The sequence below is a fragment of the Mucilaginibacter sp. P2_A5 genome, assembly GCF_056404995.1.
In genome coordinates, this window is sequence record NZ_JBFUCY010000011.1 from 1 (window position 1) to 57,671 (window position 57,671).

The window sequence follows — 57,671 nt, forward strand, 5'->3', positions numbered from 1 at the left end:
TACTTCGTCCCTACCCATAAGCCATCCAATTTTCCTGTCATCCTGAGGAACGAAGGATCTATCAACATTGCATATCAGATAGAAAAGTTCGCGAATAGATACTTCGTCCCTACCCATAAGCCATCCAATTTTCCTGTCATCCTGAGGAACGAAGGATCTATCAACATTGCATATCAGATAGAAAAGTTCGCGAATAGATCCTTCGTACCTCAGGATGACAGTCTTTTATTTTTGAATGCCATTTCCCCTTCAGAATCCGCTACATCGGGGATTGCTTCGTACCTCACAATGAAGGGTGGTTTGTTTAACGCTAAACAACTTTATAAGTCTTTGTTTTCTTTAACAGTTATTTTAATCCTGCTAAAGTTTTCGGCCTCCGCCCAACAAGCAAACCATCTGCCATACGTAAACCCCTTCATCGGCACAGCCCAAAGCAATGTGCTCACCAAATGGGGCAGCGAGGGGGGCACCTATCCCGGTGCCGTTGCACCATCGGGTTTGATACAATTAAGCGCCGAAACCAGGTTTGGAAAGGGTTACAATTATGGAGATAGCGCCATTTATTATTTTAGCTGTTTTAGGCATATGAGCGGCTTTCCCGAGGGATCAGCAGGCAGGTTTTATGTGATGCCGGTTAAAGCAGTTAATGGATTTGAACCAGGTAAGTACTACAGGAAGTTTTCGCATAACCACGAAACGGCAAGCCCCGGCTACTATAAGGTGATGTTTGATGACGACCACAGCACCGTCGAGGCCACAGCAACAACCCGTACGGGGATATTCCGCTTTACGTTTACTGCAGGTTCATCACCGCAGATATTTATCGGCGATGCAGGAGATATTAGTGTTATATCGCCCAAAATACTCCATGCCTCCAACGGCAATATGGTTATCAATTTTACCGAGCCTTTTATCTCAAAAAAACAAGCTAAAGGCGGTTGGATTTTCGGTTTTTCATCAGGTGTAAAGGGCGATAAAATTATCGGGCTTAAATTGAGTGCTTCCACAGTTGGCTATGCAAGTGCGCAGCGCAATATAGACCAGGAAATAGGGCCACTATCCTTTGACCAGCTGCGTAAACGTACCGCCAACGAGTGGCAAAAAAAACTGGCTGTTGTTGATGTAACCGATAGCAGCGATACAAATAAATCCGTTTTTTATACCGCACTGTATCATTCGCTTTTAATTCCCTGGGTAATTGACGATGTGGATGGCCGTTATATGGGAGCCGATGGCAACATCCACCAAAAAACAGGCGCCAACCAATATGGTGCTTTCTCTCCTTGGGACACTTTTCGCTCCCTGCATCCCTTGCTTACATTGCTTTACCCGGATAAGCAGCAGGACGTGATTTTATCTACGCTGGATATTTACAAACAAACCGGCCACCTGCCAACCGAATCGATGACAGGCAACCACGCGATACCGATTATTGTAGATAGCTACATGAAAGGGATAGCCGGTTTTGATAAGCAGCTGGCTTATATGGCCATGAAGAAAAGCGTACTGGAACAGCCCTTTATTCAGCCGGATATGGAGATCTTTAATCAAAAAGGTTATATCCCCTTTACCCGGTCCGAGTCGGTTACCCGCACGGTTGAATATGCATATGATGATTGGGCTTTATCGCAATTTGCCAAAAACGTTGTCTATAATGATAAAGACTACCGGCTTTTGGCAAACCGGGGCTACAGCTACCGCAATCTTTTAAATAACGATCAACTATTACTATTGCCTCGCAACGATGATGAGTTTAAATTACAGCCGGGCATGTCGGGTTATAAGGAGGGGGATAAGTGGGTGTACTCTTACTTCGTACCGCATAACACCAAAGATCTTATTAACCTCACCGGAGGTAACAAACAGTTCGCGGGCCGGCTCGATTCGGCGCTTAGCAATAACGTGATCCTGTTTGATAACGAAACCGTATTTCATTTGCCCTACCTGTTTAACCAGGCAGGCAAACCGGCTTTAACCCAAAAATGGTTAAAGCAAATTATGATGCATCGTTTTAGCAATACCCCTGGCGGCTTACCCGGTAATGACGACCTGGGCTCAACCTCCAGCTGGTATGTTTTTAGCGCCATGGGTATTTACCCGGTCTGCCCCGGCAGGCCTTACTACGCTATCGGCACGCCCTTGTTTAAATCTGTTACACTGCACCTGCCAAACGGAAAACAGTTTACTGTAAATAGTAATGTTTCAGATACAAAAGGTTACGTAAAGGCCTTAACCATTAACGGTAAACCCTGGCAACAGTTAACCCTGCCGCATTCGGTATTAACAGCTGGTGGTTCAATGTTTTTTGATTTAACGGATAAGGCAGACAAGTGGCCAAAGGATAACAACCCTGTCGAGTTATCCGAAACAAAACAAAACCCTGACTTTAAAATGTTGAGTTGTTCCGTTTCAAAAAACAGCGTCGCGCCCGATGAATCTTTTACCGTTCATTTTTCAATCAGTAACAAAGGGACTACCGGCGTTAAAATTGTTACGCTATTGGTAAATGGCAAACCGTATGCTTACAAAAATTGCATGGTAGTTTTGGACGGTCTCCAAAAAGATTCGCTGGTATGCCGGCTTTACCCTATTGGGAAAACGGAACTTAAATTGGATGGTCTGCCTCCGGTTAGGGTCGATGTAAAACTGCCGCCAAATCCCCCGGCTCATCCCTTTAAAATTACCGGCCTTACCGCTACCCCGATGCTTAAAGTAAATGAGCCGCAACACCTCGCTTATACCATCAAGAATATTGGCGGCGTAAAACAAACTTTTAATGTCCCCATAGCAAAAAACGACACCTTAATTTTTACCGATACCGTTGTTTTGGAACCCGGCGAAAAAAAGGTGATAGACCACGTACTGGCAGGTGCTTCAAAGGGGTTCCAAAGGATATCCGCAGGTGATCAAAAGGTGGTTTACAAGGTGTACCAGGACAACACAGAATCACTTTTGCTTGATCTTTCTCCCATAGATTATTCGGCCGGTAATTCAGTAAAAGACAACTCCGGGTTTCAAAATGACGGGCAAATAGTTATTACCGGAAAACCTAAAACCAGCGGCAGGCTTGAGTTTAATGAACATACTTTTGTGGAGGTACCCAACGCTCCCGCCCTTGATAATATGGGCGAAACCATTACCATGATGGGCTGGGTATATCCCACCGGGAACGAAAGGGGGCTGGTTGACATGATAACCAAAGGTGATAGCCACGTTTTACAGGTATCTGATCATCAAACACTCACTTTTTTTGCCGGGGGCTGGGGCCGGGGTGATTGCACCGTTAACCTGCCCGCCAACTGGAATAATCATTGGCATCACATTGCAGGGGTGTGCACCGGTAAAACACTTTACCTGTATATTGATGGCGCGCTGGCAGGTACTACCGTGACGGAAATCACGGCAAACCTATCGGTAACCAACAAATGGACTTTAGGCAGAAATGAGGAATTTCCATCTGAAAGGATTTTTCATGGATATATGGATAAGGTAAAAGTTTACCAGGCCGCCCTAAACGCTGACGAAGTGATGCAGATAGTAAAAAAAGAAAAACCAGGGGAAGGAGGCAATTGATTACTAACAAAAATAAAATAAGCAGGGAGCCGGCGGTTGAATATACTTAAAACCCAGTCGATTCCCTTTTTATGATAGTTGATTTAAGTACCAGCGTTTCGTTCGGTTCAAAATACTTTTTGTTCAATATTTTAAAAAGGATGTTTGCCGCTTCTTTTCCCATCTCAAAGGCAGGCTGTGTAATTGTGCTGAGTGAAGGATTTAAAAGAGGGGCGGTTTTGAGGTTCGAAAAGCTTATTATTTTAATGTCGCGGGGGATATTCAGGTTGAGCTCCCGGCAGGCATAGTAACAGGGCAGGGCCAGGTTTTCAATGGATGTGATAATGCTGTCGGGTTTTTCATCAGTCAGCAGTTTTTTTATTAGCGCGTAATTTTCATCTTCATCGTTGGTGTCGTTTACAATTAGGGCATCGTTTTTGGCAATATGGTTGTCGTTTAACGCGGCGCAATATCCTGCAAACCGTTTTTTTCCTGTCGATAGGTTATTTAAGGCCATCAGGTAGGCAATTTTCCTGCACCCGCACTCAATTAAATGGCAGGTAGCATTATACGTGCTTTCGTAATCATCAGTGGTTATTTTTACGGCGTCTATATCCTCATTTACCCTGTCGAAAAAAACAACGGGTAACTGGTTAATAATATCCTTAAAATTTTGATCGTTATTGGTTTCGCTTGCAACCGAAATCAGGATCCCATCAACACGTCCACTCAGCAAACGGCGCATAAAGGCCATTTCCAAATCGCTGTTTTCGTGTGTTTGGTAAATTAAAACATGATAATCATGCTGGCGTGCTATTTCTTCGATGCCATTTATGGCCTGAGAAAAAAAGTTATTGGTTACTTCGGGAATAATTACAGCAATGGTTTTTGTTTTGTGGCTCCTTAAATTGCTGGCGGCAGGGTTGGGTTCATAGTTTAATTGTTTAGCCAGTTCCAAAACCTTCTTTTTGGTTTCGGGGCTTATTTCATGACTATCCCGTAGCGCCCTTGATACTGTGGCGGTTGATAAATTTAACGCTAAAGCGAGTTCTTTTAAATTAATGTTACCCATTGCGGATACCTTTTTATAACGGTATAATTTTACTAATATAAAGGGGTTTATGCAAACGTTTACGTAAATAAATGGATGCCGATGCCCCAAACTAAAGTAAAAGTTTAACAACTTAGATGCCTGATATAAAAATAAACCCCTGGCGTGTGGCATACGCAGGGATAATAAACCTGCTTTTATTCTTTATCGATAGTTTATCATGAAAATATTTTCTTTTTTGGCTTTGCTTGCTTTGCCCTTTGCCGGTTATGCACAGCAAAAGGTTTTTAAAATAACTGATTACGGCGCAAAGGCCGATGGTATTACCAATAACACTATCAGTATTCAAAAGGCTATTGATAATGCAAACGCGCAAGGCGGCGGTACGGTATATGTTCCGGCCGGGAAGTTTTTAACGGGGGTTATCAACCTAAAATCAAACGTTACCCTAAACCTGGCTGCTAACGCCGTATTGCTGGGGAGCGCAAAACGGACTGATTATGGCGAAGGGCATGCATCGCCCCTGATATTTGCCAAAGATCAGCAACACATTGGCATCACTGGTAAAGGAACAATTGACGGCAACGGCGACGAATTGCTGAAAGATCTTTTCGCGATGCTGAAGGCCGGAAAACTGCGGGATTCGTTATGGCAAAAAACTAATCCCTGGGGGCAAATTCAGCCTGAAGAGCCAAACCGGCCTAAATTAATCGGCTTTTTTAATTGCACCGGTATACAGGTAAAAGGCATAACCATTCAAAATGGCCTGGTGTGGATACAGGATTACAATAAGTGCAGGGATATGGTTATTGACAGCATTAAGGTAGTAAGCAACACCTACTGGAATAATGATGGTATTGACCTTGTGGATTGTAAAAATGTAAAGCTTACAAACAGCTTTTTTAATGCTGATGATGACGGCATCTGCCTGAAATCGAGCGACCGGAACAGCTGCTGCGAGAATATATATATAGCCAACTGTACCACGCGTTCAAGCGCCAGCGGTATTAAATTTGGCACCGCTTCATGGGGCGGCTTTAAAAAAATTACCATAAAGGACATCAAAATTTATGACACCTACCGCTCGGCAATTGCGCTGGAATGTGTTGATGGCGGCGTGATGGAAGATATTGACATTAGTAACATTAATGCCGTTAATACGGGTAATGCCATTTTTATACGTCTTGGCCATCGTAATAAAGACACTGTAGTGAGTAAGATTAATGGCATTAGGATAAGCAACGTAACCGTTGATGTGCCCAAAGGCAAGCCCGATAAAGGATACCCAATGGAAGGGCCGGAGGTTAAAGGCTCACACAACCCCTTCCCATCATCAATTGCTGGTTTACCGGGGCATCCTGTTCAAAACGTAACCCTGCAGAATATTAAAATAGTATATCATGGCGATGCCAGTAAAACTGTTGCCCATGTAAGTTTAGATTCATTGACCAGGATACCCGAAAACCCGCGTGATTATCCTGAGTTTTCGATGTTTGGCGAATTGCCCGCCTGGGGTTTTTATGCCCGCCACGCGGCAGGGGTGAGCTTTAAAAATGTAACACTTAGCTGCGCCGGCCGGGATTTTAGGGCTGCCTGCGTGTTTGAAGATATTGATGGGTTAACCCTTAATTCACTTAAAATACCGCAGGTTAAATCATTGCCCGTAATAGCGCTTTTTGGCGTTACTAAATCGTTAATGCAAAATATTCAGGTGCCCGGAAGTGCTAAAAATAAGGTACTTACAAAATAGGGAAAGGTTGATGTACGTAATCGTTTACGTAAATAAATACCCCCAATTATGTAAAACCGATGTTTTTTTTAGTGAATTTTAAAACATTATAAAGCTAAACTGTGCCTTTAAGCGCGGCTCATTTTAAAACTTATTTATTGGATTGCCGGTTTATGAACAGCCTGCTGGAGTTTTTACTTCAAGGTTTCCGGGGGTAGCGATAGGTATATTTTAGAGTTTAACAAATGAGGGCTTTACCAATATTTAATAATTAATTGTTTGAATACTTTACGATATGCAAAAGTTAACTGAAAAAGAAATTTCGCCGCTGCCAAGTCTGGATGTTTGGGAAGATGATGTATTAAGCAGGTATCCCGAACCCGGCACAGCTAAAGCCAAAGAGGAGTTCAGGGTTTATAATGATGCCGAAGACAACCCGGTAAGGGAGTTTTACAGGCTTAACCACACTTATCAAACTTATGGTAACGTTTTAGCAAAAAAGGCTAATTTTTTACAGTTTGATAAAATGGAAATGCCATGGTGGTCGGCAATGGAGTATTTGAATACGCTGGTTGATGAATCAGACCCTGATATTTCACTCGATCAGTTGCAGCATTTATTGCAAACATCTGAAGCAATCCGTGCTGATGGGCATCCTGATTGGTTTGTATTAACCGGCTTTATTCACGATTTAGGCAAGGTGCTTTGCCTTTTTGGCGAACCCCAGTGGAACGTTGTAGGCGATTCGTTCCCCGTAGGATGCAAGTTTTCGGATAAGATAGTTTACCCTGAATTTTTTGCCGCCAACCCCGATAGCACTGATGAGCGCTATAATACCAAATACGGTGTTTACACCCACCAGTGCGGGTTAGATAACGTGCACATGTCATGGGGGCATGATGAATACCTGTACCACATTACCAAAGATTATTTGCCCGAAGAAGCGTTGTATATGATCCGTTACCATTCGTTTTACTCGCAACATCGCGAAAAGGCTTATGATCATTTGCTGAATGCGCATGACCAGGAGATGTTTAAATGGGTTGATAAATTTAACCCTTACGACCTGTACTCCAAAAGCCCTAAGCCACCGGTAGTATCAGAATTAAAACCTTACTATGAGGATTTAATTGCCAAATATTTGCCGGCTACTGTTAAATTATAATTTAATGTACCCCTACGGTAACAAATTTTGTTGATTTTAATTGATTTGCCTGTTTACTTAACCTGCATAAAATAACGATTTAGCAGGTTAAGTTTAAAACAGGTTTACCTTAAAAATCAATAAACCGGCCCAAACACACTGTGAAATGTTTATGGGCAAATAAAATATTTGTATTTTCACAATAATTCCTGCTTGTTAAATGATTAAATAATTACCGGTTTTTATAGATATGGACGCAGATAAAGATTTAGTGTTTCGCCTACACGATGATGACATCGGCGCATTTGATCTGCTTTATCAAAAGTATCACCAGGCCATTTATCGTAATATTTATAAACTCACTAAGGATGATGATATCTCCTGCGATATTTTGCAGGATATTTTTATCGCACTGTGGGAAAAACGCGCCGAAATTAATGCCGATCAATCTGTAAGCGGCTGGCTTTTTGTGCTGAGTTTTAACAAATCGATATCATATTTACGTAAAAAGCTACGTGAGGCTGCGGTTGTTAATACCATGCCTTTTGCTGAAATTGAGCAGGAAGATAGCAACCTTCACCTAATTGACGATCAATATTATTTGTTGCACCAGGCCATCGATCAGCTATCGCCCCAGCGTAAAAAAGTATTTACCCTTTGCAAGTTAGAAGGGAAAACTTACGAGGAGGCTGCCGAAAAATTGAACATATCTAAACATACCGTTAAAGAGTATCTTGGCCATGCTGTGGCCGCAGTGAAAAACCATATCCACGAACACCAGGCCGAATGGAAAACCGCCGGCGTGTTGCTGGCCTGTTATTGGGTTGGTATCGACCAATAATTTCGATCTATGCTTATTGTGTGTGGGGTTAAATTAATAAAGCCTACTTCACACAAATCAACGCGAATTCCAGGAGTCCAATGCGGTGCAAAACACCAAAGAAACTGCTTTAATTTGTGGGTAAACACTACAAATTTACACGCTTCTTTTTGTATATCAAAACAGCAATTTATTCATGCACAAACAGGTGAAAATAAGTTAATTAATTTACACTTTTTAACAACAAATGCGCTATTTATCGATACAAAAAGTACATTTTTTGATACAAAAATAAAAAGAAGATTTTTCTCGTAAAAGTTCAAAAAAAACAGCCTGAAAAATCGGGTATCTTATGCGTTAAAATACCTGTTTGTAGTTTTTTGAATTTTTTTTGAAAATAATTACAAAACCATCCCCCCGTTTTAAACCTCCCGGCGTATTTATATAAAAATTGCTCGTGGAAACCATAGTTCAACGTTTAGAAAGGCTTTATAAAACTGATATCCTGACCCAGGACGACAAGCGCTGGCTTGCTGAATACCTGAAGGGAGATATCTCAGAGTTATACCTAATAGCGCTTGATGGTTTCAGTAAAGATGTGCTGGAACAAAAACTCACCCTCAGCGATCAGGCATCCAATCAAATACTAAAAAATATCCATCAACGTATAATTACGCCCCCCGAACAGGTATTTCCAATAAGGCGGTTGCTGGTAAAAATGGCCATTGCTGCATCTGTTGCCACCGTATTTTGTACCGGCTACTTGTTCAGAAAACAACTGGATAATTGGATAGATCCGGTTAAGTACCAGGAAACAGTAGCGCTAAACGGCGAAATAAAACTAATAAGTTTATCTGATGGCACCACCATATGCCTTAACTCGGGCAGCCGGTTGAGCTACCCTGATAAATTTAAAGAAAACACAAGAGAAGTTATCCTTACCGGCGAAGCTTTTTTTAAAGTAGCGCATAATAGCAGCAAACCATTTATCATCCATTCGGGCAAAATTAAAACTACCGTTTTAGGTACCAGCTTTAATGTTAAAGCTTATAACGAGGATAAAGCCATTAAAGTAACCGTAGTAAGCGGCAAGGTAGGAGTATTAGCAACTGCCGTAAAACAACCTGCGGTATTGCTTACTCCCAATATGCAGCTGGTATATACCAAAACCAGCCAAACACTGGTCGCCGCAAAAATTGACGATGCGTTATCGATTATTAGCTGGCAGCAGGGGAAGCTACAATACCATAATACACCTTTATCTGATGTTCTGGCCGATGTTCAGCGCAAATATAACGTAGTGATCAAGGCCGATAAAAATCTGCTTAACTGCACCTTGTATGCCGATTTTAATAATATGCCATTGCAAAAAGTGCTAAAGCTGATAGAAGCCCTTATAAATGCCCACTTTAAAAAGGAGGACGGCACCTATACCTTAAAAGGTAAGGGCTGTAACTAAAATACCGATTATATAAAACAAATAATGTTTGACACCTAAATAAAAGCTATGAGTTAAAACAAGGGAAAGAGAAAATGATCCTCCAAAATGGCCGGGCCAGTTTTGGAGGAATAAAATGCCAAAGATTTATTAATGGAGCATGCAGGAGGCCTCAAGAACCATAGCACGTTCCAGCTTGACCTATAACACTTTAATATAGCAAAAATATGAAAAAAACTATACCCGAAAGATTCTTTCGAGCCATAACACTAGTTATGAAAATTAATGCGATTATTTTATTAGTTGTCTGCTCGCTATCGTCCATTGCTATGGCCGATAACTCATACGGACAAAGCGTACTGGAAAAGCCAGTTACCCTTAAATTGAAAAAAATGCCGCTTTCTGATGCGCTTGAACGCATTTCGGCAAATACAGGTGTGCGGATTATGTATACCGGCAATAATATGGAAAGCGATGTTAAAGTGACCCTGACGGCACGCAACGAGAAACTGGAAGCCGTATTAAAAAAGGTTTTACTGGATAATCAATTTACATATACCGAAGTTGAAGGTAGTTTGTTGGTTAAACCTGCACCAAAACCACCGGTTGAGAAAAAAGTGGAGCTTCCTCCGCCTACCATTATAACAGGTACCGTTGTAGATGATAAAGGACTGCCACTGATTGGCGTTTCTGTTAAAATAGCAGGGCTTGCAACTGGTGCTGTTACCGATTTAGAGGGTAAGTTTAGGGTACAGGTGGCCAACGAAAACGCTGTATTGGTATTCTCTTATATCGGTTTTGATACGCAACGGATAACAGTTGGTACGCAAACCGTAATAAAGGTTACGTTGGTGCCTTCGGCCAATTCATTATCTACAGTAGTTGTTGTAGGCTACGGTACCACAACAAAAAAGGAATTAACCAGCTCCATTGCTACGGTTAAGGCCGAGCAATTTAACGCCGGTGTGGTAACAAGCCCTGCCGATTTACTGGAAGGTAAAGTGGCCGGTTTAAATATCACCAGTGATGGTAACCCCAATGGCAAAGCTTCTGTTACGCTTCGCGGGCCATCGTCAATAAGGGCTGGCGCCGCATCAGTACCATTTTACGTAATAGACGGCGTACCGGGAGCGGATTTCAATTTGCTTGCCCCTTCGGATATTGCTTCAATAGATGTGTTAAAGGATGCCTCCGCTGCAGCAATCTATGGAACCAGGGCTACCAATGGTGTGATTTTAGTAACTACTAAAAAAGCTAAAGCAGGCCAGATGAGGATGACTTACAATGGTTACGGAGCGTTTGAAAAAGTATCTAACCAGTTTGATGTAGCCAGCGCCGATCAGCTTAGGGCCTATGTAAAAGCTAACGGACAAAGTTTTACGCCGGCAAATGACAATGGCGGAAATACCGATTGGCAAAAAGCCGTTGAACGCAATACAGGCTTTTCGCAAAACCATAACCTTTCGTTTGGTGGCGGTACCGATAAAACTACTTATAACGGAAGTTTAAATTTCCTGGATAACCAGGGTATTGTTAAAAGCAGTGGTTTAAAACGTGTTATAGGCAGGCTTAATATCACGCAAAAAGCGCTGAATGATAAATTGAAACTGGATTTCTCCTTAAGCAATGCAGTTACCAACTCAAATCTGCTGGTTAATGATATTCCCTTGTCAAGCGCAAACGGTCAAAGTCCTGGCTTGTTTAAGTCGATAGTTCAGTATTTGCCTACCCGTACCATTTATAATGCTGATGGTACATTTTATAACGACCCCACTTTAAAACTGGGTTATAACCCGGTTGGCCTTATTACCAATGATACCTACAAACAAAAAGTTAGCTTGCTATTGGGTAATGTTCGCGGTGAGTTGATATTACCAGCCGGCCTGCTTTACAATTTTAACTTAGCTTACCAGGAAACCAATACCGATAACAATACTTATTACAATTCCGCATCTGAGCTTGCTCCAAGTCTTAACGGTAAAGCTATCCGGTCGACGTATACAGATACCAAAAAGTTATTTGAAAACTATTTAACCTATGCTCATAATTGGAATGATAAGCATAATTTTAAAATCCTGTTTGGTTATTCAATAGATCAAACTACAACGGGTGACGGTTTTCAGTCAACTAATCAGAATTTTATTTCTGATGCTACCGGTTATAGTAACCTGGCGTTAGGTACGCCGGCTGCCGGTTACCGCGTTGATTATGGCGGCGTTAACCAGGAAACGTTGCGCCTGGTTTCATTTTATTCTCGCGTAAATTACAGCTACTTAGGTAAATACCTTTTGCAGGCATCGTTACGCCGGGATGGGTCAAACGCTTTTGGTACCAACAACCGCTGGGGATATTTCCCCGCCGCTTCGGCCGCATGGCGCATAATCGACGAGGGCTTCATGAAATCGCAATCGCTGTTTGACGATTTGAAACTGAGGGTAGGATATGGTAAAACAGGTAACTCGTTAGGCTTCTCGCCTTATACACCTATAACGCTTTATGGTACTACCGGTAGTTTTTATTACAACGGTGCCTATATCGGCGCTATTGGTGTAACCCAGAACCCGAATCCGGATTTGAAATGGGAAAGTACAGGTACGCTTAATGGCGGTGTCGAATTCTCTATATTAAAAGGAAGGCTGGGGGGCTCGGTTGACATCTACAATAAAAAAACAACCGATATGATCACTACCGTTCCGGTATCACTGATCAATAACTTCGTATCCACCAAGGTAGAAAACGTAGGCAGTATGTCTAACAAAGGTGTTGAAATAGCCCTGAACGGTACGCCTATCAAATCAAAAGACTTTACCTGGAGCAGCTACGGCAACATTTCATTTAATAAAAATAAGATCACATCACTGGCGCCAAATCTGTCTAAAATATATGTGGGTGATCCTGAAGGACCCGGACAAAGCGGTATAAAGGTATCTATTATTGAAGCCGGCTATCCGCTTGGCGAGTTTTATACGCTGAAATACCTTGGCCGTCCTAACGGTGTGTCAACATTTTTAGGCGCTAATGGCCAGCCAACCACAACGCCTACAAGTGCCGATCAAACCTATGCAGGTAATGCACAGCCAACTTATACATTTGGTTTGGGCAACGATTTTACGTATAAAAACTTTAGCCTTAATTTCTTTTTCAGAGGTCAGGGCGGTAATAAAATCATGAACGCATCTTTGGCCAGCTTTAACCAACCAACCCAGGCTTCGGCGCACGGTGTGCCTACCTTAACATTAAGCGAGCCAGGTACCGATGTTAACGCCAACTTGTATTCAACACGTTATCTTGAAAGTGGCGCGTTTATCAGGTTAAGTAATGCAACACTTGCTTACAAATTTAATGTTGCAGGTAATTATGTACACGGCATCCGTTTGTATGTTACCGGTACCAACTTGTTTATTATCACCAAATACAAAGGGGTTGATCCCGAGTTGAATTTGAACATCGATAACCAGGCAAGCGGCCAGTTTATTGGCGTTGATAGTAATAATTTTTATCCAAAAACAAGGAGCTTCCTTGCAGGTATACAAGTTGATTTATAATAACCATTAACCTAACAGACATGAATAATTTAAAAAGATATATAAAACCTGGCCTTATTGCCATGGTTATGGGGGCTATTTACCTTTCGGGCTGTACTAAGTTAGATATCACGCCTAAATCGGCGCTTACCCCGTCTATTTTTCCAACCACACCGGCTCAGTACGTAGCTGCCACAGGGCCTATTTACACCTCGTTTCGCGGGGCGCCGGGCAGGCAGTACTGGCTATTGCAAAATTTAAGTACAGACGAATGTGTATTGGTGGCCCGTGGCGGCAACTGGCTTGATGGCGGTACTTATTCAACCGTAAACCTGCATACCGTAACCCCCGATAACGGTATGACAGAAACCTGCTGGCAGTGGGGTTACGGAACCATAAGTTTATGTAACCAGGTATTGTCGTTGTTTGACGCTACACCTGCAAGTGACGCTAAAAAGCAAACCGTTGCCGAAATTAAAACCATGCGGGCATTATCTTACTTTTATTTGATGGACCTTTTTGGCAATGTTCCTATCAGCAAAAAATTTGGCGATACCACCAACCTGGGCACTCAGCCAAGAGCCGCGGTGTTTGCCTTTATCGAAAGCGAATTGCTTGCGCAAATTCCTGATCTGAGCGCTACGTCGGGCGTAACAACTTACGGCAGGCCAACCAAAGGTTTAGCTTATGCCATACTTGCAAAAATGTACCTTAATGCCCAATATTACATTGGCACGCCAAGGTACCAGGATGCGGTTACCATGTGCGATAATATTATAAAAGGCGGCCAATATTCTTTAGATGCCGATTATTTGGGCATGTTTAAACCCAACAATGGTCCGCAGATTAAGGATTTTATTTTTGCCGTACCTTTTGATGGTGTGCAGGCGCAGGGGCAGTATTATTCCCGCTGGACGCTTAACCCTAATTTGAAAAGTAAATATAAAATGCCTTACACGCCCGATGGACCGGTGTATACTTATAAAGAGTACTATGCTTTGTTTAACGATGCTAATGATATTCGTAAAAAACAATACCTGGTTGGTAAGCAATATAACAATGATGGCACGCCAATAAATATTACTACAACCAACATAGGGCTTGATGCAAGCTATAGCGGCCCAAATCCTACTGCCCAGGTTGTACACCAGCTGGAGTTTACGCCAGATATTATATGGAAGAATAACGCCACTTTTGATATTGGTAATGATGAACTTGCCAACGAAGAAGGCTACAGGAATAATAAATTTTATCCGGATAGCTTAAACACCGACCGTAACCAGGGTAATGATGTGCCGATGTTCAGGTATGCCGATGTGTTGCTGGAGAAAGCGGAAGCCATTTTAAGAGGTGCAACCGCCACCAACGGCGATTCGCCTTTATCATTGGTTAACCAGGTAAGGGCGCGTGCAAAAGCCACCCCTTTGGCCGCAGTTACGTTAGCTGATATATTAGACGAGCGTGGCCGCGAGCTGTCCATGGAAATGTGGCGCCGTAATGACGTTATTCGTTTTGGTCAGTTTGAAAAATCATGGGGTATAAAAACCGATGCAAATCCTGCCAAACGCATTTTCCCGATACCAAGGCCCGAGATGCAGTTAAATCCAAAACTGGTACAAAACCCAGGTTATTAACCAATATTGTTTAACAAATACAGGCCGCATACCGGCCTGTATTTGTTTTTTACCGTCTTTTGTTTTTAATATAATTGCTTAATATGTTGTTAAACAAATTGCCTGCAAAGCTTTTTTTTGCCCTGCTTGTTATTTTAATTTTTATCCGTGGAGGTGCAAATGCCCAGGTTAACAAGAATGCATCATACGCTTTAATTGGCCGCGTAATACCAAAGGCGGCAACACATTTTAAGGTGGAAGAAATCCCGGCGATTAACGGAAAAGATGCCTTTGAAATAGAAAGTATTAACAACAAAATTGTATTAAGGGGCAATAATGGTGTCGCAGTAGCATCTGCATTATACTATTACCTAACCGAATACTGCCACTGCCAGGTAACCTGGAATGGCACCAATTTAAACCTGCCCGCAAAATTACCCGCTGTAACCGCAAAAATTCATAAAAACACACCCTACCAATACCGCTATTACCTAAACTATTGCACCTACAACTATAGCATGAGCTGGTGGGACTGGAAACGGTGGGAAAAAGAAATTGACTGGATGGCCCTGCATGGCATTGATATGCCGCTTGCATTAACCGGCCAGGAGTATACCTGGTACGAAGTTTATAAGGATATGGGTTTTACCGATAATGATTTGAAATCATTTTTCTGCGGCCCAGCTTATTTTTCATGGTTTTGGATGGGCAACCTGGATGGCTGGGGCGGCCCCCTGCCCCTAAGCTGGATGACAAGTCACCGCGATTTGCAGCAAAAAATATTAAAGCGTGAAAGAGCGCTTGGCATGAAGCCCGTTTTGCAATCATTTACCGGCCATGTACCCGCCGCGTTCATGACACGCTTCCCAAATTCAAAACTGAAAAAGACTAACTGGAACAATGGTTTTGGCGACACCTATATATTGGATACCCACGACCCAATGTTTGACTTAATTGGGCGTAAGTTTTTAGAAACCCAAACGCGCTTATACGGCACCGATCATTTATACTCGGCCGATACCTTTAATGAAAATGAACCGCCAACTGATGATCCTACCTATTTATCGGCATTAAGTTCGAGAGTGTACCAGGCTATGAGTAGTGCCGACCCGAAAGCCGTGTGGGTAATGCAGGGCTGGCTTTTTTATAGCGACCGTAAATTCTGGAAAACACCACAGATAAAAGCTTTATTGGAGGCTGTCCCCAACGATCATATGATTATGCTTGATTTGGCGACCGAGATAGAACCCGTTTGGAAGCGTACCGAAGCCTATTATGGCAAGCCCTGGATTTGGAACATGCTGCATAATTTTGGCGGCAATATCGGGATGTTTGGTAGGATTGAAGGCGTAGCCACCGGCCCCGCGCTGGCCCTTAAAGATACTGCATCGGGCAAATTGGCAGGCATTGGCCTTACCATGGAAGGCATTGAACAAAATCCTGTGTTGTATGAATTAATGACCAGCAACACCTGGCAAAACGAGCCCATTAACCTGGATAACTGGCTTCGGTCATACATTTTAAACCGCTACGGCAACGTGAACCAACATACACTTAAAGCATGGCAGGTATTAAAAGAAACCGTTTATAACGGTAAAGATATCCGCGATGCCTCGGAGTCAATCATAACAGGCAGGCCAACGTTTGATTCGGCCGCGGTGTGGACGAGGACTAAGCTAAATTATCAGCGTAAAGACCTGCTGCCCGCCTGGGACGAACTGATGAAGGCCGTACCCTCGTGCAGCAAGAGCGATGGCTTTCAGTATGACCTGGTTGATTTATCGAGACAGGTATTAGCCAACTACGCCAGGCCATTGCAGCAAAAATGGGTAAAGGCTTATGAGGATAAAAACGTGATCGACTTTGATAAATACAGCAGTCAGTACCTTCAATTGATTGGCGATATGGATGCGCTTTTGGCAACACGTAAAGATTTTTTATTAGGCCCATGGCTTGCCGATGCCCGTAATTGCGGAACCACCCCAACCGAAAAGGCAATTTATGAACGAAACGCCCGAAACCTGGTTACCCTTTGGGGCGACGAAAAAAGCCCGCTTCATGAATACTCCTGCCGCCAGTGGAGCGGTTTGTTAAATGATTTTTATAAGGTGAGATGGCAAAAGTTTTTTACCGAAGCTAAAGCCGCCTTGAAAGCTGCCAAGCCGATGGATGCCGCCGCATTTGATAAAAATATAAGCGCCTGGGAATGGAACTGGGTAAATACACAAAAACCTTACCCGGTAAGTACAAAAGGCAACAGCATATTGATGGCCCAACAACTGTATAAAAAGTACCGGACTAAAATAGGGGCAGACTTAAAATAACAATAATCTTTAAGGCATATGGCCAACGTACCAATAGTAGCTGATCCTTTTATAAATACCAACGATGGTAAAAATACGCCTGTAAAGTTACCCCGCTTACTATCATTAGATGCGCTGCGTGGCTTTGATATGTTTTGGATAATGAGCGGCGAAGGTGTGGTACACGCCCTGGCGAAGGCAACCAATTGGTCGGTTTTATTGTGGATGTCGGGCCAGCTGCACCATACCGATTGGAATGGGATTACATTTTATGATATGATCTTTCCGCTGTTTTTGTTTATAGCCGGTGTGTCTATGCCATACTCTATGCACAATAAAATGCTGAAGGCGGGAGTAAACGATGCACAGTTTTTACCCAAAGCAGATAAGCGGAGCATCTATTTATCCATGATCCGCCGTACCCTTATCCTGCTTTTTTTGGGGATGGTTGTTAACGGCCTTTTTAAGTGGAATGGGTATGAGCAAACTCGTTTCGCCAGCGTATTAGGACGTATCGGCCTGGCCTGGTTTTTTGCCGGGCTCATTTATTTAAATTTTAATACCCGGCAGCAGCTTGTTTGGTTTGCTGTGCTGTTAGTAGGCTACTGGGCAGCCATGATGCTTATCCCCGTTCCCGGTTATGGCGCAGGTGTTTTAACCATGAATGGTAGCCTTGAGTCATATGTAGATCGTTTATTACTTCCCGGCCGGTTACATGATAAAATACATGATCCCGAAGGGGTGTTATCAACCATTCCGGCAATTGGCACAGCCATGCTGGGCATCTTTACCGGCCAGTTTTTAAAATACCAGTCGGTAAAATGGCCCATGTGGAAAAAGGGTCTGGCATTGTTTGTGGCCGGACTGATACTAATTGCCATCGGCTCCGTGTGGAATTTAACCTTCCCTATTAATAAACGCCTGTGGACAAGCTCTTTTGTTTTATTTGTAGGTGGATGGAGTTTGGTTTTCCTGTCTGTTTTTTACCTGGTTATTGATGTGGCGGGCTATCGTAAATGGGCTTTCCCTTTTGTGCTTATCGGCGTAAATTCAATCCTTATTTACCTGGCATCCGAAGGCATGATCGATTTTCAGCATACCGCCCATTACTTTTTTGGTGGACTGATCCAGTACGTGTCGCCGCTATGGCAAACGGTTTGGCAAGCCATAAGCATCGTGATTGTGCAGCTTGCATTGCTTTATTTTTTATATCGAAACAAAATATTTTTGAAAATATAGTCTTGTGCGTTGCAGAAGCTTAGTGTTAAGTTAATAGTACTGAGTCTTAAGTCAAAAGTTATATTTATTCTTTTTTGACTTAGGACTTAAGACTTTCGGCTAAAGACTATTACACGATTAACATGACATGTATGATACTTTATAAAGGGAGGCGTTTATATTTTATTTTATTGCTATTGATTGGCTCAGCAGCTGCTTTTGCGCAGGATGTTGTTAAATACGTACAGCCATTGGCAGGTACCGCCGTTGCCACAACAGCATCGGCAGTAAAGCACGGTTCTGGGTATGCCGCATCGCAGGCTAATACTATTCCTGCGGTAACCACGCCATTCGCCATGACGCAGTGGACGCCGGAAACCCAGGCAACAGAAAATAAGTGCGTACCACCGTATCTTTATAAAGATAGCCTGTTTTACGGCCTGCGCGGCTCGCATTGGTTAAGTGGTTCATGCACGCAGGATTATGGCAGCGTTACCATTATGCCCATAACCGGGAAATTAAAAACCAACAATTACCAAACCTCATTTAAACACACCGATGAGCTGTTAACCCCTTATTTATACCAGGTTAATTTAGCCGAATATAGCGTACATGCCGCCGTAACGGCCACTCCACGCTGTGGTATGATGCAGTTTACTATGGATAAAACGGATAGCCTTTTTTTGCTGATTACGCCCAACAGCGACAGGCATGAGGGTTTTATAAAAGTAGATGCTAAAAGGGGTGAGGTATATGGTTATAACCCGGCTCATCGCATTTACCAGGGATGGGGCAAAAGCGCCGGTTTTAACGGGTTCTTTGTAATCAGGTTTGAAAAAGCTGCCGGGCGGACCGGTACGTTTACCGACGACAAAATTTTATCAGCCACAAGCATAAAAGATCAGCCGGGAGCAGGCGCTTTTGTCGGCTTTAAAATGAACAGGGGCGAAAAGCTGGTGATCCGCATAGGGACATCATTTACCAGCCTTGATGGCGCCCGTAAAAATTTACAGGCAGAAATGCCCGGGTTTGATTTTGATAAAGCAGTTGTAACCTGTAAAGCGGTTTGGCAAAAAGCGTTGAGCCAGATCAGCGTAACTACCAATAGCGTTAAAGACAAAAATATTTTTTACACCGCCTATTACCATACCATGCAGCAACCCCGCCTGTTTAGTGATGTTGATGGCAGCTACCCGATGTTTGCCACAGGTTATAAAAACGCAAAGCTGGCAAAGGGCAATTATTACGATGATTTTTCGATGTGGGATATTTACCGTGCCGAAATTCCTTTGTACGAAATACTGAAACCTGCTTTTGTAAACGACCTGGTACGCTCGCTGATTATCAAAGGCAGGCAAGGGGGCTGGATGCCTATATTCCCCTGCTGGAACAATTATACATCGGAAATGATAGGCGATCATACGGCTTCGGTAATCAGCTCCGCCTATCTTAAAGGTATCCGCGATTATGATGTAAACGAAGCTTATGGCTTATTGCGGCACAATGCATTTGATATACCGGCCAATAAAGCTGATTATGTAGAAGGTAAAGGCCGTCGGGCTTTGGATAGTTATCTAAAATATCATTATATACCGCTGGAAGATAGCGTACCCGATGCCTTCCATAAAAAAGAGCAGGTGAGCCGTACCATGGAGTATGCTTATGATGATTACGCCTTATCGCAATTTGCGAAACAAATAAATAAAACAGTAGATTATAAATTGCTGATGCAACGTGCGGGTTACTATAAAAACGTTTTTGACCCGGCAACAGGCATGGTACGTGGCCGCTACGCGAATGGCAGCTGGATAGCGGATTACAATCCCGATAAAAAAGAAAGCTATATTACCGAGGGCACACCCCGCCAATACACATTTTACGTACCCCAGGATATTCCAGGGCTTGCCCGGCTAATGGGCGGCCCCGCCAAACTGGAATTGGCATTGGATAGTTTATTTTTGAAAAAAGAATACTGGCACGGCAATGAGCCCGGTCATCAAATCCCTTTTATGTACAACTATACCCCTGCTCCCTGGAAGGCCCAGCAACGGGTTAGGGAGATACTTGCAACGGAATACAGCGATGGTCCGGGTGGTTTGGGAGGTAATGACGATGCGGGTCAGATGTCGGCCTGGTACATGTTCGCATCCATGGGTTTTTACCCGGTAAACCCGGTATCGGGCGATTTTCTGTTATGTTCGCCAATTTTTGATAAAGTAATATTGAAGCTGCCCAATGGGAAAAGCACCACCATAACCTGCCACAAAAAAAGTAAAACCTCAGCATACATCTACCAGGTAAAGCTGAATGGGAAGTTTAGCCCACGTAATTATATAAGCTACAAACAGATCATGAACGGTGGTAGCCTGGAATTTTATATGCAGGATAAGCCGGATGTTAAATGGGGCGCACAACCCGGATACCAACCTGCGAAATAAAGGATGAGCGTTAACTCAGGTGGAATTATAATTTAAGGCACCAACAGGTAAGCTGAAAAATAGGAGGATACATTCCGTTTGTTCAGATGGGCCGGTAGAGACGAGCGTAGTTCTACTTTATTAATCTCTCAATTACCAACAAACCAACGGGGGATAGCCTTTTGGAGTTCGCTGCAATCCGGGTGGTTGTCAGAAGAAGCCCAGGCTATAATCCCGTCAGGGCGTATCAGCGCGGCGCTTACACCTAATCGCTCTTTTGTGCTGCCTGAAACATACTTCAATCGGTCGCCGTATTCACCCGCCAAAGTTTTAAGCGAGGGGTTCGCATCAAAATCAAGCAGTATCCCCAGGCCGTCGTGCATAAGCTCGCCAATTTTTGCACCGTCTTCCAGCTCAAAATTGGGAACGCTGTGGCCTGCCAAAGGGTGGCCGCCACCAAGGTTGCAGTGCGTGTGAACGCCCCACACCCTTCCTGCAAAATAAGTGGCACCATCGCGTGTATTCATAAGGTCGCGAAAAATCGCATTCAGCGCGCGGGCATAGGGATCCGGTTTCATGATAGCAACCTGGGCTCGTGACCAATCCAAAACTTGTGCACCAATTGGGTGCCGTTCGGTATAATAACTATCCAGCAAGCCTTCCGGAGCTTTTTGCCGGATGGTTGCGGCAAGCTTCCAGCCCAGGTTCATGGCATCGCCCAGCCCAAGGTTAAGTCCCTGGCCTCCTAATGGTGAATGGATGTGCGCCGCATCGCCTGCTAATAACACCCGTCCGTTGCGGTAGGTTGTGGCCTGCCGTGCGCGGTCAGTCCAGGTGGTAGCAATATGCAGGGCATTGATGGTAACGTCGGTATCCGAAATACGGCGTAACACCTCTTGTAAGTGCTCACGAGTGATTGATTTTCCTGAGCTATGAAACGCCCCGCCGTCAAAATCCTGTATCATCAGGTAGCCTGGCTGAGATTGGAGGTACATTCCCCTTGGCGTCACGTTCCGGCCCAGGCTTAGCTTCTCAGGATCGGCAATGTCAACCCGGGTAGTGTAACCGGTAAATTCAGGTTCCGTTCCCGCAAATTCAAAACCGCCCAACTTGCGAACAACGCTGCGGCTTCCATCGCAACCCACCAGCCATTTACCTTGAAAAGATTGCCCGCCTGCCTGAACGGTTACCCCGTCCTCTGTTTGATGAAAGTGTGTAATGGCAAGCCCGCGCTTAATTACTACACTCAGGTCTGCAGCGCGTCGGCTCAGTACGGCTTCAAGCTCCTCCATTTCAGAAATTAAACTGATTTCGGTGGGGCCCGGCAGACGATTTGTCCATCGGGAGGTGTCAATATCGCCTTCATGAAATGGAATGCCGGCAAAGTGTCCAACCTGGCGCCGTAACCCTTGTCCGGCGTTTTGATGGGGATTTTTAAGGCGTTTATGTACCTCAAGTTCTTGCAGCAGCCCACGCCGGTATAGCGCTTCGATAGTAGGCGCCGAGAGCCCCCGGATTCCGAAGGGTAATTGCTTTAGTGGCGACTGCGGATTCTCGGCTTTTTCCAGTATTAGTACCGAACATTTGCCCAGGGCCAGTTCGCAGGCGAGGAACAGGCCTACAGGGCCCGCGCCGGAAATGATAACATCGTAGATAGAAGTATTTTGTGCAGATTTATCGCTTTTAAGTGTAGCTTTCATATAGAATGATTTGATACACAAAATTCAGGAATGCTCCTGTTTCAGGCTTGTACAAACGCGACAAAATCACTGCCGATGGCCGTCTTTCCGTTCTTTGCTTTCCGCGCGAAGGCCGCCGGTGTAGTGCCGCTGTAGCGTTTGAATTCCCTGCTTAGATGGGATTGATCCGTATAGCCCAGCTCATGGGCTATGCCTGAAAGGTTGGAATTTGGATAAAGCCATAATCGGTTTCGTACCTGCTCAAAGCGCATTAAACCGGATACATCCTTAACCGTGTAGCCAGACGATTGCTTGAAGTTTCGTTCCAGCGTACGAACCGTAGCATGGGCCGCCGCCGCTACCTGGCTTACCGGTATAGTGCCGTTTGTTTCCCTCATAGCAACTCCCGCTTTGAATAGCATACTGTCAATAGCAACCCCCGACCGGGCATTCACGAAATATTGTTTTACCCGGGCCAGCGCTTCATCTATCCTGCCGGTAAGAACCAACTTATTCAACGAGGCTTGAAGCTGGGCGATAGGGTGATCAAATATGCACACTCCGCCTTTCCCGGACGGCAGTCCGAGTAAATCGAACACTGTCCAGGGAAAGCACCTGACGCCAATGATCTCTAAACGGTTTTTTGTGTAAAAAAGAACAGGCTGATTGAGCAGCCCCATCATAAACGGTGATGGTAATTGTTGCAAGCCTCCATTGCGAGAAATGCTGCAGCTGCTTCCGAAATGAAAAATAATTTCAGCGTAGCCATCAGGTTGTACCTCAAAACTTGATTGTACTTCTCCGGAGTCTCTTCGGTTGTACCAAAAGCACTTTATGGCATCCCGTAGTTCTTCAGGAGGTTCAAATTCTTGGTGCTGCATATTTAAAGATATCTAAATTTGAAGGCAAAAACAAAAGCTCCAAATCTTTCGGCTTGAGGCTCTTGTTTAAAATGTAGAGGGGAGCGGTAAGGATTGATATTTACGTTGATATACAGGTAGTTGTAGATGTGGGGAGTGTTTTCAAAAAATCCAATAAATCCTGTATGATTAACCTGCCTGTTATTTGACAACCTGCCTTAACGGATCACAATAACATTACCGCTGAAATTCTGTTGACCTGTTCCCGGGATTACAATGTAGTAGTAGGTGCCTGTAGGGACGTCTTTGCCATTATACCTGCCGTCCCAGGGTACGCCATAGCCTGTTGAGTTGAAAACAGGTATGCCATAACGGTTGAAGATCGTCACTCTTGAATTGGGATAAGTAGCCAGGTTTGGTATTTCCCAGTAATCGTTTACCCCGTCTCCATTCGGGCTGAAAGCATTGCTGAATACAGGTGGCAGCAAAACCCCGACACGGACCGTTACACTTACCACACAGGAGCCATTGGATACTTCCAGGCTATACTCCGTGCTTGTTAAAGGGGACGCACTTGGAAATGGGGAACGAGGATCATCAAGTCCCGCAGCAGGGGTCCATTTATAGCTCAACCCCGACCCTGTGTACCGCGGTCTCAGGATGACACTGTTGCCCCGTAAAATAAGTGCATTAGGTGGCGGCTCTAACGTGGGCGGAGTTACAATATTTACTGATTGGCTTACCGAATCCGGGCAGCCTGCCGCCGGTATGAAATGATAGGTCAGGTAATGAAGCCCCACGCCAGCTGCTGCCGGGTCAAATATGCCGGCAGGCGAAAGCCCCTGCCCTGTATAAAAACTGTTCCCCTCCTTTATTCCGCTTAATTCCCCGGCCTGTGTAATCTGGAAGGGTGGCGCATCCAGGCATATCGTCCCAAGTTGTTTAAACTCCAGCGCCGGTACAGGTAACAAGGTAATTGTTTTGCTCAGCGAGTCGGCACAGGCGTTGCCGGAATAGACGACTAGTTTAACTACCCTTACCGCGTTTCCCGCGGACGCCTGGAAGGCGGGGTAGGTATGGCTATAAATCGCTCCCTGTTCCGGGTGCACAACCGATAAGGTATCAGCCTGATCTGAGTCGGCATTAAAATACCAGGTCAAGCGGCTGATACGGCCGAAATCCAGCACCGATGCCAGGCTCCGGAATTGTATCGGTTTTCCGCTGCAGAGGGTTTCCAGGGATAATACCTCGAAATCCGCTTTCGGCCGGATGCCGTTCACGGTGAAGTCCCGCGAGATCGTTGTATCACAGTAGCCCGGTGCGGAGATGGTTAAGCTGACCGTATATTTTTTCGCTGCCGTGAAAAGGTGTGATGGCTCGGGAGATACAGAGGTATCCGGGTTGTTTGGCGTAGCTGCGCTGTCGCCAAAGCGCCACAGGAAAGACAGGCCCGAAGTTTGACCGTCCGGCAAGCGGCTTGTGTTCACGAAGCGGGCGACACCATCAGAAAGACAGATATCCGGCAGGCTGAAGCTGGGTATAATGCGCCCGGTCACCGTAATCATACGAAACGAAGTATCGCTCGGACAGCCATTGGCGGCAATGGATACCAACTTGACGTTATAAGTTCCTGGGTTTTGATAATTGTGCTGTACGGTAACCGCCGTGGTGCTAACAGAAGCCCCGTCGCCGAAAAACCAGCGGCGGAGTGACTCTCCCTGGTAACTTGTCTTGCCCCGGTCGGTAAACATAACCGCCTTTCCTGCACATCCCGTTGCTGAAAAACTGGCATCAGCTGTAATGTTGCGGTGAATGTGCAATGTGTCGGTTCGGGTAATCTGGCACCCCGATGCCGAAATAATAGTCAGTTTAGGAAAATAAACGCCGGTATCACGATATAAATGTGTCGGTTCAAGCTCGGTCGAGGTATTGGCGCTTTGACTCCGCGGGTCGCCGAAATTCCATATCTCCCGGTAACTTCCTGTGTCTCTGTTGATTTTGCTTTTAAAACGAACGGCCAGGCCACAGCTGTCGGCCTCAGCGGAGAAGGCTGCATTTGGGAGCGGCATCACCCTAAACACACCGGTAATAATCTGCCTGCCGGCACTGCAATCGGTTAGCCCGGCCGGATAACTGGCTTCTATCTGATAGTCGTGATCGCCCGTTCGCAGGTAGGCCGGGGTTTTAGCCAACTGGTACACATAGGCTTGTTTGCCATGCAGGCTGATGCTGACAGGGGATGGACTGTCCTGTGCCACGGCTGCTTCTGTTTTGTCCATTTTCCAGACTACCCGCGGTGACTGGTAAGGCAATGTCAGCCTGAAGAAAAAATCCTCGTCCACACAGGCGGAATCGATCTGTACCTTGTCCGACGTCCGGATCGCATTAACGGTCTGGCTGGCGGCCAGGTTAGTGCCGGCAGAATAAGCATAGGACTCAACATTCCCGAAGCCGTAGGCAATGGCATTGAAACCTTCACCTGCTGTCAAATGGAAGGTATGGGTGTTTTCCTGGCTAAGATCAAGCTGCAGGTATTGAAATCCAGGCAAGCCAGGCATAGTTTTAAAGGCTGATCGGGGCGCTTGCCCGTTGATCCTGAACCCGGCAGCAGCGGTGCCCGGCAGCAGGATATTCAAATATTGTTCAGAAATATTTTCCCTGTTGGAAGAATAAACTGTAATATCCCTGATGCTGTAATCGATCGGGTTGAGAAATAACATATCCGGGTCGCTGAAACCATATGAAGTATTACCCAGATTACTGCACGACTGGGACAGCGCAAACTGCGCAACCATTACCGGGCCGGTCGCCGTGATAGAGGCCGGCGTCGAAAGAGGCTGCGGCGATGTGTAAAAAGTGCCCGGTGCAAGGTTTGCTACAACTTTACCGCTAATGCTCACTGTTGCCGCCTGGTCCCCCGCAAGTACGCGGATAAACTGCCCGGAAGTTCTTACTGGTTTAGTTTGCAGGCCACTTTGTGTGCTGAAAGGGATAAATCCGTAAGCCATTCCCCAGTTTTGGGTGTCATAACATTGTTGGTATAGAGGGTCGAGCGAATGTGCCGTACAGCCCGCTGGTGCTATGTATATTCCCGAACTGCCGCTAAACATCGCAAAATGATTACAGCCCTGCCCCGTGGAGTCGGCACTTACACTTGCTCCGGTAAGATCTTCTGATGATAAATATTCATAAATATCGCCGGCTTTTTTCAATAATATGCCGCCCGGTACCAGTTCGGTATTGCCCTTCCTGATGTGAACCAGTGTATTCGGGGTTGTTGCAATCAGGACAATATAATTCTGACCCTCGGTATCATGCTGGCTGAAATTCATACTGTAATAGTGGCTGCCCAGGCTTTCAGCCGGAAGGATGAGCGAAGCCGCAGAGCGCTGACCGGCGAAAATATGTGCATATACGGCTACCGCTGGTCTACCTTTGTCGACTGTAACGTGTATTGCTTTTCCGGAAAGCACCTGCCCACTTTCTGAATCATTTATATAGGCGGATTCCCGCGGCACTTTCACTTCGGTTACCTGGTTGCCCGACACCGTAAACGGCAGGCTGAAACTGCCAGCCGATACTGTTCCGGATGACGCCTGGCCTCCGGTTATAAAAATGCTGATCTGGGCAGGCAACGGATGGAACTGGCTGTCAAAATCAGGGTTATGGCTGGGGAATGCAATCCAGAATTCGGTGCCCTGGTTGGTTACCGCCTGCCCGGCGGCACGTGGCAGCCAACAGTTGAATATACAAAACACGAACAGAAATTTACTTAAATTTTTTTTCATGAAAAGGTTTAGTACTCATACACATGTGCCGTTAAATTCACTGTGAGGTACTACCTAACAGTGAATTAGAATCGAAAGCTTAATCATACCTAACGAATAGGTGCCATGATAAGCCGACCAACAACTGTAATTGTTAAAATTAATAAATAATTTTTTGAAAATGTGAATGTTATTCCTATTTTCACTGTCAATAAAAAAACAAATAATTGTAATTATCGCAAGTGTTATTTTTGATCAGTTAGGTTTTTTACCTGAATTCTCTGTATTTAGAGAATCGTTGGTCGGTATCTTTTGATGATGTTTTAATTTCTGTTTTTTTAAATCTGATAATTGCCGGGCGGAGCATCGTCCCAGGATTAGAAGAATGTTGCCTTAACCTTATCAACAATACAATGAAATTAGTGGTATCGTCTGCCGATAGAAGGAGAACCAGGCTATGAAGAACGCCGGGGCTCTGTTCCTGTTTACACTATTGGAAATCTTTATTTCCGGCAAATTGAATGCCCAGGTTAAGGGCGCGCCTGCGGCTGATACTTTAGCAGCTAAAAAAAACCATAACGTCAATGCAGCGAATCGGCTCGTGCAACAAGGCACTAGCCTTGCACCTGTCACAGCGCCTTCGTTGAAAAAGCCGAACGTTAAAATCTTACCCGATTCCCTGCGCTTGCCGGTGCAAAGGGGTATAAAGTCCCCAGGGCCTGCAGATCAGCAAGCCGGAATTGCCGCTACAAAAAAAGTACAACTGGTCACAGCGCTTAAAGCCGTTGTTCCTCGGAGCGGCCTCGGGCAAAGCCTGTCCGTTTTAAAGAAAAGCCCGGTAAACGCAGCGCTGGAGTTGGGCGAAGCCTTCTTATATCACCCACTTGATGTTCCTTTCAGTATCAATAGCGGCCGGAAATTTAACAATGTTCTAAGCATCCGCGGCACGATCAACGCCTGGGGGATACCTGTTAATGTGGACTATTCAACCGACCAGGCATCATCGATGGCATCCCGCATGGGGATGAACAATCTTTTCAAATTTGATTACAGCCCAGCACAGTTCAACGCGCTGCTGGGAAGCGATATGCTCCGGTATATGGATCTCCGGCGCAATGTATTCGGCGGGCGTACGTTGACGGGATTTGCGCAAAAGGCGGTACAGAACAAATTATTAAATCCAAACTCGACATTGAATTCGCCGAAGGATGTATTGCTGGCAAAGTACCTTGACAATCCCGGTGTGACAGCAGGCCTTTTACAGTTGAACAGGCAGCAGATCCGGGATAAGCTCCTAACGGATATCAATAGTCGGCAGGCGAAGCTGGCCGGCAATGGTACGGCCATCGGCGGGCAGGCCTTGCTACGAAACCTTGCCTTTAGTGCGGATGAAACGGAAGTGGTATTTAGCGGAATGGCCCTCAGCCTTGAAAAGTTAAAAAACGACAGCGCCCTAAATACATATTTTAATAACCCTGCCCATATCGCCGGGCTCAAAAATCTGAATGAAAAAGAACTCGCCGCAAGAATAGCAGCATATGTACCGGCAGATTCTGTAGTTGGGAAAAAAACGGTACCAACGGGGCTGGCAGACAGTGCCGGACATTGGCGTGCGGGGCTTTCATTGGGCTACGATACCGTGGTTAAAAACATGGCACACGCGATGTTTATATCTCTCCGGCAAAATAACACGTCCGCGTTTACAGAGATTATTCGGACGCAAAGCGACAGCCTTGACAGGAAGCTTGCAAAGTGGCATTTACCGGTATTGCCGCTGGACGCAGCAGCGATAAAAAGCGCCCCTGAATCCACTGCATTGTACGCCACTATCACACCTGCTCAGGCGGACAGCGTAGCAGGCGTTATAACCGGCATCCGGCAACAACTCCAGGATCAAGGGCTCGACGTCGATAAAATGCTGCAGGTTGAACAACTCGCCACGCAGAGCGGCGGTAATTTGAGCCTGTCGGAACTTGGAAACCGTTATCAGGACATGGTTCCGTCAAACGGCGTCCAGGCATTATTTTCGCGGGTGCAGACCTTCAAGCTTGGGGCTTTTGGCGACCAGGTGCCCGGCAGTGTACAAAGCCGCGACATTTTTATCAGCGGAACACATCTGACGTATAAAGCCGGCGGCATCCCAGTCACCGTTGGATACGGATCGGTGAATGACATCAGTTCGTTTAAAGATGCCGGGTTCCAGAATTCGATATACAACCAGCCCCGGAACATGACATTTATATCCGGCGAGCTCCCGGGTGCCAGGGGCGGAGGCCTAAAAGTATCTGTGATTAGTTCTTACAGCAGGGAATTTCACAACAGCATGTGTGCTATGCCTTCCATCTCCACAAATAATGTGGCTTTTACCTTGTCCAAGGCACTCCGGCTCGGCAGCCTCGGAAAGGTGGACCTTGATGTATCCAAAACAACCACCCTGTACAATAACCAGTTTCAGCCAGGCGGTGAGGCGATTCTGGATAAGAAGGCCGGGTTGACCAACAGTTTGTCGAATGATCTTTTTTCGGCTATGTCATTTGGATTCCGGCACCAGCTGAATATCAGGGAACTTGATGCTGCAGATAACCTGTACTTTAATTACGCAGGAACAGGTTATCAAAACCCGGCCAACAACGGGTTTGGCGGTGGCCGGATGAAATTTGGAGGGAACATCAAAAAGTCGTTTTATAATAAAAAACTGACCATGATCTTCAGGACAGATATGTCCAACATGCCAATCAGCTATACGACCAATGATAAATGGAAGACTTACCAGTTCCAGTTAGATTCAAGATACCAGGTAAGCAGGAAGTTCTATATCGGATTTAAATACATCACCAATGGCACGGATAAAAAAATCGACAATGTGGTTTCCCCGGTATATGGCTTCAACAAGATACAGGTGGATGGCAACGCCTCATACAAGATTGGCAAATATTATAGCGTCAGCCACTTTGCCATCGGAAAGCAGGATTTTACCAATACCAACGCACTCCGGGGAGCAGGGAACCTTTTTATGGTAAACTATACCCAGACTGTGCTGCTGAAGAAAAATTCCCTGAGTGTCGCCGTATTTTATAATAAGGAGCTTTCGGCTTATCAACTGATCGGCAATATGCTGAATACAGATATGAGCTACCAGTACATGCTGTTTGGTAAACTGCGGCTTTCCTCGGGCTTTACCTACCTGGATAATACCGGCGTCGTCCGCCAAAGCGGGTTCCGGCAGGGCATACAGTTCTTTTCCGGCGGACATTTCGATCTGGACACCTATATCGACCTCCGGCGGAATATGGCGCGGTCACAGTACCCCGACCTTTATCCATTATGCCGGGCCGAGCTTAGTTTGAAATACCATTTTAAAATCTGATCATGTTAAAGAAATTGATATTGTTGCTACTGCTCTGCTTCCGCTTACCAGCGTTTGCGCAGGTTAATGTGCAGTTCATCGCAGAAACGAACGGCCGCAACCTCAACGGCCTGTTGAATTGTCACGTGATCAGCCAGTTCCAGCGCATAGCCGCAACCTTGGTGATTACGGTTACCGAGCGCCAGGCGGGTACGGTTTGTCGGATCAGCACGCCTGAGTTTACACTGTTGCCCGGAGACAACCGTTTACCGCTGGCGGCGGCCCGCGGCGCCGCTATCCAGTTCGGCGACAACAGGCTGGGGCAGATGACCGGCCTAAACAGGACATTCCCGGAAGGTGATTATGATTACTGTTACGAATTTAGTTTCAGTCATTCCGATAATCCGCCTTTTGAGCAATGCTTTAGTTATGCGCTTGCCCCCTTCGCGGAACTGAACCTCGTCGACCCCTATGACGAAGACGTGATTTGTGATAAACGGCCGCTACTGACCTGGCAACCTCTCATTCCGGCTGTAGCAGGAGCAAGGTACCGGCTTACACTGGCGGAGATCAAAACCGGGCAGAGCGCGACCGAGGCATTGAATTACAATTTGTTACTTATTGATCAGGCCAACTTGGTTAGCCCGGTGCTTACCTACCCCTCTGTTGCGAAGGAATTGCAAAACAAAAAAAAATATGCATGGCAGGTAACAGCTTATGTTGATCAGACGATCCTTAACCGGTCGGAGATCTGGGCGTTCACGGTAGACTGCCGGGACAGCCTGGAAAAAGCACCCGATCCTTTTGCATTCCGGGAAATTGAAGACCTGCTGCTTGGGAATTCCTATGTAGCCAGGGGGAGTATCAAATTCGCGTTACGTAATCCTTATGCAGCTCAACGACTAAAATACACGATCAGGGCTCTTGATTATCCGGATAAGAAGATCCACGGACTGCCGGCAGTTAAACTGTTGAACGGTGCTAATTTCCTGGTGATCGATTTAACGGGCAATGGGGCATTTCAGAAAAACAGGTATTACGTGATGGACATCACGATGCCTGACGGCACCGTTAAAAGCTTGCGTTTTTTATATGACGAATAGGTATTTATGGATAGCAATAATTCCGGTGCTGGTATTATCGGCCTGCTCGGGAAAGGAGCCGGCCTACCGGGAGATCAAAGATCGCGATCTTATTATCCGGTTTGGCAGAGTGGTTAACAGTTTGGATGGGCCAGTGACTTTGAAGGTCAGACTAATTCCATCCGCTGAGATGCTCGGGCAACTGGACAAGCAGGCGAAGGAAAACCTCATTTACCGGATGGACAGTTGTTTTTATTCAGGCAGCGATAAAAAGACCGCCTACCCGGAAATCGTCCAGTACATAGCTACGGGATCAGAAAAGGTCTATGAATATCTGGTGTCTTTTGAAGATTTGCCGGTTTCGGCTGCCGGAGCAACGATCACTTACCGCGACCGGTATATGAACAAAAAGAAATACAAATTGATTTTACAACCCCAAGAATAAGAAATTACTGATCAAAATGAACAAAATTTCCAAAAAGACCAGAAGAATTGCCCTGTTGCTCTTAGGTATCTGGTGTTATAACCTGGTTGCCCCGGCCGCGGCTTACGCTTTAACATCCGGGCCTTCGCAGCCCGAAGTTAAAGGGTTCCAGCCAGCGGGAGTGAGCGACATGGTCGACCTGCAGACGGGTGATTTTAAATATAATATCCCCTTGCTGGATATCGACGGTTATCCCATCAACCTGAATTACCAATCGGGAACCGGTGTCGACGACGAAGCAAGCTGGGTGGGTTTAGGCTGGAGCCTCAATGTCGGCAGCATCAACCGGCAGGTGAGGGGTGTGCCCGATGATATGGACGGAGATGAGATCAAAACAGAGCATTATACCAAACCGAAAATTACAGTCGGCGGAAAAGTCACGGTGAAAGGAGAGCTGGCTGGCGGTGATATTCCTGTCGGCCTGCAAGGTAGCTTCAGTATGGGGGTATTCAATGACAATTATACCGGTATTGGTGCCGAAATAGGCGCCAATGCGGGCATTTCGGCCTCCCTGTCTAATGATGGTTCGCTAACAGCCGGACTTGGGGTCGGCTTATTATCCAATACACAGTCCGGCGTGGATGTGACGCCTTATGCCAACCTGGGCATCAAATATTCGTCAGATTTCGGGCTGACATCCTCTGCCGGTTTGAGTGCCAGCCTGGGCTATAACACCCGCTCGGGCCTGAAAAACCTGAGCCTGAACTGTAGTTTCGGACCGCAGTACCTGGAAGGTGTTTTCCGGTACGAAGGGACGCTGATCTCGTATAATACCGAACCTATTTTTCCTAAAATACAGGTTCCCTATAAATCCAGCTATGGGTCTTTCAGCATGGACCTGGGGGTAAATTATGGTATCGCCTTTGCCGGCACCGGCGGGGCTGGCTATGTTTCGGTAAAAGAGGTAATTTCCCGGATCAACACTAACCCGGCGTATGGATCATTATATGCCGAGCACGGTAAAAATGTAAAAAACGCGGTGATGGATTTTGTACGGGAAAAAGATAACCCGATACTCCCCGAACTGCCCAACCTGGCCATTCCGGTCAACACGGTTGACCTGTTTTCCTATACCAGCCAGGCCGGCAGCGGGCAGTTTCGCCTGCACCGCGGCGGAACCGGGGCGTTTTTCGATCCCGAAGTCGCCGATCAGAGTTCGACGGCGACGCTGGGGTTTGATGCAGGCGCCGGAGGGTATGTGCATGGCGGGACAACTTTTTTTAAGCAGAAAACCACAAACACCACCCGGAAATGGGCTTCAGAGAATAATTACCTGGCTAATGGGGATTTTCAGGATATTGATATGAATAACCCGGACAACCAGCATGTTTACTTTAAAAAGGTGGGCGAGCTCACCCGGGAAGATGCGGGCATGAGTGGCCTGATTCACAACACAGAGCCGCTCGCCGTGAAAATTTCCGGCAGTACAGCCACGAATACGTTTGAATCTTATCCGTCCAGTAATTTGTCGCGTATCATGAAAACCAAGCGGGAGCCGCTGCAAACTTCGATATCATATCTTACTGCAAACGAGGCAGCTGTATCTGGCCTGGACAAAAAAATCAATACTTATAGCTTCAATTCATATGGCAACTTTTCACCGCCAGCGTTGCATAAGCCGATTCCTCTGGAAGGAATAAAAAGAGTTGACACGGGCGATCCTGCAAACTTTCGTAAAGGCAACCATATTTCGGAGATGACTGTAACCGACGAGCATGGCAAAAAAATGGTGTATGGCATCCCCGTGTATTCGAGGCAGCAGGATGAGTATACCTTTGCTGTGGGAAAAGGTGCGGTGATGGAAACTCAAGCGGACAACTTTAAATCCCCGGACCAACTTACCTTTCCTTACCAAACCAATGCGGCCACTTTTAGTAGTAACAAGGGCATAGATTCTTATTATCATAAGGAAAGTCAGCCTGCCCACGCTACAAGTTTCCTTTTGACTGGTATCCTCTCGCCTGATTATGTCGATAAAAAAGGCGATGGGATCAGTGACGATGACCTGGGCACGGCAATTAAATTTAATTATTCCCGTTTGGATGCAATCAATTGGCGTACTCCTTATAAAAACGCTACACTCAACAAATCGTTATTGGCTGACGAGGATGATGATAAGGCCAATATCGTTTTCGGAACGAAGGAACAGTATTACGTCAGTTCTATAGAATCCAAAACTAAGATCGCCTATTTTATCACTGAAAATCGTAACGATGCGATTGGCGTCCTGGATTATACCGGCGGGGTTGCCAGTAGTGATCCGTCACCGAGGCAAAAGTGTTTGCGTGAGATCCGACTGTATTCAAAAGCCGATATGACTAAACCGATCAAAGTTGTCAAATTAAAATACGATTATTCCCTTTGCCCTAATACCCCTAATTCTGTCAGCACGTTAAACGGCATTATACACGGTAAATTAACACTCACCGATGTTCATTTTGAGTATGGGAACACAACCAAAGGCGTCAATTTTCCCTATGTGTTTTCTTATAATACTTCATATACGGATGCCATTGCCGATCCCATCACGCATTTGGGACATGTGCAGACTACTCCAGCGATTTTAGGTTATAAAACTCAGAATACCGACCGTTGGGGCACATTCAGGCCTCATACAGACATTCCCGGTTTTACTGTCGAAAATGATGAATTTCCTTATACCGCGCAGGAACTCACAAAAGGGACTGTCACCACAAGTGTTGGAACGGCGGCCTCCCTCTGGCATTTGAATCAAATCACATTGCCAACAGGCGGCGTGATCAAGGTGAACTATGAATCGGATGACTATGCCTATGTACAGGATAAAAAAGCAATGTATATGAGCCCGATACTGGATCTGCAGACAGATGCTACACCGCCAACGGATGAGACCAACACAACCCGGGCAAACCTGGTTGATGCCAAGGTAATCACGCTACAGCTACCAGCGGGTACGGCTACGGATGATAATACTGACGCCACCGCGGCTTTTAAAAGGGACTTCCTCAACGGCTCCGATTATATATATATAAAAGCCTATGTCGATGTCGGCACGTCTAACAGCACTCACACATGGGGGAAGTCTTTTGATTTCGTTCCTTGCTTTGCAGAGATCAGCCAGGTATCCTACACAAATCATATCGCCAGGATCCGCCTGAAGGACAGGACGGAAGGCGGCGGTTTGTCGAACCCGATTGTTGTTTCCGCCTGGCAAAAAATGAAGGAGGAGTACCCGCGGTATGCCTATCCGGGTTTTGACCGGCGTATGGGGAACGAAGGAGCTACGCAAAGCCTGGCATCTGCGGTACAGGCCATATTCAATGCCTTTGGTAACCTCAGCGAGTTAACGGAAAACTTTTATCATAAAGCGGCGCGAGTGCGGTATGCGGGGACGATGGACTATGCTAAAAGTTTTGCCCGGATCGTTAAACAGGACGGTTTTAAACTCGGTGGCGGTGTAAGGGTAAAAAGTGTTGTGATATCAGATAGCTGGAATACAATGTCTGGCGGCGCAAATACCCATAGCTACGGTCAAAATTATGATTATACTACAACCGATGGAACGCAGGTAATCAGCAGCGGTGTGGCCAGTTACGAACCTTCGGTGGGCAATGACGAGAACCCGTTAAAGCAACCCATATTTTATGTACAGCAGGTGCGGGGCGGCATCAATAATTTCTTCGATCTGGAAGAGCCATTCGGAGAATCTTTTTACCCGGCGCCGGCGGTAAATTATAGCAAGGTGACGGTAACCGATATAAATCCCGACCAGGTAGGGGCGGCGGCACCGCTTACAGGTTACACGGTTAACGAGTTTTATACAGCTAAAGATTTTCCGGTCAGAGTAACCGTTATCCCTATTCAGCGGTACAACCCGCACCCTCCGCCGCATTTTAGTATAGTATCGGGCTCCAGCACCGAAAAAATGGTGCTTTCTCAGGGATATGCAATCGAACTGAACGATATGGCCGGTAAAACCAAGTCTGTTAAAATTTATAACCAGTCCGGGGCGGAGATTTCGGCTACGGTATACAACTATAATACTACACCGTCCGGCTCCGGCCCCATACGGCTGGCCAATACTGTAAATATCCTCAACACGGATGGCACTGTAAGCCAAAACCAGGTGATTGGGCGGGATGTGGATTTTTTTACAGATTTTCGGGAACAGGAATCGATAAATGACGGAAAATCCGTCGATGTAGGGGTGGATGTAATTCCGGCATTCGGCTACCCCGTCCCGATTCCTCATTTTCCTGGCTCCGCCAATTCGGAGTACAAGCTTTTCCGGTCTGTATGTGCTGTTAAAGTTAGCCAGTACTACGGCATTGTCAAAAGTGTTATTAAGACAGTGAATGGTTCCTCTATCATCACTGAAAACCTTGCTTATGACGGGTTAACCGGCGAACCTGTTGTAACAAGGACGCAGAATGAATTTAACAACGACATATTTTCCGTCAATATACCTGCCTACTGGGCTTACAGCGGAATGGGGCCTGCATATCAGAGCCAGGGTATGGTGTTAACCGGAGTAACCACAGGATTGAATGGTGTGCTGACCGGCCAGGCCCAACTCCTAAAGGACGGGGACGAATTTATCGATCTTGATGACAATACCGGCGGACCCTTCTGGGTGGTGAAAGATTATGTATCCTTCCCCTTTACGCCCGGAACCGCTGAATATGTTATCAATAAATACGGCCAAACGATCGCAGCCCGCAATTTCAACCGCATCAAGGTTATCAATTCAGGCTATAAAAATATACTGGCATCCGGCCTTAGCAGCCTGGTATGCCTGAAAAATCCGCTCGTGCCGGTTGACCAAGCAGGAAATCTCAAGCTTGCGCTGAATAACGCAGACCTGAAGTCATTCAAGTTTATTAACGCCAGCGCACAAACCTATCGTGAAACCTGGTCGACGGAAGTGCCGGATATTCATGTTTTACCGGTGATAAACCCACTGTATGATTTTACACTTGCTGGAGGTGGTACTGAGCATATTACCAGTAATGGCACCCACATCGTTTTTGGTTATGAAGGCGGCAGTCATAAATATACCACGTCCGACCTTCTTGGCGGAGACCCGGTGATTGGTCATTATTTTGACAATAGGGCGATGTTCAGTTCGATTTTAGATGTTAATAACTCCCTGATCAATTACACCAATTCCAACACTATGGGGGCCTTTGGCACTTTCTATGCGCCAAGGGCCGGTACTTATTATGTTGGATTTGATTCAAGTGTGATGATGAGCTGGGGGTTCGATTGCGGGATCATGTTAAGCCTTGAATCCCAGGAAAACCCGGGTAATTTCGGTTGGACTATTGTGCAGGTCGACCTGACCAAGGGAAATCATACTATAAATATGGAGCTTCGCTATAACGGTGTCCAGATAAATTCACCTGGTGGAGGGATTGAAATCTATAATAATACCCTGGACGAAATTAAGAATGCAGGCGATGGTAGCAATATTAATATGATCTGGAACAGTAAGAGCCTTATCACCACGCCTGGCACCTCTGTGTATGTAAAGCCCGGAGGAGTAGCAGATACCACCTATAACAGCGCGTACAGCGACGCTGTACAAACCCCTTTTTCACCATGTAAAGTACCTATAAAATCCATCAATCCCTACCTGTACGGGTTCCTGGGTAACTGGCGTCCTTATGAAACTAAGGTATTCCAGCAGAATCGGGTGTATAACAACATTCTGAACGGTGCAAATAACGTGGCCGATGTAAAAAACGCCGGCTACCTTGACAATTTTGTACCATACTGGCTTCAACCGGCGGCCTTGGGATTGCCCTGGCTGGCAGATAACACCACTTCAAAGTGGGTAACGGCCAATACGGTAACCGGCTATGATAAATATGGTCAGGAAATTGAAAATAAAGATGCCCTGATACGGTTCAGCGCCGCGATGTTTGATTTTAACGGCGAACTGCCGGCAGCGGTAGCGTCTAATGCCAGGAACCGGGAGATCTACGCCAACAGCTTCGAGGACGTCAATTTTAAACCGGGACAGGCCACCTATTTTGATCCGCCAAAGATCAATGACTTCCTGGATGAGAATGGGCATACTATTAAATCACTGGCCCAAAATACGGATGCGCACAGCGGCAACTATAGTACAGTGTTGCCGGCGCGCGGGGTAACAATGCGTACCGTTGTATATAATGCGGAGGCCAATCATGTACCCTGGCTGCTTACCGATGCCGCCAAACAGCTGGTCAAAAATACAAATTCGAATAATTATGGCATCTATCCTAATGGTTTCGAGCCCATGTTCGGCTCCAAACAAAGCACAGGTACGGATAGAAAATATGTATTTAACGCCTGGGTAAAGGATAGCAATCCTTATGACCGGACACTGGCCATGACACTTAGCGTTAACGGTAATTCAACTGCACTAACGGTGAAAGCCGTAGTTGAGGGATGGAAGCTGGTGGAAGGCGTTATAGACCTTACCCTGCCGGCTTTTACCGAAAATTCAGCGCTCGAGATCCTGATCAAACCGACTGCCGGTGCATCCGTAAGTATTGATGACATCCGGATGCACCCTTTCGACGCGCAGATGAAGAGTTATGTTTACGACGAGTCTACCTTAAGGCTGATGGCCGAACTGGATGAAAACGGCTTTACGTCGTTTTATGAATATGACAGCGAAGGCCTGCTGGTAAGGGTAAAAAAGGAAACTGAACGCGGTATTGTAACCCTGAAAGAAACCCGTTCATCACAAAAGAAATCACTTTAATTATTATGAAACGATCTGTAATCCCTGCTTCCAGAATAATTTTTGTTGCGCTGTCCCTGATGACGGCGGCGGTCGTCTCCAAAGGCCTGGTCTCAGCATTCAGACCGGCAATGCATTTTAACGGGCAGGAACCGCAAAAGAAAGTAGTGGTAAAAACGTATGACCGTGTGCTGCTGGCCAGGCTAAACCGGCTGGCCCATTCTATGGATATGCTGAAGCCTTGCGCCTATGAAGGTGTTGTTAATATAACCGATGGGGCAGATTCTGTAAATAATGTGCATAACGCCCGGGTTGTTTTTTGCAAATCGGGGGATGATTGTTACTACCGCTACGGCAGCATGGAAATGATCAACCGCGGCGGATATAATATCTATATTCAGCATGAACAGAGGAGTATCTGGGTGAGCCGGCAGAAACCCGTTTCTGCCGATGCTATGCCAGGCCCTTCCACGCTTCCCGACCTTGCCGCCGAAAACTACGAGCTTTCATCGGTGGTCAACGGGGCAGAGGGAACGATATCCCTGAAGAATAGCAAACATGTGACCTGCAAGGAGTATACGCTTACTTACGATACCCGTAGCGAGCAGGTGAGGTTTGTTCATGCACGCCTTTCGGATATTCATGATCCGCTCAACAGCAGCAAAGATAAACTGGTTGATATGCAGATATCCGGTTGGACCGGGAAACCAGAACTGCGAAAATACCCGGACTATACCAGCATCATCACTCTTTCAGGGGGAATAATAGCGCTGAGAGCTGAGTATAAAGATTATTCATTAACAAATACGGTGCGTTAATATGAGAAGGCTGGCATTTTTGAGGCGGTTATCGTTGATGGTGGCGATAACAATCTGTGGTTATTGCGTAAAGGGAGCTGTAGTAGTCCATCCTATTCCGATAGCGACTCCGGTAAGCGGTGCTGTTCCGGCCCCGGTAGATTTGACGCTTACCGGGGCTCCTTATACGGGCTGGGTGTTTAACGGTTTAGCGGGTGCGGTAACGCTACAGGTTACAGACAATGTAGCCCTGAGCGCTGATTTCAGCTACAAGGTAATTTTTGATATTGACATGTACGATGTTTACGGGGCCAAGACCACACTGACAAACCAGTTATTATCGGTCAATTACCGCAAAGATCAGGGTGTCACCTATAAAGGAACGGATAATTTCACGTTCAGTAACGCGGTACGGGCCACGTTTACATTTAAGTCATATGCGGTGGAGAATGTGGGAGACCTGTTGCCCCCTACAGGTGGGGTAAGTTTGGTGATGAGCATATCAGAAGAACATACGGTACCATTTGCGGTAAATGGCGTAATCCCTGTAACCAGTGCGGTACTGGATGATTTTACACCAACCTCTTCGACAGCGGCGCACAGTCTTACGGTTCACTGGTCTTATATGCCGGGGGCGCAGGAGTATGACCTGGAATGGACGGTGGTTGACGCCGGAGATGCGAATGCGGGGATTGCCGGCTCGCTGGTTACCGATCCTGCAAACGGGTATAATATAGGGCAGGCTTATAAGCTGTTCAGAAACAGTGCAACACGGGTTACGACCTCTCTACAAGATTACAAAATTACGTTGGCGTATAATGATGATTACCTGGTAGCCAGGATCCGTGGCGTGCAATACAATAGCCTGGGGATCCGTGTGCCCGGCGCCTGGACGTATGTATTTACTACAGCGGGTGTTACTAAACCAATGGCCTGGGCAATAGGTACCCTCTGGCATGAACAGGGCATGAACTGGCAGTTCTCGGCATCCTTTGCCGAGGAAGCCAAAAAGAAAGAAGTGATCAGTTATTTTGACGGCTCGCTCCGGAACAGGCAAACGGTTACTGTAAATAATTCGGATAATGTTCCGGTGGTGCAGGAAAACATCTATGACATGTTTGGCCGGGCTACGGCCAGTGTGCTTCCCGCGCCGACATTTGACGGTAGTAACAATACGCCATATTTGCATTACTTTAAATTTCTGAATGTAACTACAGCCAGTACATCAACCAATATTATTCCGTATGATTATAAAAACGTACTTGGCACGGGCAGTTCTGCTGTATGTGAGCCGAACCCGGACCCTATAGCCAATACTGCAGGGGCATCCAAGTATTATTCTGTTAGCAATAACTGGCCTTCACGCCTGCTGTCAAAATACATCCCGGATGCGGAGAACTATCCATTTTCGGTAACGCAGTATACACCCGACAATACGGGCCGGATTAAGCTACAGGGTGGCGTGGGCAAGATGTTCCAGCCGGGACAGAACAGCCCGAGCAAAACCACCCGGTATTATTACGGTGTTCCCGAACAATGGGAGCTTGACCAGTTATTCGGTAACGATGCGGGCTATGCAAGCCACTATATGAAAAATATGGTGATCGACCCGAATAACCAGGTATCGCTGAGCTATGTGAACGCAAGCGGTAAAACGGTGGCCACAGCGCTTGCAGGTGAAACACCGGCCAACCTGGACCAACTGCCATCGGCAACTCCGCCCAAATCGCAAACGATCAAAGTACTGAGCCCGGACCAGTTTAAGTTCGATAACAGTTCGCTGAAGCTATCGGCAACCACAACCTACCTGGTTCCGGCACCCGAAACTGTAACGTTTGTTTATGATATTCAGAAACTGATCTATACTTATGCCCAAAGCTCGCCGGCAATTTGCAGCAGCTGTTATTACAAAGCAACGATTAAGTTTGTAAACGCCTGCGACGCGATACCTTTTAAAACAATAACTGCGGATGTGGGCGCAAAAGCTGCAGATGCACAAACCTGCGCGCAGGGCACTTTTACATCCATTGCCGAGCCTGTATCCTTTGCCAATGTAGGCGAATACAATATCATTGTAGAATTTGCCCTTGACCGGGGAGATATCGAGAACTACCTGACCAACTTTTTGACCACGGCGCAGGCCCGGCACAGCTTGAATACAGAATGGACGTACCTGCAGCCGATGCTGGATAAAATTGATTTCAGCAGCGCCCTCGGCGATTGCAAAACGGCAGTTGCTATCCTGGGTTCGCGGGCAGATTTCACGGCAATGATGAAGGCCAGGCTGCTGGCCTTGAATGTGAATACAGACAATTACCAGGCCGACGATAAGACTGCTTATAATAATTGGATCATAGCTAAATATAAGGCTGATAGCATCATGGTAAATGCGCTAACCTGCACGTTTACACCATGTAACGACCTGAAGTTACAGATGATGCAGGACGTATCGCCAAACGGACAGTACGCGATGTTTGACAAGGATTTTAACCCCCTGGAGCCCGAGATCAACGTGATTTACCAAAACTGGCGAAAGATTTTTCCGGTAATCACCAATCATTCGGACGTTACCTACCTGATTAACCGTTTTGTAAAGGCTGATGGGAGTATCAGTTCGGCCAATGATGCCAATGCGCAGCTAAGCGACGTGGCCAGGTACTGGAACCCGATATGGTCGGCCTATTTTTTTGGTTTCCACCCGGAGCTTTGCAAGTATACGTTTTGCGTTAATAACGAAAATTCGTTTGTATGGGATGAACAGGTGCGGCAGGTTGCAGATGATGCGGCTAAGATCAGCACAAAAGTACCCAACGCATCGGGCCTGAGTTATGATTACAGCAATGGTTCGTGGCTGATAGCGGCCGATCCGTTTTTTAGGTCGGGCGGCCTTGGCTATTCACTGAGCGGGATGCGGCAGGCTATGCTTGATGACCTGAACCAGTACAGCAAGCGGGTGCTTAATAACCCCAACAACGATGCTTCAGTTGCTGTAAAAGGGCTGTCGCAGTTTGTTAACTACAGTTTATATATTACAGGTACCTGCGCGGGGGGCACCGCCACCAATAACTGCTGGAACAACTGGACCACCAATACCTGCGCGGTGAACCGCGACTGGGCAACGTATAAGACATTGTATCTTGAACTAAAGAAAAAGTATTACGTGCAGGCGCGTAATAGTACAACCTGCCTAAGCAACTGCAATATCGGCGTGCCGTATGTGGCAGCTGCCGGCGGCAGCTGCGCTAATGTGAGCGACTTCTCGTTGCGGCTGACCACTGAGGCCGACAGCGGGCAGAATACGGCGTGTTCAGCCAGCCAGCAGCGTATCACGGTCAGTTATATCCCGGGCAAAGTAGCATCGGGTACCTATGTTTACCTATATTATGCGGCGGGCACCAACACAGCCGATTTACCAACCAGCATTTATTTTGCGGCCAATACATCAAAGAAGTTCTTTTGCCTGCCGCTTACGGTACCTTTAAGCAGCGTAAGTATCAAGGCGGTAAATTGTACTGGTACGGCCCCGGCAGCGTATTCCCCGGTTAGCCGGGCGCCCTCCAATGATGTGGTCCAGTACCCGGCCTTATCTGCCAATTTTTCGGGTCCGATATACGATTCGGCTGATTTTACGGTGACGCAAACGTTTGAAGACCCGTTATTCCCATCGCTGGCTACTTACCGGGTAACGCTAAAACCCAATATCCCGGTATGTACCCGGAACGGGATGGTGGCTACCATTCTGCTGAAGGATGGAGACACCGCCGTTGAGGGCGATGTTTACCATTATTTCCAGATGACGATTGATCCGAACAGTTATACCGGCACGGCGAAGGTCTCGTCTACAACGGGCGATTCATATGTGCGCATTGTAGGTTCGGCAACGGCCTGTTCATTGCCGCTGCCTGCCAATGACGGCTGCCCGGAAGCTTACCAGAACAAGATCTCGCGTTTTGACGATCCGCCGCATACCATAACCTATAATCCAATAACAGCCCGGACGGACGTGGAAACCCAGAATGCGGCGCTAATAGCCCAGCAGGTACAGAATAGTTGCGAAGGTAATGCCTACCGCTGGATGACACTGCTGGCCCCCGGTCTGGCTGCCCATGGCTATAGCGGTTACACTACAGCTTTGCGGGCCGCGCTGGTGAAACTTTGTTCAGACAATGGTGATGCCACTCATCCATTCGGCGCAAGCACAAATAAGACATCGCCAACAACCGAGGACTTCGGAACTGTGATGAAAGCCAAATTAGGCCTTACCAAGTTTTATTATGACCTAAACCCCTGGCTACTGGAAGGACCACCGGCCTATAATATCCCCGTACAATCGGCCAGCATGGTGATTGACAGGAGCAGCCTGGAAATCAAAACGCTTGTTGATAATGCTTACGCCGCCAGGGGCAGTTTAACCTTTTACCAGTACCTGGTAAATACCTACGGTGCTGCCATGACATTATCATCTACCGAACTTGATATGCTGAAAGCCGCAGACGTACCTTGTAACTACATCCTGCCGCAAAACCTGGTACTGCCTGTCTTTTTCCAACCCAATGCGCTTGGCTGTGTGTCTTACGCCACGTTCAATGCAGATCGTGCCGCGTTAATGTCTACAACGAACTTTGTTACCGTACCGGTGGGTAACAATACTAACGACCCCAGTTATCCCTACTACCAGGCTATCCTCACCAATTACATGAACCAGCGGTATGGGTTTGCGCTGGGCTATTCGGCCTACGACGGCTTTAAGAGCGGCACACTTTGCAACAACCCGCCGTTTAAAGCAGTAGCTGGCGACCCATATGATAATGTGCAGACACAGTTGGTGGTATATGTTTCTAATGCTAAAACGCAATATGCAACTTATATCAATACACAAAAAGAACTTTTCCGGGCCAATTATATCGCTACCTGCTCGGCAGCGCAGGCTAATGTGAACTTTACAACGGACAAGCAGAACTTGCATTATACGCTGTATTATTATGACCAGGCAGATAACCTGATCCGGACGGTACCGCCGGAAGGCGTTACCCTGCTCACCGCCGCGCAGATTAGCCAGGTACAAAAGGCACGTGATAATGATAAGGTTGATTATACTTATACCGGCCCAACAGCCAATGCAGATCAAACCCAGGCGCTCAATTCATTATCAACTACACTGTTTGCGGCGCAGGGGGCTATAGAAATGTGGCTGTACAACAGCAATGGCAGCACCAATTACCACATAGTTGAGGTAACGCCCGATAGAAAGTGGCTGTTTCAGTTTGGCATTTGGGGAGGCAGGGCCAATATTGATGTTTACCCGCTTACGCAAAACACTGCATCCAGCATCGCTTTCAACCCCAACTCGCGGCATTACCGGGCCGATATCAGCTCGCGGCTGCCGCTTAACCCGTTTACACATGTGGTAATCCAGGGGCCGTTGCTGGGTAGCGGTACTTCCACGCCGCAGCTATATATCAATGGCACGGCGGTAACTGTAACCTCCGGCGCCAGCCCCGCGGCTGATGAAGGTTTTGAGGTAAAGGCGACCGCCAGCAGCGTAATCTTCCCTGATGTAATTACTACGCTTAAGCACCTGCGCCTGTACTACCACCAGCTATCGGCAGCAACTATTGCCGCCAACGCAGCCAATACGCATTTTGTAATGGCAGATACCCCCGAAGGCGGCTGGTACCGTTTTAACGTACCCGGCGCCGGCAGCCTCACCACGGCAGGCCCCGGAACCACCAATGAAACCACCTTTTTTGGTATTTATAACAAGCATATGCTGATAACCAGCTATACCTATAATGCCACCAACCAGGTAGTTCAGCAAAACTCGCCCGATGGGGGCACCAAGCGGTTCTGGTACGATATGCTAAGCAGGCTGAACATATCGCAAGATGATAAACAGCTAAGCATCGCCGACTACAGCTATACCAAATATGACGTGCTGGGCCGCATATCGGAAGTTGGCCAGAAGGACGGCGCCGCGGCCATCCAGGCCGCCCCTGGCTACCTGGATGGCACTACCATCAGCAACTTTAATAACGGCGGTACCAACCACCAGATCACCAGTACTTATTATGATATTTTCCCAACGGGTGTAAACGGTATTGTCGCCCAGGCTGATGGGCAAACCAACCTGCGCAAAAGGGTGGCGGTGAGCTCGTTCCGGGTTGACCAGGGTGATGCCGCGCCGCAGGCTACGTATTACAGCTATGATATCGATGGAAACGTAAAAACGCTGTGGCAGCAGGTCAACGGAACGGTATTTGAAACTAAACAGATAGACTATGAGTATGACCTGGTGAGCGGTAAAGTGAACTTTGTGCGCTACCAGTCGAAGGCTGGGCAAAAGGATCATTTTTACTACCAATACAAGTACGATGCGGAGAACAGGCTAACCGAGGCCTGGAGCGGCACAACGGCCATTATTAACCCGGTTTTGGGGAGCAGCCTGTTGCCGGGCAATGAAAAGATGGATGCCAAATACAAATATTACCTGCACGGCCCGCTGGCGCGGATGGAACTGGGGGACATTGGCAAGGTACAAGGCGTAGATTACGCCTATACGCTGCAGGGCTGGCTGAAGGGGGTGAATAACCAAAGCACCACCGACAACCCGTCGGCACCATCCACCACGGATATGGGGCAGGATGGCTTTGCCGGCAACCCGACGATAGCCCGGGATGCTTATTCGTATTCGCTGGGCTATTACACCGGCGACTATAAGCCCTCAGGCGGCAGCAACAACTACACGGCGTTCAATACCCAATACGCATCGACGCCATCCGACCCTACAGGTAGCGACCTGTTTAACGGTAATATCAGCAACATGACGGTATCGCTGAGCAAGGCAACCAAAAAATCGGTAGGATATACCTATAGGTACGACCAGTTGAACCGGCTGAAAAAGATGCGGAACCATCCTGATATCAGCACCGCCTGGAACAACAGTACCCTGACGGCCGATTACTCGGAAGACTTTACCTATGACGGGAACGGGAACATTACGACCGCGATGCGGAACGGAGCGGCATCGGGCAGCCCATCCGGGGCGATGGACAACCTGGCTTACCAGTATAGTAAAGATGCGAACGGGCGCCTGCTTAACAACAAGCTGGGCTATATTGATGACGCCGCAACGGGCACTTACACCACCGACCTGAAAGACCAGGCGAGCGGTAACTACGGTTATGATGCTATAGGTAATATAGTTAAAGACGGCAGCCTGACCTATGCCTGGACAGTTTACGGCAAGCTACAGCAGGTTACTAACGACGCCACGGTAACGGCTTACCAGTACGATGCTGCAGGAAATAGGGTGATGAAGCAGATTTCCAATAATGGTGTAGTAGCAAAAACCACGTATTACATACGCGATGCGCAGGGCAACCCGCTGGCCATTTATGATGTGGCAAGCGGTGTTACAACGTTAAAGGAGCAACAGTTGTACGGATCAAACCGGCTGGGCACATGGTCACCAAACCTGAGCCTGACGGCGGGAACTAATACAAGTACCGACCTGGCCTATAACGTTATGGGCCAGAAGTACTACGAGCTGACGAACCACCTGGGGAACGTAATGGCTACTATCTCCGACAAGCGATTGCAAACGGGCAGCACACCTTATTACCTGCCCGATGTTGTTACCCAACAGGACTACTATTCCTTTGGCGCGCCGCAGCCGGGTGACCGGACGTATGTGTACCTGAACCATAGTGCCTACAGGTACGGGTTTAATGGTAAGGAGAACGATGATGATGTGGGTAAGGGTACGGGTAACCAACAGGACTATGGGATGAGGATTTATGATCCGAGGGTGGGAAGGTTCTTTAGCGAAGACCCGCTGACAAAATCCTACCCATGGTATACACCTTATCAATTTGCTGGAAATAAGCCCATCAATAGTATAGATCTAGATGGAGCAGAAGAATATTCCAGCTATGAAGCTTATTCAAAAGATAAAGGTTCGGCGGCAATGAAAACAATGGATGGAACCGATGGAGCCTGGTTAACCGCTGATCGCCTTGCCCACAATGGCGTTTGGGAAGCCGCCATGACAAATATCACAAAAAACGGCTGGCAAGGAAGATTTAAATCTTACTTCCTTCAAATCTACGGGGATGATCGAGGTAAAGTTGTTGAATTAGCTTATAGTTTTGGAATAGTACGGGATTATTACAACTGGATCCAAGGAAATATGGATGCAAAAGGCTTTAAAAGCCGATGGGCACTCGGGGCATCATATTTAGTAGATGATCTTGCCAAAAATTACGATAACGGCTCTTTTGCAAGCATTGATCCAACAGGTACCGGAGCACTTTTGAAAGCACTGAACCAGGGTATCGCGAATTATGCAGTAACCAGGTTTAAGGGTGTATTATTTGAACACGCTGGCGATAAAAATAAAAGTTATATGTCCTGGTACAAATGGGACAAGCAATTTATCGAAACTGAACAGGGACCTGTAGCATTGAATGTTTATTCACAATGGGAGGGAACATCTGCGCTATCGTTATTAAACGCCACATCGTCAAAGGTATGGCCCTTAGGGAATCTTGCTAATCATTTTTTTCCTGATTTTTCCAAATTTAACGTTGACTTAACGGATAAAAATTCTCAATTTGGTCAAAATATGCGCATAAATATACCCCTATTTATGCTATGGCCTGTAACGCATCAAAATCAGAGTGGGATAAAACTTACGAAAGATCAGTCCGCAGATATAAATAAGGCTCACAACGCCATCAATAATTATTATCAATCATCAATGAAAAAATGAGGTCAAAAGGATTAAAATCCACAATTGTTATTTTATCGATTTCCATTGTCAGTTGTGTAAAAACTACTACCGATTGTAAGTCATATTTTACTAACTGCCTTGATTTAAAGTTAGCTACAGGTTCAAATTATAAAATTTGGGATATGAAGATATCAGATAAAAAAGTTGTAATAAGGGCTTTTGATCGAAATAAGAATTATGAAAGTATATTTATCGACTTAAATACCAGAGTTTCACAGATTTTTAAATGTCCTAATAATGGATTTTTCCAATCTGACATTATGTACGAACTTTTTGAAAATAAATTATGGTATACATCTATGTCAAAGCCCGACAAATTGTATTCATTTACCATCGGTTCGTCTAAGCTTGATAGCCTAGATTTAAAAGTGAACGATGTGTTTCCATCAACACAATTAGTGAATAATACAAGCCAGTTTTTTTTTCTGGGCAACCTTTATGGTATAACGGTTTTAAAAAATCGTAGCCAGGGTATAGTAATAAAAAATGAAGGGATTACTATAAGTAGAGGGGTAAATACAATATCCCGCCCGGTTAAAAATGATATCAATTTGGTTTCCGGTATAGTTTCTACAAAAAATGAACACACGTTTCTGGCACTAAATAGTAGTAATAAGATTGTTTGGAAAGGCTTTGTGAAATACAGGGCCGATGTAGATGCAATCAACATATTTAATGTCGATTCTGTTTTTTGGATCGCCGGAGAAAATAAATTAATAGCCTTAAATAAAAAAAATGGAAGTTTTTTTCGCGAGCTGAGGTTAAAAAATAAGATCGTCAAAATGTATAATCAAGGAAATTTTCTTATTTCAGTTTCCTTACCAGGGATAAATCCATTTGAAACCAATCTTAAAAACCAACCAATCGTTTTCACGGTTGTTGATTTAAATCATTTTAGTAAAATCTATAATTATACGATATTCTATAACGGAATCGCGAAGATCACGGTTATAAAAAATAATATTATTATTGCTGATCAGCGACAATTTCGAATCTATGACGTTAAGACAGCCAAGTTAAAGTTTAATCAAAAGCTTAAAACCGACTATGATGACAAGTACACTTTTGAAGCTATCTCTGACTGGCACTCCAATGATAGTTACATAAGGACATATGATGATAAATTATACTGGTGATCTTTCTAATAAGCATTAAATTTGTTGCTCAAATTCGATCTGTTCGCAGAATCTTCCAATACCGCCCCCCAGCTACCGCAAGCATTGTCGCTGCCGAGGCTGCAGCCTTGTGGCCCGCTGATAGGTAAACGCCATGCAAAGTAATAAATATGCAACTCCCGGATGTTCGTTTCATCCGGGAGTTTGTATTTTTAACGGGGGGAAAAGAGTAATACAAGAGCATAAGGTTAACAACAAACATTGTGAATTGTCCTAAAGGCATGGCGTATACTTAGCATGTGGGCACACAAGCCAGGAGGCTTGCGGCAGCGGGTGATGGGTTAGTTTAAAAGTGTACCATAATGTTCCATAAATGAGGGTGTACGACAAGTTGTGTCGTACACCTTTTTTTTAATGAATTGATAGATAAATAGTTGAGGCTGTTTTAAGAAAAAACTGTCAAAGTAATACTGTACCATATGGAACACTTTTGGCAGCGGGGGTAATTATATAATCCTTTGGCCGGTTTTCTGAAATAACGAAGCTTCGCGTTAAGGATTGTACCGGATACCGGCCTCGCGGCTAATGCCTGTGTAGTATGAGGGGAAAGCCTGGCCGCAGGCAACGCCATAATAAGCAGTTTTATTAGCCGCCTTGTCTCCTAACCTGAACCTGGCAATTAAAAATTATTTTGTTTCAATTCATCGCTCACATCATCGGTTTTTAAAACATCGCTAACCTTTTTGGTGAGTTGTTGTTTCAAAACAAAAGTACCTTTCAGCTTGATATCGGTTGAACTGGCGCCGGCCATGATAGTGTAGGTCCCCTTGTCTGCCACCCAGGCCGAAATGCCGGTTTGGAAAGAGGCCAGGTCGATGGTATTGATGGTTAATGTTATCAGTTGCGATTCGCCTGGTTTTAACAGTTTGGTTTTGGCAAAAGCTTTCAGTTCTTGTTTGGGTTTATCAATGGCCGATTTTGGCGCAGAGACATAGATTTCGGCTACTTCCTTCCCGGCAACCGGCCCTGTGTTGGTGATCCGGAAGCTGAGTTTCACCGGGCCGCCTGCAACAGGTGGATAAACTTTTAAATGATCATAATTGAAATGGGTATAAGATAAACCGAAACCAAAAGGATAGGCCGTGGCTACGTTGAATGTGGTATAGTACCGGTAACCAACATAAATTCCTTCGTGGTATACGGCGTTGTTGTAGCTCCCGAAATCGCCGGCGGAGGGAACATCGCTGTACTTCACCGGGAAACTGGCAGTCAGCTTCCCCGAAGGATTAACGTTACCCGCAAGCACGTCGGCAATGGCGTTGCCACCTTCAAGGCCGGGCTGCCAGGCCAGCAGGATCCCGTCGGCCTGGTCGCGCCAGCTGGCCGTTTCTACAACGCCGCCCACATTCAGGATAACCACCACTTTCTTGCCATAAAACCGGAACTTTTCCGAAATGTTTTTGATTAGTTCTTTTTCGGCAGCAGTAAGGTTAAAATCTGTGTCCACATTCTTGTCCTGCCCCATTTTATTATTGCGCGAGATGGTAATTATGGCCATGTCGGCCTCTTGGCCCTGGGCATCTATCATTTCCTTGCTCATCATCGGTTCGCTTGATCCCATATCTCCGTTTCGCTGGTATGCAGCTGCCTTTCTTTCGCTTATAAATTGTTCATAAAAACTCTTTAAGGTAGCGGTGCAAACGAATCCTGCGTTTGCCAGCGCGCCGGCAATATTCTGCTGATATTTTTGATCGGACCCGCGGATAAAGCTGGCAGCATAGCCATAGCTGCCAAACAAGGCCACCTTTTGTCCTTTTTTTATCGGGAGTGTTTGCTGTTGGTTCTTTAAAAGCACCATCCCTTCGGCCGCTGCTGTGCGGGCAAGCCTGGCGTGGGCTGCAAGGTCGGGAGTATGCCCACGGGGTGTTTTTTTAAAAGAGCCGGTATTTAAAATAACCTTCAGGATGCGCGAAACATTCCGGTCGAGTTGCGCCATGGACAGTTTGCCTGTTTTTACCGCATCGATAATAGCCTGTGGCTGCTGGGGGTTGCCCGGCATAATGAGGTCATTACCGGCCGCCAGCTTTTGTATATCGTCCTTGCCGCCAAACCAGTCGCTGATGACAAAGCCGCCGAAATTCCAGTCTTTCCGCAAAACGGACTCCAGCAGGTCTTTGTTTTCGGCGGCATAGGTGCCATTCAATTTATTATAGGACGACATCACCAGCCAGGGACGAGATTCCCTAATGGCAATTTCGAACCCTTTAAGGTAAATCTCGCGCAGCGCCCGTTGACTGATAACGGAATTGATGTTATGCCGGTCTGTCTCCTGGTTATTGCCTGCAAAATGTTTAATGGTAGCGCCAACCTGGTTTTGCTGGATGCCCCGGATCATGGCCGACGCCAGCTTACCGGTGAGCAGCGGATCTTCGGAATAATATTCATAGTTGCGCCCGCCAAGCGGGTTACGATGAATATTGATGGCCGGGGCAAGCAATACGTCGACGCCGTATTGTTTAGCTTCGTTGCCTATGGCGTTGCCAACCTGGCGTAATAAGCCTGTATCCCATGATGATGCCAGTAGCGTACCTGTGGGGAATTTGGTGGTATAATAATTAGCAGCGGTATCAGTTTGGCGTTTTTGGCCTATCACCAGGCCCGATGAGCCATCGGCAAAATAGATAGGTGGGATGTGTAAACGGGTTAGCGGATAGGTATGCCCGGCCGCACCCGGAACCCTGTCTTCTTTTTTAAGGAGCCCATCGTTACCCGGCATGGTATGTGCGCCTACAACTAATGCGGCTTTTTCTTCCAGGGACATTGCCCGTACAATTTGATTTATGTTTTGCTGCTGTGCTTTCGCATTTTTGTAATGGGTTAGCAGTATTGTGAATGCCAGGAAAAAAGTATACCGGAATTTCATGATTTTGGGTTTAGGCCAATAATTTAAATATGCTATAATAGGAAAAAGAATCGACTTATTAAGGTAATTTGTTTTGAATGCGTTCTTTTCCGGTGTAATATTTAGTAGAAGTCCGGATTGTTTGTTTATCTAAAAAAGTCGTAGGCGGCGGCCTGTAAGAAACCGGAAATCTGTGGAGTAGCCTTGCTTCAGTTGGGCAAGGCTTGAATAGGATGGAGAAAGTGAAATGTTCCTAAATGGGGTATGCTTGTTTTTTTGAATTATAATTGCATATAATAGCTAAAAAAAATTATCCTGTAATTTTCTGGTTTATAGCGAGTTATTTGGCTTTGAACTGCTTGGGTAGCCGGAGGGGGATTGAATACTTAACTATAAGAAAACGAAAAAGCCTTGTAAGCTGCTGATTCTCAATAGAGAAATTCGAACTTCAAGGCTTTTTTTCTGAAAAGTAGCGGAACCGGCGATGTGTCGAACTTTTTAAATGATTTAGAATTAATTACAGACCCTGAATCTCAAATTATCTGCTATGTTTTTTTGCTACGATTTTCATAAAGAGTTTAACGTCGTCCGAAATAGTTGCATCACCAGATTTATCAAAGAGCTTTTCTGATGCATAATCGATACCCCAATCTGTTCGGTCAATGATCAGCGTGCCATTCACCACAACGGTTCCGTCCATTCCGTCCTTAAAATACATTATGGCCGGAAAAGTAACTGCCTTCGTGATACCTTCAATGGTTAGGTTCCCTGTAACTTTTATATTCGCGATACCTTCAATGGTCATGTTCCCGTTCCTCCCTGGAACTTTTCCATCATTCACTGTTTCAACCTTCGTAATTGCGAATGTAGAAACAGGGAATTTTTTGACATCAAAAAATGCAGGTAATTTATTGTGTGGACGTTGATCATCAAATTTTTGTTCAATTGTATTCATGTCGACTTCAACCGCACCGCCCACCAGATGACGGTTTTCGATCAACAATTCTCCTTTTAATATATCTACGTCCCCTGTACCGGAATCATCACTAACTGACTTAGTACCTTCCCATGCACCAAGTAGCATAGAACCTTTCCATATTATAACACTTTGCTTCGTATCTATGATGTATTTTTTCTGACCCTCTTTATTATAAAAGTCCGTGATGGTCTTTCCATCATAACGATACACCCCGGTCGCAGATCCAAACCAAATATTTCCATCGTTAGCTTCCAGAAGCCCCAAAAAAGCATCTCCTGACATAGTTTCGGTTACAGTGGGCTTATTACTATACAAGGACTTTGCATCATAACGGGAAAGTGCCCAGACCGCCACATGGGCAGAATTTACTGGACCAGTAGTCCAGATGTTTCCTTGTTTATCTTCGATTATAGCAAAAGTACCTCTCTCCGATACGTTAGTAAAGGTATTGCCGTCATAGCGCCAAAGGCCATGGGTTACGTCACCAAGCCAAATATTGCCTTTTCTATCTTCGATTATACTCCAAACGTTTGTAAAAGTTTTGCCTTTATGGATTAACGGGGTAAATGTTTTTCCGTCATAAACAAAGGCGTCGCCCCTTGTGCCAACCCATAATTTCCCGGTTTTATCTTCAATGATTGTAGTAATATCATTATTCCAATTTCCTCCTTTATAAACACGCGAGGGGTTCGGATTTTTAAAATTTAGAAAAGATTTCCCATCGTAACGGCTTATTCCATCCCCGGTGCCGAACCAAATAATGCCGGCTTTATCTTCATAAACAGACATAACCCGATTATTGGCAAGTCCCTCCGTGGTAGTGAAATGTTGAATGGATTTCCCGTTGTAATAATAAACGCCTGAATCAGTAGAAGTGAACCAAATATTTCCTCGTCGATCTTCCAGGACATCCCAAAATCGGTGCGAACCTATTTTACTTGTAAGATTAGTAAAAGATTTTCCATCGTATCGAAAAACATCACCAAATGATGAGTTGTTCGGGCCGGCAATCAAAATGGTGCCATTTCTGCCTTTTTTTATACTACGAGCCATTATGTTGGGCCCTATGTCTTTAATTTCGGACTTGATATTATCTTTTGGTACGTTTGTTTGGTTTTGTCCACAGGAAGTGAGAAAAACAAACATTAAGAACAAAGCATATACGCATATGTATTTCATGATTTTTTATTTATTGATCCTGTTAGAATTGATTCAGCGAATCTACTTTGATGCTTTTCGGCGCGACGAATTTGGATTGTAAATAAAAATGTAAACTTTGTAAATAAAATCTTGACATTATGCGTGATAGCCTAAACCTCTCCTCCCGGAAACGCTAGTCTCTAATCATCTGAACCAGAAAATTTGTTTTGATAATATCCCAAATGAATTTTCTGCCATTTGCTTATTTTAATTGCTTTTCTCTATAATTTATGTATAGAAATACTGCGCGGTGCAGTGTTGGGCTGGTTACCCATAGAAGGTTTAAACTCTCAATTGTTTAAACATTGTTTTAACAGAAAAAACAAAGGCAGCTACTTCTTACAGTAGCTGCCTTGTTTCAAGTAGCGGGGAGCAGGATCGAACTGCCGTCCGTTAATTAACGGATATAAATCCTACGCTCTAACCATCTGAGTCATCAAATTTTTTGATAATAATATTCCGAATAAACTGCCTTCCGTTTGATGATTTGAGTTGCTTTTCTCGTGTCATAGCTCCCGATTTTGTCGGAAAGTCTTCAGTATATGCTATCACCCAGGGGCGGTATTTGATCGTATGCCCCTTTGTGGCCAATTTATTATGCGAAAGAAACCGGTTTTCCAGATTTGAAGTATAACCAACATAAATCTGGTTGAAAGTTTGGGAGTATAAAACGTATACGGTGAACATAATGACAATATACAAGAAAAGCCCCTTTTTTCAAGGGGCCTTCTGCCAATGTAGCGGGGAGCAGGATCGAACTGCCGACCTTAGGGTTATGAATCCTACGCTCTAACCATCTGAGCTACCCCGCCGGGTTAATTTTTATACTGATAATCAGCTATTACGACTTTAAACCGCAATCGTTCTTTTCAGTGCCCAAACCTGTTAACGGTTGCGCCTTTCGGTGCGTGGAGCGCAAAGGTAAGTATTGCCGCCTTTATTTTATAATCTTTTTCAATTTTGTTCCTGATTGGAAGGTTACTTATCTTGCAATCAGGAGGTTATTTGTTTTGGATGATACCGGCGACCACTACTTCTTAGCGGTGTTTAATTTTATGTTGGGCCAATTCACAGGAATGACCATCGGACATGTAACGGCTGCCTGTGCTTTTGGCAATAACCGATCCTTTTTAACCACAACATTATCCTAATTAATTCATTTTCTTTAATTTTATCCTTGCAAATCGTGCGGTAATCGCTATAATTGCAAGGATGATACAGCGAGAAGCCCAAGCCGAAATAGTTACTTTAATGCAGGAATTTCCTGCTGTAGGCCTATTAGGACCGCGTCAGGTAGGAAAAACGACCCTGGCGGAAGAAATCGCTGCGACTTTTGGGCCAGAACCGATTTACCTTGATTTAGAAAATCCGGTAGACCAAGCAAAGCTAAGCGACCCCAACGATTATTTTGAGCGTCATAAAGGCAAGTTAATTATCCTTGATGAAATTCAGCGTATGCCTGAAATATTTAAGGTACTGCGTGGGGTTATTGACCGACGCCGCCGCGAGGGATTAAATTTTGGGCAATTCCTGATATTGGGGTCGGCATCGCTTGACCTGCTAAAACAATCATCTGAAACGCTTGCCGGACGAATAGCCTATAAGGAATTATCCGCGTTTAATGCATTGGAAATACAATCTACGGCAAAAGACCCGGATGAAAAACTTTGGTTAAGGGGCGGGTTTCCGAGCAGCTTTTTGGCCAAAACAGACGATGCAAGTTTCAGATGGCGTTTAAACTTCATAAGCACCTATTTAGAACGCGATGTGCCGCAATTAGGCGTTAGGATACCCGCAGTAACATTACGCCGCTTGTGGACAATGTTAGCGCATAACCAGAGCACTCAACTTAATACCGCTCAATTGGGGGCTAACCTTGATGTTGCTGCATCTACTGCCAAAAGATATATTGAACTGCTTGAAGACTTATTGCTAATCCGTTCGATCCGTCCCTGGTCTGGTAATTTAGGCAAACGGCTTGTTAAGGCGCCTAAAGTTTATATTCGTGATAGTGGCCTTGTTCACGCCTTGCTTAATCTCAAAATAACCGATGATGTTTTAGGGCATCCGGTAGTAGGTGCAAGCTGGGAAGCTTTTGTCATCGAAAACCTGATTTCTTGTTTACCAATCGGTGTAACACCATGGTTTTATCGTACATCTGCCGGGGCCGAAATTGACCTGGTTATTGAACAAAATAAAAAGAATATCTATGCCATCGAAATTAAGCGGTCACTGACACCCTCTGTATCAAAAGGCTTTTATTCAGGATGTGAAGATATCGGCGCTACACATAAATTTGTGGTTTATTCAGGCCAGGAAAAATATTCGATGGGTAAAGGTATAACCGCCATTTCGTTAACCGAATTGATGCAGGAATTGAAGAAAATAAATAGCTAAGAGGATTAGTAATCAGTTATCGGAGCGGTGTTTACTGAATCATGATGCTGAAAAAAATAATATGATATATTAGAGGTCTACTTGTACAGCCAGTTTTAATTTATAAGAGCAAGCTTAAAGTATCTGGATATGAACCCTCTTTACATGGTGGTTAAAAAGAGCGGCCCTGATTATTATCAGTGGGCTTCCTTAAAAAGGTTTGCAAATATAGCAGAAATTCGTTTTCTTTAGAAAAAATGTTAACATTTACTGCATAATCAGTTTTCAAGTATAAACCCCGATGTCCGAAAAAAAGAAATTTACTATTGAGTATGAGATAAAATCATCTCCAAGAATACTGTTCACTTTCCTGAATGAGCCTAACGGGTTAGCGCAATGGTTTGCCGATGATGTAAATGTTAGGGACCAGGTTTTTACTTTTACCTGGGACGATGAACCGCAAAAAGCAAAGCTTATTGCAGTGAAAGAAAATAAACTGGTCCGCTTTAAATGGCTTGAGGACGAGCCTCAATGCTACTTTGAAATGGAAATATTGCAGGACGAACTCACCAATGATGTAGCCCTTAGTATTACCGATTTTGCTACGGAAGATCAAATTGCAGAGCGGAAGCTGATATGGGATAACCAGATTGATTACCTCATAAGCGTACTGGGCGCGTAAGGCCAATTTAAATTTATCTAATTTTGTATTGCCAAACACTAATTTTGCGTTAATGAAAATTAACCTGCACAGTTACGCGGTTTTTATCCT

At 45.6% G+C, this 57,671-nt stretch carries 26 protein-coding genes and 1 tRNA gene; 19 read left to right on the forward strand and 8 right to left on the reverse strand.

The genetic code is table 11. The annotated features are described in order from the left end of the window. Positions 1 to 3,573 (forward strand): GH92 family glycosyl hydrolase (locus tag AC1DXF_RS11120; RefSeq protein ID WP_477448521.1); only part of this gene is annotated, 3,573 nt, incomplete at its 5' end. Between the two features lie 46 nt (positions 3,574 to 3,619). On the opposite strand, the gene AC1DXF_RS11125 is transcribed toward AC1DXF_RS11120, so the two are convergent. Beyond that, positions 3,620 to 4,624: a LacI family DNA-binding transcriptional regulator gene (locus AC1DXF_RS11125; protein ID WP_477448523.1), complete on the reverse strand. Its 1,005-nt coding sequence runs from the start codon at positions 4,622 to 4,624 to the stop codon at positions 3,620 to 3,622. A gap of 199 nt (positions 4,625 to 4,823) precedes the next feature. Here AC1DXF_RS11125 and AC1DXF_RS11130 point away from each other — a divergent pair, with 199 nt between their 5' ends. The 9 genes from AC1DXF_RS11130 (at position 4,824) to AC1DXF_RS11170 (ending at position 20,830) form a co-directional block, all read left to right on the forward strand. Then, positions 4,824 to 6,353, forward strand: a complete 1,530-nt coding sequence (locus tag AC1DXF_RS11130; RefSeq protein ID WP_477448525.1) for a glycoside hydrolase family 28 protein — start codon at positions 4,824 to 4,826, stop codon at positions 6,351 to 6,353. Positions 6,354 to 6,627: 274 nt separating this feature from the next. Next, the gene (locus AC1DXF_RS11135; protein ID WP_477448527.1) at positions 6,628 to 7,497 is read left to right on the forward strand and encodes an inositol oxygenase family protein; all 870 of its coding nucleotides are present in this window, start codon (positions 6,628 to 6,630) and stop codon (positions 7,495 to 7,497) included. A gap of 229 nt (positions 7,498 to 7,726) precedes the next feature. Further along, positions 7,727 to 8,317, forward strand: a complete 591-nt coding sequence (locus tag AC1DXF_RS11140; RefSeq protein WP_477448528.1) for an RNA polymerase sigma factor — start codon at positions 7,727 to 7,729, stop codon at positions 8,315 to 8,317. 436 nt (positions 8,318 to 8,753) lie between these two features. Further along, positions 8,754 to 9,755 carry a FecR family protein gene (locus AC1DXF_RS11145; protein WP_477448530.1) on the forward strand — a complete coding sequence of 334 codons (1,002 nt, stop codon included), beginning with the start codon at positions 8,754 to 8,756 and terminating at the stop codon, positions 9,753 to 9,755. Positions 9,756 to 10,009: 254 nt separating this feature from the next. Next, the gene (locus AC1DXF_RS11150) at positions 10,010 to 13,279 is read left to right on the forward strand and encodes a SusC/RagA family TonB-linked outer membrane protein (protein ID WP_477448532.1); all 3,270 of its coding nucleotides are present in this window, start codon (positions 10,010 to 10,012) and stop codon (positions 13,277 to 13,279) included. Between the two features lie 20 nt (positions 13,280 to 13,299). Then, entirely contained in the window at positions 13,300 to 14,892 is a 1,593-nt protein-coding gene (locus AC1DXF_RS11155; RefSeq protein WP_477448534.1) for a RagB/SusD family nutrient uptake outer membrane protein, read from the forward strand. Between the two features lie 83 nt (positions 14,893 to 14,975). After that, positions 14,976 to 17,195 (forward strand): alpha-N-acetylglucosaminidase, encoded by a 2,220-nt coding sequence (locus AC1DXF_RS11160; protein ID WP_477448536.1) that lies wholly within the window; start codon positions 14,976 to 14,978, stop codon positions 17,193 to 17,195. Between the two features lie 18 nt (positions 17,196 to 17,213). Further along, positions 17,214 to 18,413 (forward strand): acyltransferase family protein, encoded by a 1,200-nt coding sequence (locus AC1DXF_RS11165; protein WP_477448538.1) that lies wholly within the window; start codon positions 17,214 to 17,216, stop codon positions 18,411 to 18,413. Positions 18,414 to 18,544: 131 nt separating this feature from the next. Continuing rightward, entirely contained in the window at positions 18,545 to 20,830 is a 2,286-nt protein-coding gene (locus AC1DXF_RS11170; RefSeq protein ID WP_477448540.1) for a GH92 family glycosyl hydrolase, read from the forward strand. Positions 20,831 to 20,958: 128 nt separating this feature from the next. Here AC1DXF_RS11170 and AC1DXF_RS11175 read toward each other — a convergent pair whose 3' ends face one another. The 3 genes from AC1DXF_RS11175 to AC1DXF_RS11185 form a co-directional block, all read right to left on the reverse strand. Then, positions 20,959 to 22,509, reverse strand: coding sequence for an FAD-dependent monooxygenase (locus tag AC1DXF_RS11175; protein ID WP_477448542.1), 1,551 nt, complete (start codon positions 22,507 to 22,509; stop codon positions 20,959 to 20,961). Positions 22,510 to 22,550: 41 nt separating this feature from the next. Then, a complete protein-coding gene (locus AC1DXF_RS11180; protein WP_477448544.1) occupies positions 22,551 to 23,369 on the reverse strand; it encodes a helix-turn-helix domain-containing protein in 819 nt (272 codons plus the stop codon). 197 nt (positions 23,370 to 23,566) lie between these two features. Then, a complete protein-coding gene (locus tag AC1DXF_RS11185; RefSeq protein ID WP_477448546.1) occupies positions 23,567 to 27,136 on the reverse strand; it encodes a PKD domain-containing protein in 3,570 nt (1,189 codons plus the stop codon). 436 nt (positions 27,137 to 27,572) lie between these two features. Between AC1DXF_RS11185 and AC1DXF_RS11190 the strand changes: the two genes are divergently transcribed. From AC1DXF_RS11190 to AC1DXF_RS11220, 7 genes are all read left to right on the forward strand, one after another. Further along, on the forward strand, positions 27,573 to 30,482 hold the full coding sequence (locus AC1DXF_RS11190; RefSeq protein WP_477448548.1) for a hypothetical protein: 2,910 nt from the start codon (positions 27,573 to 27,575) through the stop codon (positions 30,480 to 30,482). Between the two features lie 2 nt (positions 30,483 to 30,484). After that, the gene (locus AC1DXF_RS11195; RefSeq protein ID WP_477448550.1) at positions 30,485 to 31,564 is read left to right on the forward strand and encodes a DUF928 domain-containing protein; all 1,080 of its coding nucleotides are present in this window, start codon (positions 30,485 to 30,487) and stop codon (positions 31,562 to 31,564) included. Further along, positions 31,554 to 31,988, forward strand: coding sequence for a hypothetical protein (locus tag AC1DXF_RS11200; protein WP_477448552.1), 435 nt, complete (start codon positions 31,554 to 31,556; stop codon positions 31,986 to 31,988). The genes AC1DXF_RS11195 and AC1DXF_RS11200 overlap by 11 nt, the downstream gene beginning before the upstream one ends. Before the next feature lie 16 nt (positions 31,989 to 32,004). Beyond that, the gene (locus tag AC1DXF_RS11205) at positions 32,005 to 38,760 is read left to right on the forward strand and encodes a hypothetical protein (protein WP_477448554.1); all 6,756 of its coding nucleotides are present in this window, start codon (positions 32,005 to 32,007) and stop codon (positions 38,758 to 38,760) included. A gap of 5 nt (positions 38,761 to 38,765) precedes the next feature. Beyond that, complete coding sequence (locus tag AC1DXF_RS11210; protein ID WP_477448556.1) at positions 38,766 to 39,557, forward strand: hypothetical protein; 792 nt, start codon at positions 38,766 to 38,768, stop codon at positions 39,555 to 39,557. Between the two features lies 1 nt (position 39,558). Continuing rightward, a complete protein-coding gene (locus AC1DXF_RS11215; protein ID WP_477448558.1) occupies positions 39,559 to 48,306 on the forward strand; it encodes an RHS repeat-associated core domain-containing protein in 8,748 nt (2,915 codons plus the stop codon). Positions 48,307 to 48,449: 143 nt separating this feature from the next. After that, a complete protein-coding gene (locus AC1DXF_RS11220) occupies positions 48,450 to 49,463 on the forward strand; it encodes a hypothetical protein (protein WP_477448560.1) in 1,014 nt (337 codons plus the stop codon). Positions 49,464 to 50,121: 658 nt separating this feature from the next. Here AC1DXF_RS11220 and AC1DXF_RS11225 read toward each other — a convergent pair. The 4 genes from AC1DXF_RS11225 to AC1DXF_RS11240 all read right to left on the reverse strand — a co-directional run bounded on the left by AC1DXF_RS11225 (position 50,122) and on the right by AC1DXF_RS11240 (position 55,335). After that, positions 50,122 to 52,365, reverse strand: coding sequence for a beta-glucosidase (locus tag AC1DXF_RS11225; protein ID WP_477448562.1), 2,244 nt, complete (start codon positions 52,363 to 52,365; stop codon positions 50,122 to 50,124). A 517-nt stretch (positions 52,366 to 52,882) separates the two neighbouring features. After that, positions 52,883 to 54,502, reverse strand: coding sequence for a two-component regulator propeller domain-containing protein (locus AC1DXF_RS11230; RefSeq protein WP_477448564.1), 1,620 nt, complete (start codon positions 54,500 to 54,502; stop codon positions 52,883 to 52,885). 441 nt (positions 54,503 to 54,943) lie between these two features. Next, on the reverse strand, positions 54,944 to 55,210 hold the full coding sequence (locus AC1DXF_RS11235; protein WP_477448566.1) for a GIY-YIG nuclease family protein: 267 nt from the start codon (positions 55,208 to 55,210) through the stop codon (positions 54,944 to 54,946). Positions 55,211 to 55,261: 51 nt separating this feature from the next. Further along, positions 55,262 to 55,335 (reverse strand) — tRNA-Met (locus tag AC1DXF_RS11240). Between the two features lie 400 nt (positions 55,336 to 55,735). On the opposite strand from AC1DXF_RS11240, the gene AC1DXF_RS11245 reads away from it, so the two are divergent. Then, on the forward strand, positions 55,736 to 56,920 hold the full coding sequence (locus tag AC1DXF_RS11245) for an ATP-binding protein (protein ID WP_477448568.1): 1,185 nt from the start codon (positions 55,736 to 55,738) through the stop codon (positions 56,918 to 56,920). A 280-nt stretch (positions 56,921 to 57,200) separates the two neighbouring features. Further along, positions 57,201 to 57,581, forward strand: a complete 381-nt coding sequence (locus AC1DXF_RS11250; protein WP_477448570.1) for an START-like domain-containing protein — start codon at positions 57,201 to 57,203, stop codon at positions 57,579 to 57,581. The last annotated feature ends 90 nt before the right edge of the window (positions 57,582 to 57,671 follow it).

What these genes read in the sequence shown, in the direction of transcription:
- AC1DXF_RS11125 (WP_477448523.1), bottom strand. Translation starts at nt 4,624, where the DNA reads ATGGGTAACATTAATTTAAAAGAACTCGCTTTAGCGTTAAATTTATCA.
- AC1DXF_RS11130 (WP_477448525.1), top strand. Translation starts at nt 4,824, where the DNA reads ATGAAAATATTTTCTTTTTTGGCTTTGCTTGCTTTGCCCTTTGCCGGT.
- AC1DXF_RS11135 (WP_477448527.1), top strand. Translation starts at nt 6,628, where the DNA reads ATGCAAAAGTTAACTGAAAAAGAAATTTCGCCGCTGCCAAGTCTGGAT.
- AC1DXF_RS11140 (WP_477448528.1), top strand. Translation starts at nt 7,727, where the DNA reads ATGGACGCAGATAAAGATTTAGTGTTTCGCCTACACGATGATGACATC.
- AC1DXF_RS11150 (WP_477448532.1), top strand. Translation starts at nt 10,010, where the DNA reads ATGAAAATTAATGCGATTATTTTATTAGTTGTCTGCTCGCTATCGTCC.
- AC1DXF_RS11155 (WP_477448534.1), top strand. Translation starts at nt 13,300, where the DNA reads ATGAATAATTTAAAAAGATATATAAAACCTGGCCTTATTGCCATGGTT.
- AC1DXF_RS11160 (WP_477448536.1), top strand. Translation starts at nt 14,976, where the DNA reads ATGTTGTTAAACAAATTGCCTGCAAAGCTTTTTTTTGCCCTGCTTGTT.
- AC1DXF_RS11165 (WP_477448538.1), top strand. Translation starts at nt 17,214, where the DNA reads ATGGCCAACGTACCAATAGTAGCTGATCCTTTTATAAATACCAACGAT.
- AC1DXF_RS11170 (WP_477448540.1), top strand. Translation starts at nt 18,545, where the DNA reads ATGATACTTTATAAAGGGAGGCGTTTATATTTTATTTTATTGCTATTG.
- AC1DXF_RS11175 (WP_477448542.1), bottom strand. Translation starts at nt 22,509, where the DNA reads ATGAAAGCTACACTTAAAAGCGATAAATCTGCACAAAATACTTCTATC.
- AC1DXF_RS11180 (WP_477448544.1), bottom strand. Translation starts at nt 23,369, where the DNA reads ATGCAGCACCAAGAATTTGAACCTCCTGAAGAACTACGGGATGCCATA.
- AC1DXF_RS11185 (WP_477448546.1), bottom strand. Translation starts at nt 27,136, where the DNA reads ATGAAAAAAAATTTAAGTAAATTTCTGTTCGTGTTTTGTATATTCAAC.
- AC1DXF_RS11190 (WP_477448548.1), top strand. Translation starts at nt 27,573, where the DNA reads ATGAAGAACGCCGGGGCTCTGTTCCTGTTTACACTATTGGAAATCTTT.
- AC1DXF_RS11195 (WP_477448550.1), top strand. Translation starts at nt 30,485, where the DNA reads ATGTTAAAGAAATTGATATTGTTGCTACTGCTCTGCTTCCGCTTACCA.
- AC1DXF_RS11200 (WP_477448552.1), top strand. Translation starts at nt 31,554, where the DNA reads ATGACGAATAGGTATTTATGGATAGCAATAATTCCGGTGCTGGTATTA.
- AC1DXF_RS11205 (WP_477448554.1), top strand. Translation starts at nt 32,005, where the DNA reads ATGAACAAAATTTCCAAAAAGACCAGAAGAATTGCCCTGTTGCTCTTA.
- AC1DXF_RS11210 (WP_477448556.1), top strand. Translation starts at nt 38,766, where the DNA reads ATGAAACGATCTGTAATCCCTGCTTCCAGAATAATTTTTGTTGCGCTG.
- AC1DXF_RS11215 (WP_477448558.1), top strand. Translation starts at nt 39,559, where the DNA reads ATGAGAAGGCTGGCATTTTTGAGGCGGTTATCGTTGATGGTGGCGATA.
- AC1DXF_RS11220 (WP_477448560.1), top strand. Translation starts at nt 48,450, where the DNA reads ATGAAGATATCAGATAAAAAAGTTGTAATAAGGGCTTTTGATCGAAAT.
- AC1DXF_RS11225 (WP_477448562.1), bottom strand. Translation starts at nt 52,365, where the DNA reads ATGAAATTCCGGTATACTTTTTTCCTGGCATTCACAATACTGCTAACC.
- AC1DXF_RS11230 (WP_477448564.1), bottom strand. Translation starts at nt 54,502, where the DNA reads ATGAAATACATATGCGTATATGCTTTGTTCTTAATGTTTGTTTTTCTC.
- AC1DXF_RS11235 (WP_477448566.1), bottom strand. Translation starts at nt 55,210, where the DNA reads ATGTTCACCGTATACGTTTTATACTCCCAAACTTTCAACCAGATTTAT.
- AC1DXF_RS11245 (WP_477448568.1), top strand. Translation starts at nt 55,736, where the DNA reads ATGATACAGCGAGAAGCCCAAGCCGAAATAGTTACTTTAATGCAGGAA.
- AC1DXF_RS11250 (WP_477448570.1), top strand. Translation starts at nt 57,201, where the DNA reads ATGTCCGAAAAAAAGAAATTTACTATTGAGTATGAGATAAAATCATCT.